This is a genomic window from Acetoanaerobium pronyense (assembly GCF_017874355.1).
GTDB classification, from domain to species: Bacteria; Bacillota; Clostridia; order Peptostreptococcales; family Filifactoraceae; genus Acetoanaerobium; species Acetoanaerobium pronyense.
In genome coordinates, this window is record NZ_JAGGLI010000017.1 from 1 (window position 1) to 55595 (window position 55595).

The window sequence follows — 55595 nt, forward strand, 5'->3', positions numbered from 1 at the left end:
ATTTGAGTAGAAAACTAAAATTAAGAACTTTTATTGTGGAATTTTCTAATTTCTGAATTAAGAGCCTAAATTATTTTTTTATGAATAATTCGGGTTAACTTTGTTTCTTGCATCTTCTGGTAAATCCTCTAGTATTAGATCTTCTATATATCTTTTATATGGAAACTTAGCTAATCTAATTCTACTTTTTCTTCCATTTTCTTTTCTTAGCTCATATTCTCTTTCGAGAATTTCACACAGAAAAGAATCATATGATTTATTCTCAAGGTTTGCTTCATTAATTTCTTCAGCTAGATTTCTAATTGTGTATGGCAGCTTAAGCTCTTTTGCTAGAATTTTTATTCTTTCATTTATTTCATTATTTATCATATTATTGAGGTCTCCTTATGAAAAGGAACTGCTGAGTTGTTTAACATTGTTGCATATTGATTTAATAGTGACTTTGAATGTTTCTCAATCTCTGTTATTCCTTCCTTATTATTTTCTAAAACTGTATCCGTTGATCTATTACATAACATCTTAATTTTTTCTGTATCTACTCCTAGCGGAGCTATTCTTTCTAATTTATTTATTATTTTTTCTATTTTATCTAAGCCATTTTCTGAAATTATTTCAATTAACTCTATGAAATCTTTAGGATTTTCTGTATAATATTTATTAAATATTGCTTGAAGTCTGGGATTCATTTGCTGCATGGCTGTGCTTGAGTGAATCGCTCCAGGCTTCTTTTTTAATGTCTTTAAATAATGTTCAATCTTAATGTTCCAGGTATGCCTACCATAACTTCTTAAGTGCTTAGTTATCATATTGTTATTATTATATATGAGTATATTCTCAGGATATATTTTAGCAGTTACAAATTTCCCTACTAATGCATCTGGTACGGAGTATTTATTTTCATCTATGGTAACAACTGAATATTTATTTACCCTTATTTCCATAGTTCTTGCAATATCATAACTAGGCATCAGTGCATTTAGGTATTGAAATTCTTCTTCTAATATGTCCGAAGGACTTTTATTATCATGGTATTTAGATGGCTTAGAATTTAACTTTTCTAGCATATCCTCTAAATATTTATTGGCCTCATCTATATTTTCAAATGTATCTTTTTTACTAAAAGCTTTTCTTCTAACATATTCCACAGATTTTTCAACATGGCCCTTTTCGTTGCCCCTTCTTGCATTGCAAAACCTGTATTTAAAACCATAGTAGATAGACAGCTTTAAAAGATCTTCTGTTGGCATTTTTTCAGTTTTACTTACAAATCTAGCTACAGCTACCTTCATATTGTCATAAACTAGTGTTTTATGAACACCTCCTACCTTATTGAAAAATTTAACATGAGAATCTAAAAAACTTTGCATCTTTTGATTATTGTATAGATGAGCAAATCTAAAGTTGCCTTTAGCCGTTGTAAAAACTGCCATTTGAAAAGCCTTAGTTTTTCCATCTATTATTAAATTAACATGTCCCCAATCAAACTCTGCGACATCTCCTAATTTATATTCCTGCCTAACATATGCTTCTTTTGCTTTATCTAATTTTGCCTTAATGTAGTTGCTTACAGTGCAGTAGCTAATATCATATCCGCCTTCGGCTAAACATTCATATATATCTATATTCTTTTTTTGTTGCTTACTTCTGCCTGTAGCTCTTTTCACCTCATTCTCTTTAAGATGAAACTCAATTTTTTCTATTATTTCATCAGTTAATTTAATCTTGGATCTACTACTTGAATTATACTTTGCAATAGAGACGATATCTTCTGTTAGTAGCATTTTATCTGAACTAGATTCTAACAAAGCACTCTTTTTTTCTTCATATTGACCAATATATTTTCTGATAGTTTTTCTATCAAATCCAGTCTCTCTGTGGATGCAATGCTGAGATTTCCCTTCTATGAAACTCTTTATTATTATTTTTTGTTTATCCATTAAATTAAGCATCCCCTTAACCTCCCTATGAATTATCATAGGGAAATTATATATTTCCTCTGGGGGAATTTTCAATTATATTTTGGGGTATTTTTAGATTATCATAAACAACTTTTTCTCACAGTTTAAATTTTATTAAAAAAAGCAATATTTTAGTGTTGATTTTACTTATAACTTTTATAACTGGTCTTGCAAGTGAAGGTCTTGATAGATTATGGATAGCCCATTTTATTGAGAACTTTTCTTTTCCTGATTTTATTAATATTTCTTTAGTAATGTGGATTGGAATTATAAATAGTATTGGACTATTTATTAGTATTTTAATATCTCAAATAATAATTGTAAGATTAAATGATAAAGATGAAAATAGAAGTACGAAATTATTATTTTTTATCAGCCTAATTCAAGCTTTATCGATTTGTATATTTGCTTTAGCTGGAAATTTTAGTATAGCTCTTATTTCTTATTTATCGATATATATGTTAAGGACAATTAATGAACCACTAAATAGTGCTTTAGTATCCAAAATCACAGATTCAAATATAATGTCTACAGTTATCTCAACCCAAGGTCAGATTAACTCTGTAGGACAAATCATTGGTGGTCCAATAATTGGAATTATTGCTACAAGATTTTCTATATCATATGGTATTTTAACAACTAGTATTATAATTTTACCTACTGTTTTTTTGTATTTTATAATTTCTAAAAAATACTTTAGCAAAAATTTCATCAATCTCATTTTCGAATATTCATCCAAAGATGTTACTTAGTTGTTTTAATATATGATACTAAGATTACTTTATGTTAAACCAAAGGTGTATATTTTAGATTTGGAAAGGATTTATTAATGGAAAAAACTCATACTTATTTGATTCAAAGAACATTAGATTATATAGATGATAATATTGAAGAAAAAATAGAGGCTGAAGAACTGGCAAAGTTATCAGGTTTTTCGTTGTATTATTATTATAAAATCTTCAACAAATACATGGGAACCTCTGTAATGGATTATGTAACAAAACGCAAATTACAATATGCTCTTTATGACCTTGCTAAAGGAGATAAAATATTGGATATAGCTTTGAGATATGGTTTTGAAACTCATGCTGGTTTTACCAAGGCATTTAAAAAAATTTTTGGTTATCCTCCAAATTTTTATAGGATTCATGCACCAATAGACTATCCTAAAAAGATTATTCTAGAAAATATATTGAAAAATAAGACTGGAGGAATGATTATTCAACCTAAAATATTAGAGAGAGAAAAATTTAAAATTATTGGATATGAATTTAAAACAACACTAAAAGACAAAGCACATTCAAGAGATATACCAGCTTTTTGGGATAAATGCAATATTGAAGGAAAAGAGAAAAGACTATACAAAACTCAAAATCCAATTAAACATGGTGAATATGGTATTTGTGTGAAAAATAGTATTGAAGAAGATGAATTTTCTTATATACTTGGTATAGAAGTGAATAATTTCAATAAAATGCTTGAAGATATGTCAAAAATAGAAGTACCTTCTGCAAAGTATGCTGTTTTTACTACACCACGTGTTAATGAAATCCATTTTACAAAGTCCATAAAAGGAACTTGGAAGTATATACTTGAAGAGTGGTTTCCAAATTCTAGTTATGAAGTAGATGATGGTAATTTTGACTTTGAATTTTATGATGAGAGATCTCATCCTTGGGAAAATGACAAACTATCTATGGACATATATATACCAATACTTCTGAAAAAAGAAGAAAAATTGGATTCTTATTAACAAATGTTATTGTTATTATATAAAAAGGGTTGAGATTTTTTATCTCAACCCTTTTTATATAATATATTATCCATTTAATTCTTCTAACAATTTTTCTAAATCAAGTCCGTGAATTTGTGCAGCTTGTTCTAATGACTCACTTTGAGCTGATGGGCAACCAAGGCATCCCATTCCATTTCCCATAAGAATTTGTACTGCTTTAGGGTTTTCCTTAATTATGTCTGTTATTATCATATCTTTTGTTATCATTTTTAATTCCTCCAATATTATAGTTTTATTAAGTAATTAGCATAAATTTTATATTTTTATATATGAAGTTTATTTTCATATATATTAAAAACATCTTTTTTAAATTTATCAAGACCTATTCTATCTATTGTGTTCCCAAGTTTTTCGCCCATTGGAGCAACTTCGCAGTAATAATCATACACAGCTTCTACCATAGCAAAAGCCTGCTCTTCAGAGAGGTTTTCAGCAATTTTATCTGATAACCTTGGATGATACCCAGCACTTCCGCCAGCTACCACAATGAAGCCTTCTTCATTTGCTAACACGCCTATATCTTTTGCATGTACGCTAGTGCAACCATTAAGACAGCCAATTACACCGATTTTAGTCCTATTGGGTGCCTCAACTCCATAAAATCTTTTTTCTAATTTTAGTCCAAGAGCGAGTGAATTTTGGCGACTTCTTTTGCAAATTTCACCAGGGCAAATTTCCACATTTTTCACGGAGTAATGAGATTTCACAGCAGGGTCTAAACCTAAATCTTCATATGCCATTGCAACCTCATCTTCCTTGAGGCCGATTAGCATTATTCTTTGACCTGATGTTAATTTTATTGAGCATTTATATTTTCTAGCTACTTCAGCGAATTTTTCTAGATTAGCTGCACTTACAAAACCTCCAGGAATACGGGGGGTTATACTATAAAGTCTTTTACCATTTCTTATCTTTTGCAAATTCCCATATGCTGCTTGTGGCATCATATATCCTCCTTTTAAAAGCATTGATAACGTTATGATTTAATTATATAAAAAGTCGATTTAAATATTTTTTTGATGCCCTAACTCTTATGCTCTAATAATACCCTATTGAGTTACTAGGGTATGTAACAAATGTTACAAACTACAAAAAAACTACAAAATAAATTTTAAAGATACATCTGTATTATACATTTTTTTCACTATAAAACAAATTCGAGGAAATTATATATTTATATATAAAATTTTTAAAATAAATAAAACAAATTATTTGAAATTTATGAAAATATGATATATTTATATTAATTAAAATATATAAGGGGGAAAATTAGTGATACTAATTAAAAATGCGAAAATCTATACTATGAGTGAAAGAGTGATTGAAAAAGGGGACATTTTAATAGAAAATGGGAAAATAAAAGAGATAGGAACAAATCTTGATTATCAAGCGAAGGTAATAGATGCTACTGGAAAGTTAGTATTTCCAGGTTTTATTGATGCCCATTGTCATATAGGTATGTGGGAAGAGGGTATTGGATTTGAAGGAGCAGATGGAAATGAAATGACTGATCCTATAACTCCTCATCTAAGAGCAATAGATGGTATTAATCCAATGGATGAAGCTTTTGAAAATGCGTTAAAAGGAGGGGTAACTTCAGCTGCAACTGGTCCAGGAAGTGCTAATGTAATAGGGGGAACTTTTGCAGTGATTAAGCTTTATGGTAAAAGAGTTGATGAGATGATAATGATTGAAAATCATTCTATGAAATGTGCATTTGGTGAAAATCCCAAAAGAGTGTATGCTGAAAAAAATACAATGCCTACAACACGCATGGGAACAGCTGCAAAGCTTAGAGAGACTCTAGCGAAAGCATTTGAATATAAAGCAAAAAAAGAGGCTGCTAAAGAAGATGAAACAAAAATGCCTGCATACGATATAAAGCTTGAAGCTATGCTTCCCGTTGTAAATAAAGAAATTCCTCTTAAAGCTCATGCTCATAGAGCGGATGATATTTTTACAGCAATTAGAATTGCAAAGGAGTTTGGTGTGAAGCTTACTTTAGAGCACTGTACTGAGGGTCATTTAATTGCTAAAGAACTTTCTAAAGAAGGATATTCTGCTATAATAGGTCCTACTTTTGGAAACAAACCAAAATTTGAACTAAAAAACAAAAGCTTTGAAACCCCTAAAGTACTTGTAGAAGCTGGAGTTAAAATAGCTATAATGACTGATAGTCCAGTAATTCCCCTGGAAAATCTTCCTATGTGTAGTGCACTTGCATACAAATCAGGACTTGATGAAATGGAAGCATTAAAAGCTATTTCTATAAGTGCTGCAGAAATTTTAGGAATAGAAGATAGAGTAGGAAGTATAGAAGTAGGAAAAGATGCAGATTTAGTTATTTGGGACAATCACCCTTTTGATTTACAGTCAAATGTAGAATACACTATAGTAAATGGAGAAATAGCCTATAAAAGAAAAAATATGTAATAGTAAATATAAATTTTCATGGTTTTAAATGATTGTCTAAATAGGAAAGGTTCATTGCTTTAAAGCAATGAACCTTTTTTAAAACTAATATACCATATGGATTCCTTTTGTATCGGATATCCAATATAAGGTTCCATTAAAGCCATTAGAGATATATCTTATAGGTACTAGAACATGATTATCGTGAATAGTAAAGTGGTTTTCTAAATCTCCACGAGACATTGAAATTGTTAAATCCCTAAATTCTAATCTTAATTCATTAGAGTCCTCTGATAGATTAGCCTCAAACCCTAGTTCATCTGTAAAAAGAGATAAAGGTACTAGTGTTCTATTATTCATAATAATAGGAGCTTTTTCCATAGTTTTTGCTTCACCATTTAAAGTAAACATAGGATTTCCCAGTCTTAACTCCAATTTGTCAATTTCCATTTGATTTAAGTTTAAAACTAAGTTAATTAAAAGGTTTGAAAAAGTGCTTAATCTTTCTTCTACTCTTCCAGGGAATTCTGCTTCTAAAAACTCAAGGGTATCATTGTCAGTATGCCATATCTCTCCGTGTTTTACTGTCTGAGTATAACCATCCAAATCTCCAAGTTCCCAGTTTGTAGCTTCTAGATAAGCAATTGGGATTCCTTTCTCTTGAAACGGAGCATGGTCACTCCAATCGCCTGTAGTACCAATAGGATATTCTTCATTTTCCCCAGGATTTGTTATTACATTTAGGTTTAATCTTCTTGCAATAGTTAATGCTTGATCTCTTACAAAGCCTTGCTGACTTTCACTTCCATATACATACATATTGTCTCCAGCAAGAAGTGAATCAAGATTTATCATAGCAACGGTGTTTGAAATTTCAGTTGCACTCATTTGAGAAACATAATGTTTAGAGCCTTGAAGACCTCTATTGCTAGCTCCCGTATCAGGGTCTTTATAGCTTTCCTCTGCACCAAATGCTACGAATTTTATTGTATAAGGTGTTTCAATGTTTTGGATTGCTTCTGCTGTTTCAAGCATTACAGCAACTCCAGAAGCATTATCATCAGCTCCAAGTCCTACTCCCACTTTAGAGTCATAATGTGCTCCAATTATTACCTGCATTTCAGATATCCCTTTTTTTGTTGCTACTACATTATAGGAAGTTGCAGAGTCTACAGTATTATCTTCTATTTTTCTTTCGATTTCAAATTCTTGTAATGTAGAACTGTAACCTAATCCATCAAATACAGATTTAATATAGTCTCTTGAATTATATTCCCCTTCGGTTCCTTGGACTCTTTTTCCAATAGTCTCAGCAAGATATTTAACATGGCTATAAGCTTTAACACCGGCGTTAGAGTCTTTTGAAAGATTAGCTGCAAATGAGCCTGTAACAGATGAAGCTACTAAAAGAAAGCTTAGAACAATTGACGAGACATTTTTTTTCATACAATCACTCCCCATAAGTAATTTTTATGTGAAAGAACATATAATTAGCTTCTCTCACACTTTTAACAATTATATCACAATTTTCAAAAAAATGATTTTTATAAACAAAATCTCAATAACTGGACTAAGTTATGAATTTTATATATACTTTTATGTAAATAAACTAATTTTGGAGGAAATCATGAATATAGTAATTGTTGGGGCTGGAAATGGCGGATTAAAATTAATTGAACTTTTTTGCATTATGAAAGAAGTAGATATTATAGCAGTAATAGATAAAAATATGGATTCTCCTGGAATCCAAAAAGCAAAAGAACTTGGCATTGAAACCTTTGATGATATAAGTGAAATACCAAAAAATGTACATATAGTTGTAGAGGCAACAGGAAGTGAAAAAGTTCTTGAAATTATAAAAGATAATGTAAACCCATCTGTAAAAATAGTTGAATCTGATATTGCAGAGATGCTAATGCTTACAGTTGACCATCAAAGAGCAACGTCAAAAAAGTTAAGAGAAGACTTAAGCGAAATAAATCATTCATTAACAACTGCACTTGATACTTCAAGAGGGTTTGTAAAAAAGACAGATGAAATGATAAGAGAGGTAAATAAAATAACTCAGCAGATAAAAATACTCGGACTAAATGCAAATATAGAGGCAGCTAGAGCAGGAGAGCATGGAAAAGGTTTTTCAGTAGTAGCGACAGAGGTACAAAAAATGTCTGATACTACGAACCATTTTGCAAGTGAGATATCAGAGCTACTTTTATCATTAAGTGCTGAAAATGAAAATATTGCAAAAGAAATAAAAAACTTAGATAATATTGCTGTTTCTCAAAAATGTAATTAAGTTTTTAGAAAAATCAAAGGAGAGTTATCTATGACAAATGAAAGTATAGAGGTAGCCAAAGCATCTGCTAGGATGGCTATGTCAACAAGAGAAGAAGAGGAAGGTTTAAAAAAGGAATTTGCAGGTAAAGGCTACAAAACCATAGCTGTAGATGTAGGTGGAAAATTTCCGGACATCTGTGTAAAAATTCTGGAAAGAGCCTTAGTTGCGTCAAAAAAAAATGGGATAATTGATGATATTCATGTCCATGATGGGGCACTTGTGGGTGCTACTAGAGAAGCTCTATCTCAAATATCTGTAAAGACCAATGGATTAAGTGCAGGAGGAAAAATTGGGATTGCAAGAAAAGGTGAGCATATTTCAGTTACTATATTTATGAGTATAGGTATTTTACACCTAAATGATATAGTAATTGGCCTTGGGCATAGATCATTACCTTAATTTTTTGATTTTTTTAAAATAAATGATTGACAATCATATATGACTTTTATATAATTCTCGATAAGCATATTTTTTATTTCATATTTTTAAAAAACAGTAGCTTTACCAGTAGAATTTCGCTTATGTAAGTGAAATAAATGTAGCGGCCCAGCTTGGGTCAAAGTAGATTATTTATCTTAAGTATAAAAAAACGTAGAATTGGAGTATTGTAAAATATTATCTTATGTTAACGATTATTATCGTTCGTAGGCTTATTGTGTATGCAAACTCCAATTTAGGAGTTTTTTTTATGCCATAAAAATTGAAGAATCGGAGGATGGTAGAAATGAAATTGAAAAAAATAGTGCTAAGTGGGGTAATTACATTTTTTTCTATTGTTGTTTTAACAGGTTGTGCATCATTTAATTTAGATGCAAGCACTCTTAGTGAGCAAGATTCAGCAATGGATAAGGAAATTTTTATTGGGATTTCCCAGATTGCAGAGCATCCAGCTCTTGATAATGCAAGAGAGGGATTCAAAGAAGCTATACTTGAATTAGCAGAGGGTGAAAGAATTGTTTTTATTGAAAAAAATGCTCAGGGTGATATATCAAACGCCCAAATGATTGCAGAAAGCTTCATAAAAGATAAAGTTGATATGATATATGCAATAGCAACTCCAAGTGCTCAATCTGCATACAATGCTACAAAGGATATACCAATTATAATATCTGCGGTGACAGATCCTGTGGCAGCAGGACTTGTAAAAAATATAAATACACCGGGTACAAATGTTTCAGGAACTAGTGATTTAGCTCCAATAAAAAAGCAATTAGAACTTTTATTAGAATTGGAAATAAAGCCCCAAACTATAGGGTTTATATATAATACAAGCGAAAAAAATTCTGAGGTACAGCTAGATATTTTAAAAGAGGAAGCAAAACATTTTGGGATAGAGATTGAAGCTCTAGGTGTGACATCAATAACGGAAATAGAACAAGGATTAGATGTTCTTTTAAATAAAGTAGATGCTCTTTATACTCCAGCTGACAATTTAATTGCATCTTCAATAAGATTTTTAACATCAAAAGCATTAGAAAAATCAATTCCTGTATTGGGTGCTGAAGTAGCACATGTAGAAGGTGGAGCTCTTTTTACCTTAGGTGTTGATTATTTAGAGCTGGGAAGACAAAGCGGAGAAATGGCATATAGAGTACTTACAGGAGAAAATATTTCAGAAATGGCCATAGAGACATCTAAAAATCCATCAATTTCAATTAATTTGGATACTGCAAGAATCTTAGGGATTTCTATAGATGAATCTATCTTACAAAAAAGCGATTTGATTGGAGATAAATAATATGACTGATCTTATTTTGTCGACATTAGCCCAAGGCCTTATATTTTCCATTGCTGGTCTTGGAATATATATATCTTTTAGAATTTTGGATTTTCCAGATCTTTCAGTTGACAGTACTTTTACAACAGGAGCGTCAATATCGGCAATCTCTATAATAAATGGAGTGAATCCTTTCATATCACTAGTCCTCTCATTATTTGGAGGATTGATAGCAGGTAGCATAACTGGGATACTCCATGTGAAGTTTAAGATTACAAATATATTGTCAGGAATAATAGTAATGATAGGACTTTATTCTGTAAATCTTAGAATAATGGGTAAAAGCAATCTTCATCTATTTGATACAATCCATATTTTTTCAGAAAAAAATCATATTTATAAGCTAGTATTTTTGATTATCTTTACTTTATTTTTAAAAGTAATCATAGATTTCTTTTTTAAAACAGAGATAGGATATGTCTTAAAAGCAATAGGGCAAAATCAAAAATTTATTACTGGTATGGGTTTTGATGTTGATAGATATAAAATTTTAGGACTTGCTCTTGCAAATGGCTTAGTAGCATTATCAGGAAGTTTATACACACAATATCAGGGTTTTTCAGATATATCCATGGGAATTGGTCTCATAGTAAGTGCTTTGGCATCTATAGTGATTGGGGAGATGGCATTTAAAAATTTAAAACGCTTTGGTGTTCAAAATTCATCAATTGTAATACTAGGTTCTATTTTTTATAGAGGTATTTTGTCTTTAGCACTTCAAATTGGAGTGGAGCCTTCAGATTTGAAACTTGTAACAGCCCTTCTAATGGTTTTAATACTTTCCAAAGGAATATTTAATTCATCTAAAGAAAAAATCATAAAGAGGAGGCTAAACAGTGATTTTATTAAAAGATATATACAAAACTTTCAATAAAAATACACATTTTCAAAAAAAGCTTTATGAAGGTTTGAATTTAAAGATAAATAAAGGAGAATTTATAACAGTTATAGGAAGCAATGGAGCAGGAAAGAGCACCCTTCTTAAAGTTCTTTCAAATGATTTAGATATAGATAGCGGGAAGATATTGTTTGGTGAAAAGGAGACAACCAATCAGAAGTCATTTGAAACTGCTAAAAATATCTCCTATATAATGCAAGACCCCAGTGCTAATACTTTGGGAGCAATGACTGTATACGAAAATCTGTCAATGTCTGAACTGAAAGGAAAAAAGACTGTATTAAAAAAATGCCTCATTGATAAAAATAAAGATAAATATAAAATGTTATTATCTAAATTTAATCTAGGGCTTGAAAATAAACTTGATATTGATGTGAGTTTACTTTCAGGCGGGCAAAGACAAGCATTAGCAATTGTAATGGCAACTTTAAAGCTACCACAAATACTACTTTTAGACGAACACACAGCGGCTCTTGATCCAATAACTTCAAAAGAAGTGATGAAAATTACAGATAATATTATAAAAGAGAATAATCTAACGTGCCTTATGATTACACATAAAATACAAGACGCTATAGACTATGGAAATAGATTGATAATGATTCATGACGGAAAAGTGCTCTTTGACATCTCTGGAGAAAAAAAAGAAAAACTAAAGCTTCAAGATATAATAGAAAAATTTCAAATAATGAAAACGGATATTGTAGGAAGTGAAATTTTTTAAAATATATTTGAAAATTTCCATAAAAATCCAGAATATTTTTAAATTAAGAAATATTTTATATATAAACCAATAAAAGAAGTGAAAACTGGTTGATTTAATGTTAAAATAGTGGTGATATTATGTTGTACACATGTACATAAATTGTTACTACTATAATCTTTAGAAAAGGGGATATTATAATGAGTAAACCAGTTTTATCAGCTCACTTCGAATCAAGAGTTCCATCGGATGTTAGGCTTGCTCAAATGAAATACGAAGAGCGTGAGGTGAAACCTCAAGAGGTTATCAACGTTGGTATTGGAAATGTTTCTCTTCCAACTCATCCAGCAATGCAAAAAAGAATGTTTAACTTAGGTGCTCCTGAAAGTCCTTTTTCAGAAGGAATAGTTAGATATTCTACTACAGCTGGATTACCTGAATGTCAGGATGCATTTAAAAATATTCTTAAATGCGAAGGTTTTGACACAAGTAAATTATTTGTTCAAGTTACTGATGGTGGTTCATCTGCTATGGAGCTTCTTCTTATGGGAATTTGTGGTCCTGCGGGTTCTGATGAAAGACCACTTCTTGTAATTGACCCAGCTTATACAAACTACATTTCTTTTGCTGAAAGAATAGGCCGCAAGATTGTTACAGTACAACGTACTTTAAATGATGATGGGAAATTTAGCTTACCTGAAATGAGTACTATTGAAGAGACTATTAAAAAGCATAACCCTGGTGGACTTCTTGTTATTCCATATGACAATCCTACTGGACAGTACTTTGACTTTGATACTCTTAAAGACCTTGCAAATCTTTCAGTAAAATACAATATGTGGATGGCTAGTGATGAAGCATATCGTGAGCTTTTTTATGAAGATGGAAAAGAACTGGTTAGTATATGGGGCATTACTGATGAGCATGTACCAGGTATAGAAGGAAGAAGAATAAGCATAGAGACTGCATCAAAGGTATGGAATGCTTGCGGTTTAAGAATCGGGGCCTTAATTACTGATAATGCAGAGTTCAACAACCGTTCTGTAGCTGAGTACACTGCTAATCTATGTGCAAATGTAATAGGTCAGTATATATTTGGAGCCTTAGCTCATGAGTCTAAAGAAGATATTGAAAACTGGGCAAAAGAGATAAAAGGATATTATAAAGAGCAAATACTAAAGGTATACAATGGACTTAAGGAGCAAGAGCCTGGACTTATAGTTTCAAGCCCTGATGCTTCAATTTATTCAGTAATTGATGTAAGAAATGTTGTAAAACCTGGATTTGATGCAATAGACTTTGTTTTATACTGTGCTGGAAAAGGCGCTATTGACGTAGATGGAGCATCTACAACTCTTCTTGTTGCTCCTATGAAAGGATTCTACAATGTAGACAAAGGGGAATTCAACCCTGGAAGTACTCAATTTAGAATTTCATTTGTAGAAACTCCAGAAAAAATGGCAAAAGTTCCAGAGCTTTTTGTTAAACTTCTAAGAGAGTTTGAAGAACAAAGATAAGAATCTTATTATAAAAATATTATATCAATTAAAATAAAGTTTCAAATCATAAAAAGGCAGTAATTATCTTAAAAAGATAATTACTGCCTTTTGTGTAATTTATATATAAGCTTTTATTAATGAGCCTTTTGTATTATTTTAATGAGGACGATATTTCATCTATCATTATATTTGTAGACTGAATCCCGCCTGATGATACATACCATACATGAGAGTTAAGATAGTGTATATTGTCACTTTGATAAGCTCTTGTCATTTTTACTATATCATTATCTAGTACATTTTCAGCAGCTTGGCTTCCACCTGCAACAGCTGCTCTATCGATAACAAATATCTTGTCTGGATTTACCTCTAAGATATATTCAAAGGATACGCTTTGCCCGTGATTTGCAACTTCTATATTATCATCAGCAGCTGGGAATCCAAATTCATTATGTATTACATTGAACCTAGAGTTATTTCCATATGCGCTTAATGCTCCGTCATTTGCCATAATTATCAGTGCATTTTCACCAGAATCACTAACTCTTGTTTTCAAATCATCCATTTTATTTTTAATAGAATTCAATTCATTTTCGACCATTTCTTCTTTATCAAATATTTGCCCTAAAATGTTTAGATTTTCAGAAAATGACCCAATATAATCTTGAGTATCTATTACAAGGTAAACAGTTGGAGCAATTTTTGAAAGTTCTTCATATACCTCTCTTTGTCTTCCAGATATTACAATAAGATCAGGGGATAGTTCATATATTTTTTCGAAATTTGGTTCGAAAAGAGTTCCCACATCTTCATATTTATTGTCAGAGAATTTATTTAGATACGATGGTATATTTGACTTAGGAAGTCCTAATATTTCTACTCCCATTTGGTCTAAAGAATCAAGAGATGCATAGTCAAAAACAATTACTCTTTCAGGGTTTTTATCTACTACAGCTTCTCCTAGTTCATGAGATATAGTTACAGTTTCTATTTGAGCCTCAGTTGCTGGTTCTGGGGCTACATTTTCTGATGTACCTGATGAGCATCCTACTATTGATATAAATGAAAATACAATTATAAGAGATAAAATTGCAAACTTTTTATTAAACATTTATTTTTCCTCCTTTTTAATTTTAAAAATAGACACATATTTTTTGTTTGTCTATATTTTTAATTTTAAAACTCATTCCATATATATTTCCTAAAACTTGTTCGTCGATGATTGTATCTGTACAACCTTCCTTTGCGAGCCTCCCTTCATTCATTGCAATTATATAATCAGAGTAACATGATGCAAAATTAATATCATGAATTACTATGATAACGGTTTTATTTAGATTTTCCACAAGCCATCTCAATATTTTCATAATCTCAACAGCATGCTTCATATCTAAGTTGTTTAGTGGTTCATCTAGTAATATATATTCTGTATTTTGTGCTATAACCATAGCTATATACGCTCTTTGTCTTTGTCCGCCACTTAACTGATCTATATACTTATTTTCTATATCTTCAAGTTTCATATATGCTATGGCCTTATCAATTTGAATCTCATCTTCAGTAGTAAGGTTGCCCTGAGAGTACGGGAATCTTCCAAAACTTACAAGCTCTCTTATTGTAAGCCGTATATCTATATGATTTGATTGTCTTAATATAGAGATTTTTTTAGAAAGTTCTGAAGAGTTCCATAAATCAAGATCCTTTCCATCTATTAAAACCTGTCCTGAATCTTTTTTTAAAAGCCTACTTATCATAGATAGCAAAGTGCTTTTCCCAGCCCCATTAGGTCCAATAAATGTAGTTATTTTACCTTTTGGAATCTCAAGGGAGACATTATCAACAACCCTTTTATTTCCATATGTTTTAGTTAAATTCCTAACCTCAATCATAATTTTTTCTCCTTTAGTAAAAGCCAAATAAAATAAATTCCACCAATAAGATTTATAATTACGCTTATAGGGGTGCTGTAATTAAACAGTCGTTCAACTATGAGTTGACCTCCTATGAGTGAAATACCACTAATTATCATCGAAGCAATAATTAAATATTTGTGCTCATAAGTATCTATAATCTCTCTTGAAAGATTTACAACAAGGAGACCAAGAAAGGTTATAGGTCCAATAAGAGCAGTAGATACTGAAATCATGACTATAGTTACAAAAAGCATCTTCTTTACCATGGAGTTATAATCTATTCCTAGATTGATAGCATGCTCTTTCCCTAAGGACATTACATCCATCTTATAAATATGGGGGATTGAATAAAGCGCTGAACCTAAAAATATAGCTGATGAAAAGCCAAGAAGATTTGTATTTATATTATTAAAGCTTGCAAACATATTGTTTTGAACTATGCTAAATTCATTTGGATCGATCAACATTTGCATGAAGGAAGACATACTCTGAAAAAGAGTACTAAAAACCATTCCTACAAGTAATAAAAAATATATATTTCTTCCTTCTTTTTTAAAGAGAAATTTATAAATTATAATAGAAAACATCATCATTATTAAAATTGATATGATAAAATTTGTTCTCGCATCTATTATATCTAGTGTCCTTGAACCTAATATGAAAACTATTGTTGTTTGAACCAACAGATAAAGTGAATCAAGTCCCAAGACGCTAGGTGTTAATATCCTGTTATTTGTTATGGTCTGAAAAACTACGGTAGAAAAAGCAATAGAAAAAGCAGTAACTATTATTGCAATAGTTTTAGGGATTCTTCTAGATAAAGCGTAATTCCAGTTTGCTTCATTGAGCCCTATAGTTAAATATAATGAAGTAAGAAAAACAAAAACAATTAATAAAACAAAGAGTTTATTTTTATTTGACATTATTTGTCACCCCTTAGAAGTAGATATAGGAACAGTGCACTGCCGATGACTCCTACGGTTAGTCCTATTGAAATTTCATAAGGGTAAATAATTATTCGTCCCAGAATATCACAAAACACTAAAAATGCAGCTCCTAGAAGTCCTGTAGGAAGTAAGTTTTTTCTTAAGTTGTCCCCAAAATATAATGTAATAATATTTGGAATTATAAGACCTAGAAAAGGCATTCTTCCAACGGTTATTACCACAATAGCTGTAGACATTGAAACTATGCTTATTCCAATATTTACAATAAGATTATAATCAAGACCTAAATTTGAAGAAAAATCTTCTCCAAGTCCAGCAACAGTAAATTTACTGGAATATATGTAAGCTAGAGCGATTAACGGGATACTAAGATATAAAAGCTCATATCTCCCCTTTAACACCATAGAAAAATCTCCTTGAAGCCAAGATGATATATTTTGAACCAAATCAAATCTATAAGCGAAAAAGGTTGTTATAGAATCAATGATATTTCCAAGCATTATTCCAACTAAAGGTATGAATATTTTGTTTTTTATTTTTATATTTTTCATTATTTTAAGGAATATCATAGTTCCAGATAATGCAAAAGCAAATGATATAATCATCTTTAAAATACTAGAGGATGCAGGGAAAAAAATCAAAGAAAAAAGTATTCCAAGTCGTGCGCTATCTACTGTAGCTGCTGTAGTTGGAGATACAAATCTATTTCGTGTAAGCTGTTGCATTATAAGTCCGCCTATACTCATACTAAAACCTGCGGCAAGTATACTAACCAGTCTTGGAATCCTGCTTACCAAAATAATTTTAATTTTTTCATCATCAAGAGCTAAAATATCTGTAATTCTGATTTCTTTTACACCAATAAATATAGAGAGAATAGATAAAAAAATAAGTAAAATGATTAAATACCTTTTTTTCATAAGTATTAGTTCCTTTCAGTGAATTACTCAGATAATCTCATTTGACTCAATATCCTAAAGGGATTATAATAATTGGAAAGAATCGGACTTGATTATCGTTATCACTTGAACAATATTAACAGATAAAAAAGGCTATTACTTAAATATATTTTGTTTTTTATAAAAATATTTATACTTTTTTAGGAGCTGAGCAATAAATGGGACAGAATTGTTGTATGTCTGGAAAAAAAAAGATAATAAGAACTATGAATAAATTTTACTACTGCACTTATTTACCAATAAAAGCATTTGGAAAAAATGGAAATCTTATACATACAGAAGGGTACTCAAAAGAACATGAAAATATTTTAAAGCTCAATGATATTCTCATAAAATTCCAAAAAAAATATGAAAATGAAAGAAAAGAGTTTATAGAGATAGAGGTTGATAGCATCAAGTTTACTGCGGCCTCTATTTGTCCCAAAAGCATTGATAAAGGTGTATTTGTTATTGGCCCTTATGTGGATATAGGAAATAAAATATCTGGAATCGTACAAAAGCCTTCTGATTGTATGATTCATATAATCGCTCTTTTGAGAAATATTGGAGAAAGCAGTGGAATTTTAGAAAATAACATCCATGAAATGCATGGTATTTATGTAAAGAGAGCTCTTTTTTTCATTAAAAACCACTTTCATGAAAATTTAACTATAGATTACATATCAAAACAACTAGGGATTAGTAAATGTTATTTTTGCTCAATTTTTAAAAAAGAAACTGGAAAAACTTTTACTCAGATACTAAATGAAACTATTTTAGATATTGCAATATCAATTGGATACAATAACCAAAATTACTATACCATGATATTCAAAAAAATAAATAAGATGACACCGAACCTCTATAGGAAAAATCACTCTAAAATAAAACTTTCAAATAATATGGAAAAAGACAAAATCCTAATAAATTATATTTGATACATAGACATGCCTCAGGGTATATAAATTACAAAGCATCTTTAAAAAATAGTCCATCATTACTTTATTATGGATATTAAAAAATGCTTTAAAATTTCATACCATAAAGGGGGAAGGTCAATGAAAAAGTCAATTTTAAGTTTATTGAAAAGCAGTTTGATATTTATAGTAGTATTCTTAGCAGGAACTATAGCAGCAAATGCATCGAGTATTTCGAGAAATGAAATTGTGTTTGATAATATAAACTACGAAAGGTCGTCATCTATAAGAGTTTTTATTGATGCAAGACAGATTTACTTTGACTCCAATCCTCAAATTATAAATGGAAGAGTACTGGTTCCTATGAATTCTATTTTTAGTGAATTTGGACTTTCTGTAAGTTGGGACAACGATACCAAAACTGCTATTGGAGAAAATAGAGAATATCAAATCCAATTTACAATAGGGGAATCTATTGCGATTATAAATGGACAGGAGCAATCTTTAGATGTGCCTGCTAGAATCATAAATGGAAGGACGATGATACCTTTAAGATTTTTATCAGAAAATATGGGATATAATGTGGTATGGATTCAGGAATCTAATATCATTCTTTTGAGTAGGTCTGATATAGTTGAATGGAGATATGAAGGCTATGAAAGAATTGCCCCATATAAAGAATATGAAGTCAAATATATTAATGGAACAAAAACAAGTGAGACAAGATATACTGGTACTAACTATGATGTAAAGTTTTACAATCTTTATAGTGCAGATGGAAGAATAGTCCCAAATGTGCCTGAATTTGATGTTTCTAGATATGGTACTGGCTGGTATTTTGAGTCACCATATGCCAATAAAACATATTGGATAGAGATGGGTAGCCTAGGATTTGCACAAGGAAAAAATCAGTTTTATGATTTTCAATCAATAAACCCAATAAGCGAAAACACTATTAGAGAGTCTGCAGATGTGGGAAACTATATCAAAGTGAAAATTGAAAGTCATTACTTTGATTTAAATGCATGGAGAGTAATAAATAATTTTTCAGATTCTATAGTAATGCAAGCACAAACACAAGAATTCTTAGATGGCAAAGTAATTCCAAGTAGAGATACTATGTTTAAGGTTACTGTAAATGACAGATTTGTTTCTATTATTGCCTTTAATGAATTGACAGGACCGATTTTATCCCCTAGGAATAATTCTATCTATACAGTTTTTGAAAGAAATCCTAGAACCGTATTTAGCTGGGATGAAAATACTTGGAATAGACTCAAGGGAAAAACTCCATGGACAGGTATGAGTAAAGATATGCTTCTTGTTCAAAAACTTAGGAGACCTGAAAAATCATCTTCTATTCAGGGAAGATTTTCACTTTTAGATCTTTGGGTTTATGAAGAAGAATATGTTGATTCTGTATTTTATTTTGAAGATTCTATATTAATTTCAATTTGGTAATTAATTTTTTAACTTTATTGTTTTGTGGACAAATACCATAAAAAGAAGTAAAATTATAGAGGTTATAATTGTAGACAAAACTTTGAAATTTCAAAATTATATCAGGGAGGAATACTATGAAACCATCTATAAATGAAAGACTTTCCATTATTGGAGTTGCAATAGATTTAGGAGCTGGGACTCCGGGAGTAAGTCTAGGTCCGGCTGCTATAAGATATGCGGGTGTTACTGACAGGTTAGAGAGTATTGGATATGAGGTTAAAGACGAAGGTGATATAGTTGCTATTAAGCCAGAAAATCCAAAGACGGAAGGAACAAATCTTAAAAATTTAGACGAAGTAGTAAGAGTGAACACCGAGCTATGCGATAAGGTTTCTAAAACAATGGAGGAAGGAAGATTTCCTTTGGTACTTGGAGGAGACCATAGTATAGCTATTGGAACTATTTCTGGAGTACTAAGACACAAAAAAAATCTAGGTGTTATATGGTTTGATGCCCATGGAGATATAAACACAGATGAAACCTCCCCATCTGGCAATATTCATGGAATGCCAGTTGCAGTAAGCCTAGGTTTAGGACATGAAAAGCTAACTTCGATTGGTGGAATTGAAAATAAACTTGATGCAAAAAATATAGTATTTATAGGTTCTAGAGATTTAGATGCAGGAGAAAGAAAAGTACTAAAAGAATTCGGAATTACTGTATTTACTATGCATGAGATAGATAGACTTGGAATGCCAGAGGTTATAGATAGAGCTATTAAAATTGCTTCAGAAGGAACAGATGGAATACATGTAAGTTTTGATTTGGATGGCATGGATCCTATATATGCACCAGGCACTGGTACTAGAGTGCCAGGAGGATTAACATATAGAGAGAGTCACCTTGCTCTTGAGATGATAGCGCTAACAGAAAAAGTAGTAAGTGCTGAATTTGTTGAAGTAAATCCAATAATTGATAATATGAATCAAACTGCAAAAAGTGCAGTTGCTCTTATAGGTTCGCTTATGGGAGAATGGCTTATTTAATAAAGAGGTAATAAGAATGAAAATTATACTTTTTCGTCATGGAATTGCTCAAGAAAGAGGATTAAAAGAAAATGATGACTTAAGAGAGTTAACCTCAAAAGGGAGCGACAAGGTTGAAATTGCTGGAAAAGGTTTAAAAAAACTTATAAAAGAAGATAAGAACATTTCTATATTGACAAGTCCTTTATTAAGGGCAGTTCAAACAGCTGAAATCCTTCAAAACTCAATTGAAAAAGCTAATATTTCTGTAGTTGAATCAATTTCAAAAAATGATTTTCTAAGCTTTGAAAATCATGCTCTTTCTCAGTCAAATGATGTGGCATTAATAGTGGTAGGGCATTCTCCTTATCTTAATGAATGGTGTTTAAATATGACTGGAGTCAATTTAGAACTCAAAAAAGGCGGAGCTGTTTGCATAGAAATCGCGGAAAAAGATAAATTACAAGGTAAAATATTATGGTTTATTCAACCTAAGACATGGAGTCTTATTAAATGATAGCTTAAGTTAAAAAAGCCATTTGATTGCCATATATGAATCAAATGGCTTTATATATTTCAAAGTCATGGAGGAAGAAATGTCAATTTACTGTGGATACTATGATTCGCCAATAGGAATTATAGAAATAAAAACAACCGATGAAAAATTAATATATCTAAATTTTGTGGCTGAAATGAAAGAAGCTGTAGGAAACGTAGAGGTTTTAGAAAAAACTATCAAAGAGTTAGATGAATATTTCAAAGGGAAAAGAAAAGATTTTGATATCCCCTATGAGCTCAATGGAACAGAATTTCAAAAAAAATCATGGGATGCTTTAACAAAAATACCTTATGCTCAGACATGGTCCTATGAGAAGCAGGCTATATATATAGGAAATATAAAGGCAACTAGAGCAGTAGGAAATGCAAATAGCAAGAATCCAATTGGAATCATTGTTCCATGCCATAGAGTCATTGGAAAGAATAACAAACTTACAGGATATGCCGGGGGGCTCGATAAAAAAGAATGGCTTTTAAATCATGAAAAAAGAATTTCACAAATAAAATAGATATTAGAGTATAATTATATTTAAATAAAAAATAGGTATAGGATTTTTTGTTTAATTCAGCATATGATAGAGTGCAAATCAAAAGTAGATGGGAGAAGGATTTTTAAGTGCAAGAGGTAATAAGGCATATAGAGAGTTATAATTTTAAGGTTGATAAAATAAAAAACAATGATAAGATATTGTATTATTGTAAAAATGATATATCAGATAAAAATTTCATTTTAAATTTAGTAGAAGATGATTTTTCCCTAGATTCACAAATGATTTTAGATTTAGAAAATATTAATGATAAAAATATAGAAATAGTAAACTTAATTAAAGTAAATGATAATATAGATGATGTAATGAATTTTATAGAAAAAGAAGATAATAAAGAACGTATATTTTTGATTTACGATGAAAATGACGAATTAGAATTTTTCTTAAAGGATTTATGGAATATAATCATAAGTCTGAAGAATTAATACAAAAGAGCAATGAAGAATAAAACCTTCATTGCTCCTTTGTATTATATAGGAGATAACATAATGAATGAGCTTTTTTTGAAAAATTTAGAAACAAATAATGCAGTGAACTTAAATGAAAGTCAAGTGCAAGGTGTGACCCATAAAGATGGCCCATTACTACTTCTTGCAACCCCAGGTTCAGGAAAAACTACAGTTTTAAATATGAGGATTGCGTATCTAATACTTGAGCATAATATAAATCCAAAAAATATATTAAACCTCACATTTAGTAAAATGGCTGCCAAAGATATGGAGAATAGATTCGAAATGTTTTTTGGAGATATAATTGAAGAAAAAATTCACTTTTCTACGATTCACAGCTTTTCTTATAATATAGTAAGAACTTTTTATCAAAGTGAAGGATTAAGATACGAGATTTTAGAAAATAGATTAGAGAATAAATCCAAAATATTAAAAGAAATATTTTCCATATATAACAAATCAATAATTACAGAGGATAAGTTAGAAGAACTTACAAATAATATTTCTTTAATAAAAAATAGTATGTTAAGCGAAGGACAGATAGCTTCGAAAGACTATGGAATTACAAATTTTCATCAAATATATAAATACTATGAAAATTATAAAGAAAATGGAGTCCCAGGTATCAGGCTACTAGATTTTGATGATATGCTTGTTGAGGCATACAATATTTTAAATAACGACAAACTCTTATTAAAAAAATATAGAGAGAAATACAAATATATATCAATTGATGAAAGTCAGGATACTTCCTTAATTCAGCATAAAATAATTGAACTTATTTCTATGCCATTAGGAAATATATTTATGGTTGGAGATGATGATCAGAGCATATTTGGGTTTAGAGCAGCAGATCCAAAATATCTTTTAGATTTCAAAAAAACTTATAAAGACGGAAAAATATTAAAAATACAAGAAAACTTTAGATCAAGTCAAGAAATCGTAAATACGGCAAATGAATTTATTAAAAATAACTTTAATAGATATAATAAAAATATGTTTACGAGAAACGGAAAATATAAAAATATACCAGTAAATGGATTTGAAAATGAAAAAAATCAAGTGAAATTTATAATAGAGAACATAAAAAAAGAAAATGAATCACATACTATTGCTATACTTTATAGAAATAACAATTCAGCTATAGATATAGTAAATATACTAGATAAAGAAAGTATTTCTTTTTATATAAAAGACACTAATAATAAGTTTTTTAACCACTGGGTGGTTGATGATGTATTGAACTTTTTTAGACTTTCCTTTAATGATACAAAAATAGATATTTTCGAAAGAATATATACAAAATGTAGCTCCTATGTATCAAAAAACCATATTGAATCCATTAAATTTATGGATAAAAAAGTATCGGTATTTGAAAATCTTTCCAGTATATTTGAACCATCTGATTATAGGATAAAAACTCTTGATGATATAAAAAATAAATTCAAAAAACTAAATAATTTAAGTCCATCTCAAGGAATCAGATATATAAGAGAAGACTTAAAGTATGAAAAAAATCTTGAGCGTATATGTGATACATTAGGTTATAGTATGGATAGCGTTCAAAGTATATTAAATTCTTTGGAAATGATAGCAGATGAGTGCGATACGATAGTTGACTTTGCAAATAGGTTAAGCTATTTAAAAAAACTTATGAATGAATCACACAAAAATACAAAGAGTAATATTACTCTCTCTACAATTCATTCATCCAAGGGATTAGAGTTTGATAGTGTATATATAATAGATTTAAATGATAGTATAATCCCAAGCTATGAGGCTATTAACAGTAATAACAACGATCTTATAGAAGAAGAGAGACGGTTATTTTATGTTGGTATAACTAGAGCGAAAAAAAATCTTTATCTAAATTGGGTTAAAGAAAAAGGAAGTAAAGTATATAAAAAATCTTTATTTATAAATGAAATAGAAAAAATAACAAATCCCGATAAATATAAAGTCAATGATAGTAAGGATATTAAGCAAGCAAAATTTGGAGTATCTGAAAGGTTTTCAAATACTTTGATAAAAGAAGGATTCATACCAGAAATTGGAAAAGAAGTTGTTCATAGAGTATTTGGTGAAGGTTTAGTAATGGAACTAACAGATGAAATGATTACTATATCTTTTGAAAAATCGGGTATAAAAAAGCTATCGCGTCTTCTTTGTGATGCGAGAAATATGCTTTGGGATAAAACTAGTTGATTTCAACTTATTATAATCTAACCAACTGAAAGTGAGGAAATTTATGAATACAATTATCTTTGATTTAGACGGAACATTACTTCCAATGAACCAAGATCTTTTTTTGAAAAAATATTTTGATGGGTTATCTAAAAAAGGTAAGGCTCATGGAATTGAGGAGGAGGTTTTTATAAAATCTGTTTGGGCGGGTACTAAATCAATGCTTGAAAACGATGGAGAAAAAACTAATGAAGAAAGATTTTGGGAAACCTTCACATCAATACATGGAAAGGATGCAAAAACATGGGAGAAAATATTTGAAAACTATTATAAAAATGAGTTCAACGATGTCAAAGTTGTAACATCTCCAACCCCATATGCAAAAAAATCTGTAAATATGTTAAAGGAAAAGGGTTATGACCTTATTTTAGCAACCAACCCTCTTTTTCCTCAAATAGCAACGTTTAATAGAATGAGGTGGGCAGGAATCAATCCTGAGGATTTTAAGTTTGTTACCACATACGAGAACTCGAGATACAGTAAGCCCAATTTAAAATATTACAAAGAAATATTAGAAAAAGCTCAAAAAGAGCCTCAAGAATGTCTTATGATTGGAAATGATATTATTGAAGATATGTGCGTCAGTAAGATAGGAATAAAAACATTTTTGCTAAGGGACTGTATTATTGGAGAAGAGGACTATGAATTAAAGGATTATGAAGCTGGTGATTTCAAAGATTTATTAAAATTTATTGAAGAGTTGCCTGTTATAATAAAATAAAAGCATTTAAAGGGGAGAAAAAAGTGACTAAAGAGATATATAAAAATATATGGATGAGCGAAATTCCTCTTCATAGAACTCCATTAAAGACTATAAATAATTATGTTATAAAGGATGGAAAAAAAGCTCTTATAATCGACACCGGATTCAATCACTCTTTATCAAAAGACGCTTTTTTTAATAATCTATCTAACTTAGATATAGATATAGCTCAATCTGAGGTAATAATCACCCATTTACATTCGGATCATTCTGGACTAGCAGCAGAGTTATATCAATTAGGTGCAAAGCTATACTTTAGTGGTATTGATGGGAAAATAGCAAAAGAGATGGGGCAAGATAGCAGATGGAAAGAGCTTGAAGAAATGATGTTTCAATTTGGATTTCCAAAAGATGCAAACAGTTTTGATACGAATCCTGCAAAAGAATACAGTACAAAGAGTGACTTTGAGTACACTGTGTTAAAAGAGGGGGATAAAATAATCTTTGGGAATTTTGAACTGGAAGTTGTATCAGTTCCTGGACACACTCCTGATATGATAAATTTATATGACAGAAAACATAAATTGTATTTTTCGGCAGATCATGTGCTAGATGAAATCACACCAAATATAGGATATTGGGGAAAAAAATACACTGTAATATTAAATCAATATTTTAGTAGCCTTAAAAAAATATATGATTTTGATATAGAAGTTATGCTTCCATCTCATAGAGGGATAATCTCAAATCACAAAAAAAGAATAGATGAACTTTTAGAGCATCACGAAGAAAGACTTGAAGAAGTAATAAAAATACTTGAAGAAAAGAATAAAAAAATGACTGTCGTAGAAGTAGCTATGAATATGAACTGGAGAATTAGAGCAAAATCTTGGGATGAGTTTCCTCAACCACAAAAATGGTTTGCTTCTGGGGAAGCTATGAGTCATTTAGAGTATTTGGCGTACAAAAATAAGATAAATTATGAAATTGAAAATGATATTTTCTATTTTTCAAAAAAATAGAGATAATATAACTTGAATAAAAAAAATAATAAATTAAAACGAAGAAATTTAAAATAATTTTGATAATATGTAGTCATTCTAAAGAAAAATAAGATAATATTATTAAGGGAATATTAACAAAGTCTTTATAAATATATAAGCAATTTATTTTAAGGAATTATAATCTTAAATTTTGGAGGGTAAAAATGAATATTGGAGAAATAAGAGATAGTGCAAGAAATAGGATGAAAGGATTTTGCAATGTCTGTAAAGAATGCAACGGGGTGTATTGTAGCGGAAAAGTTCCAGGTATGGGTGGTGCAGGAACAGGAAATTCTATGAAAAGAAATTTTGAAATGCTATCTAAGGTTAAATTAAATTTAAAAACAATACATAATACAGTTAATCCAGATACTAGTGTAGAGCTATGGGGTATGAAGCTAGGACTTCCTTTAATTGGAGCTCCTGTTACAGGCAGTGAAATAAACATGGGAGGGTATTTAACAGAAGAGGAATACTGCAAAAATGTAGTAAAAGGATGTCTTATGGCAGATACTCTAGCAATGATTGGGGATAGCGGAAATCCAGATTTTTATTTGTCGGGACTGGATGCGATAAAAGACAATAATGGAAAAGGAATTGCAATTATAAAACCTAGAGAAAATAAAAAAATAATTGAAAATATAAAAAAAGCAGAACAAAGTGGTGCTTTGGCAGTTGGAATAGACATAGATGGAGCGGGACTTGTTACTATGGCACTTCTTGGACAGCCAGTTGGCCCCAAAAGCAAGGAAGATTTAATAGAAATAGTAAAAAGCACAACACTACCTGTAATTTTAAAAGGGATAATGTCAGTTGAAGAGGCAAAGCTTGCTGTAGAAGTAGGTGCAAAGGCAATAGTGGTTTCTAATCATGGTGGGAGAGTTTTGGATGATGCTCTTTCGTCTGTTGATGTATTGCCAGAAATAGCACAAGCTGTAAAAGGAAAGATAATAATAATGTCTGATGGAAGTGTCAGAGATGGGAAAGATATATTTAAATATATAGCTTTAGGAGCTGATTACGTACTTTCAGCAAGACCACTTATTTGGGGAGCAATAGGCTCAGGAGAAGAAGGAGTAAAACAATATATAAATCATATGAAAAACGGACTTTATCAAACAATGATATTAACTGGTGCAAATGATATAAAATCTATAGATAATAAAATGATAAAGTTGACTTAATTTACAGCTTTGAGAATCCTATCTAAAAATAGGCTAAAAAAATAAAGTTGGTGATCTAAAGTGGAACAAATTGATATAAAAATCATAAAAGAAAATGATTTACAGACTTTAAATAGTCTTATACCAAATCCTTTAATAATAATAAACTCACAGGAGATTTTATTTGCAAACAAAGAGTTTGAACTCCTTACAGGTTATTCCTTTAATGAAATAAAGGAAATTGATTTAAATCAAATAATGACCTCTCATTATAAAAAGCTTTTTTATCTTAATATAGCAAAAGCAATAAATGGAACTAATATAAATAAAAATTTTGAATTTAGGATATCTACAAAAGAAGGAAATATTTTGTGGATTGAATGTCAGTGGCAGAAGGTATCTCATAATTCAACTATTTATATTTTGGCAACTATGATAAATATAACAGATAGGAAAATTGCTGAGCATAATCTTTCTAGTCTATTAAATCTAAGAGACTCAATGCTTGAGGTAACTCAATCTATTGTAAGAACTAACTCTATTGAGGGAATTTATAGACTTATTTTAAAAAATGCTATCAAATCAATTAAAAATGCTCGGCTTGGAAGCATTATGATTAAACAAGAAGACAGTTTAAAAGTAGTTTCTCATATTGGCTTTATCGAAGACAATATAAATGATTTTGAGATACCAATAAATCAGTCATTTTTATATAAGGCAACTGATGGGAAATTGGATAATACATCAGTAATCTCAGATATCACTAAAATAGAAGGCTTTGAGCCTATAAGAACATCAGATAATGACTCTGAGTATATCAAATCCACTCTCACAGCTCCTATATATGTTAATGGAGATTTTTTTGGGATAGTAAATATAGACTCTACTGAATTTAACGCCTTTGATGAGAACGACATAAAAGTAATGGAGTTTATAAAAAACAATGTTGAAATTGCAATATCAAATCATATGCTATATGAGGAAAAGGTATATTTGTCTCAATTTGATAGCCTTACAAATCTTTATAATAGAAGTTATTTTGAAAAAATATTTTATAATATAAAAGAAAAATCTTTAAGATATGAAGAAAAATTTAACCTAGTAGTTTTTGATCTAAATGGCCTAAAATTTATAAACGACAATTTTGGGCATCTTGCAGGGGATATGGTCTTGGAACAATTTGCAAAAGGATGCTCAGGAATAATAAGAAAAAGTGATATTTTAGCTAGATATGGTGGGGATGAATTTATAGGAATCTTTTTTAATTCGAATCACAACCTTCTTTCAAAAAGATTGGATGGTTTTTTAGAAAGCTTAGAAAAAAATCCAATAAATATTGAAGGAACTAATATAAAATGTTCGTTTAGCTATGGCATAGCTACTTTTGGCGAAGATGGTATATTGTTAAATGACCTTACAAAAACTGCAGACCAAAGAATGTATAAATTTAAAATGGATTATAAAATGAAATTTCCAATAGTATAGGATCATCATTAGGGGGACTGTTTCAGTTTGAACATAACAGACAATAAATTTGAGAAAACACCTATAGAAGAGCATAGTCAGGTAACAATGCAGACTATATTTAAACTTTCATGGCCTGTTATGATTGGAATGATACTTCAGAGTTTACTCAATACAGTAGATACGTATTTCATATCAAATCTAGGAGTAAACCAAGCAGCAGCAGCTGGTATAGCCAACTCTATAACTGGAGTTATATTTGTAATATCAACTCTTGTATCTGCAGGTACTATAGCTTTGGTTTCAAGGAGCTATGGAGAAAACGATTATTTGAAAGTGAAAAGATATAGCGGAAATTCTATAGCGCTTGCTGGGTTAATTGGGATTTCTTTGGGAATATTATGTTACCTTAACGCTATATCCATAATAGAAAAGATATTTAGCCCTTCAGAAATAGTAGGGAATTTTGCTTATGAATATATTTCTATTATCTTTTTAGGAACAGTATTTGTTTTCTTAAATTCTGCTCTAAGGACTATCATACAGTCACTTGGAGATACTATGACGCCATTAATTATATTTGGATTTTCTAATATAATTAACATTTTGCTTGACTACATTTTTATTTTTCAAATGAATATGGGAATACAGGGGGCTGCAATTGCCACTGTCATATCAAACTTATTTTCCTTTATTGCAGCAATAGTAATTGTACTAATAAAAATATACGAAAAAAATATAATTTTGTTTATTGCAAATCTTAAAATACACTTTGAAACAACCTCAAGGATATTCAGAATAGGAGGATGGGCTTGCCTTCAGCAAGTGGCAAGACCAATTACGGGAATGCTTATGTTCAGTCTTGTTTATGAAGTTGGTCAAGCAGAAGGATCTGCTGCTTTTAATATAGGAAGCCAGCTTTTTAATTACACCTTTATTGTCCTTATTGGTCTTTCAACAGGAATATCAATAATGGTAGGACAGAGTCTAGGGAGAGGAAATATTCATCAGTGTGACAAAATTATAAAAGAGGGATTGAAAATTGCCTTTATTAATGTGCTTATTTTTTCATTGCCATATGTAATCTTTCCTTCATATATGATGAGAATATTTATAAAAGACCCAGCAGTTATATCATATGGAGTTTCTTATTTAAGAATAATATATATGGGGATAGTATTTGTGGTATTTACAACTACATATGGCGGCGTTTTTCAGGGAGCTGGTGACACATTTCCACCTATGCTTGCTTCAATTGTAGCAAATGTTGTATTTAAGCTCCCCCTGGCATATATTTTAGCTAAAAGCTTTAATCTAGAACTCAATGGAGTATGGTATTCTATAGCATTATCTGTATTTATTGAAGCAATAATTATATTATTTTATTTTAAAACAAATAGATGGAAGGTGTTTAAAATATGATAATCAAAACTATGCCATCCCTAGAAATAATTGACTTTTTAAAAAAAGACTATATAGTGAATTTAAATATTTTAGGAATACTGGAAAACGAAGAAGACTGTGAGATATATGTTGATTCCTTGAAAAATCCAAAAGGAGTACTTGTAAGATTGGGATATTTTAATTATATTTATACTCAAAGTGATGAGTTTTTAGAGGAGATATTAACAAAAAAATTCCAAAAAGGAAGCTTCGGTTTTTCAGGAATCAAAGAGGAAATATCAGATAAAATTAAAGGGAAATATAATCAGGATTGGGAAAATAGGTGCAGCTTATATTTTCTCAAAGAAGAAAATTTAAATACATCCTTAATAAAAAATCAAATAAGGCCAATTGATATAAAGGACGCTCCGATAATAAATGATTATTATGAATTCAAAGGAGATAAAAGTCTTCAAAGAATAGAGCAGGATATTCTTAAAAGACCTTCCTCTGGAGTTTATATAAATAAAGAACTTGTTTCATGGGTTTTAGTTCACAATGATAACTCTATGGGAATAATGTATACCAAAAAAGAGCATAGAAATAAAAACTATGCTCTTGAGGTTACAATTGATTTAGCAAAAAAGATATTAGAATCAGGGAAAATTCCATTTTTACATATAATTGATTCTAATAAAATGTCACCTAGTCTTGCAAGTAAAGCAGGATTTACAAAACATTCATATGTTAACTGGTTTGGAATATCTATTTAAAAGAGAATTTGCTTTTACTAGAGTATATTACATCTTCATCCCAGTTGTCGTAGTTTAAAAGTCCTCTTAAGTTCTTTCTCCTTGATTCGATTTTTTTGATTTCTTTGTTAAAATCATCTATTGATTTTACCGGAATATTTTTTTCTCTAAGAATCCTTAAATCAGGTATAGAAAGGGGAATATCTGAAGACTTTATATACATCTTGTTTAATATATTTAGGTAGTTGTCAATTGAAGATCTCATTCCTATAAATAATAAAGAATTAGGTTGTTTTTCGTATTCCACAGCATGTTCTAAGATAGTAAGTACCTCATCCAGTTTTACAATAGCTACAGATAGAGCTTTATTAAAATCATCTGTATGATAATAGTAAAGAAGTGGATAAGCCTTATGTTGATATGTCAAAGTACTTAGCTCACTTGATAAGGAAATTAAAAAAGAATCCATATGCTGAAAGTTTTTACCGTTCCATGAATTTACAATAATATCCTGAGGGCTTTTGCCAACGCTTGAAACGTTGATTGCAAAAGCTCTTTTTTTTACTACTGCACCTACTATGGATATTATATAGGAAGCTCCAATAGTCAACAACAACATTCCTACCCCTGTAGAAAAAGTAGACAGAATTTTCATAAGACCTGTAATTGGAACAAAGTCTCCATTTCCTAATGTAAATAATACATATCCAGAATAATAAATGATATCGATAGTTTCCATTGGGTTTCCTGTGATAGAGTTTACAATATCTTTTGAACCGCTTGCAAATACAAAAGCCCACCCTATCCATAAAATCAGAACCCAAGAAAATAAAGTAATCATTAAAATTATGGGACCAGATGCATTTAAAATCCCTGATTTTTTTGTATTTAGCCTAACTAAGATATTCCAAGTTATATTTGATAAATTTCTTGTCAAAATTCCAGCCCCTTTATCCACCCATAAGGAAGTCCAGATCATGTCTATTACAATAAAATTTACAATTGTCACTCCGATTATGAGAAATATTATATTCATAGTTATATTCTCCTTGTTATAAAACTCGCTAGTTTAAATTCGTTCCTTGATTTTAGTTATACCTAAACTTTAGAAGATTTAATCTTTATAAAAATTTTACTCATTTAACTTCAATATTAAAAGGTGAATCAGAGAGTATATGTTTATGGGAGAATATAATGGGAATAAGCTATTATCATAAAGAAAACAGTAAAAAAGACAGATGCATTAATAAAAAAAGAATGAAAGTAAAATTAATGTATGGATTATTTTGGATTATGAGAGATGTAAAAGAATATTTTGAGAAACTTTCGAAAAAGGAGATAGCATGAATAGAAGAAAACTAATAGAACCATTATTTTTAAGGCTGGTTTCTACAAGGAGCGATACTAATACTCTTTATGAAAGTGTCATCGGAGAGACTATTTTGAGCTGGATTAAATCTAGAGAATACTTTAAATCTTACCCAGAGCACGCAGGGGCCGCCTTACTCGAAGATGACACCAACAGTAGAGAAGTTATTTGGGCTCTCGTAAAAGGAAACAATCAAAATGATGAAACAATAATTCTCATAAATCACTATGACACTGTAGACTCATATGAATATGGAAAAATTCAACACTTAGCCCTTAGACCCGATGAGCTAAAAAATGAACTTTCAAAAAGAAATTTTGGGAAAAATATTAGATTGGATATAGAATCAAAAGATTGGATTTTTGGAAGAGGTACTGCTGATATGAAGGCTGGAGTAGCAATTCATTTATCACTTATTGAAGAATTTTCAAAAGAAAATTTTAATGGGAATATTTTATTTCTAAGTGTCCCAGATGAAGAAACTCTCTCAAGAGGAATGTTATTTGCTGTAAAATTAATCCATGATTTAAAAGAACAGTACAGATTGAAATATATATTAACAATAAACTCTGAGCCATACTATAATATGATGAAGAACAAAGCTATAATTTATGAAGGGTCTGTAGGTAAGATTATGCCTGTTGTTTATGTTAAAGGAGTTAAAAGTCATGTTGGAGATCCATATAATGGAATAAACCCATCTCTAATTTTAGCTAATATCCAAATGCTTACAGAGCTGAATGTAAATCTCTCTGATAAAGTGGAATTTGATGCTACACCTCCTCCTATATGGGTTAATCTAAAGGATAGAAAAAAAGCCTATGATGCATCTATTCCTGAAGCAGCTACAGGATATTTTAATTGGTTGACTTTTACTAAAACACCGACTGAAATACTTGAAAAGATGATTACTATATCAGAAAAAGCATTAGAAGTAACTTTGAATCATTTTTCAAAATCATATAGCGAGTTTTGCAAACTAACTAATGATTTAGAAGAAGAAATCGGGTTTGTACCTAATACACTTACTTTTGAAGATATATTCAAAGAAGCTATAGTAAAGGGTGGGACAAGTTTTATAAATTCTTATGAAGATTTTCAAAAAGATATAAAAGAACTTGTGGATAAAAATGAAATCACACTTCCCGAAGGAACTATAAGATTAATTGAATACACTGCTGATTATATTGATTTAGAAGGGCCATCTGTTGTAGTTGCTATTTCAGGGCCTTATTATCCTCATATATCAAATTTTTTAATTAAAAATGGAGATAGATTCACTCTTTCAAATAGAGTAAATAAAATATCCAAAGAGCTTTATAATGTAGAGTATGAAAAAAATCTATATTTTATGGGAATGTCAGATCTTTCATATGCAGGGTGGCTTGGAAATCAGGAAGATATAGATGTAATAACTGCAAATAGTCCAGGATGGGGGAACTTGTATTCAGTTCCATTTGATGAAATGAGGACCCTAGATATGCCTGTTGTAAATATTGGACCATGGGGAAAAGATCTTCATAAAATCACAGAAAGAGTTTATGGGCCTGATGTTTATGAAAGAGTTCCAGAGATAATATCTAGATTAATAAAAGAACTTTTAGACAGTTAGTGAAAAGATTAAATAATGAATTCAAAAAGGAATTAATTTTTGCTTAAGATATTTTGCAAAACTTAATTCCTTTATTTTTAAATATAATATTAATTTAAGAACTTAGCTCTTGCTAAGTATTTGTTTATTGTTATCTTTTTTCATATTTGTCCAATTAATTTTTGAACTATAAAAGAAACAATTACAACTAAAGATGAAATAATAAATCCATGAATCATAGGTGAGAATCCTGATTTAGATAGTTTTTTTAGATTTGTTTTTAAACCTATAGCACCTAGGGACATTACCATCAAAAACTTGCTCAAGCTGCTAAAGTTACTTACTAGAAAATCTGGAATAAAGCCAGTGCTCTTAATGAGTACCATACATAAGAATAAAACTATAAACCAAGGAAAAATATTTTTTATATCTACCTTGCTTTGTTTTTTCTCATCTATAATATAAGATCCATTTGCTACAAGTGCCAAAGCTTCTTTTTTTTGATTAAGTTTATTGTTGATATATGAAAATATAAGAACTACAGGAACTATAGATAGAGTTCGAGTGAGTTTGACTATTACCGCAAAATTTCCAGCAGCATCTGAAAAAGCGTATCCGGCAGCTACTACAGAAGATGTATCATTTACTGCCGTTCCTGTCCATAAACCAAATCCCATATCTGACATATTGAAATATGCTCCCATCAATGGAAATATCACTACCATTACAATATCAAAAATGAAGGTTGCAGATATGGCATAAGCAATATCACTATCTTTTGCATCTATAACTGGAGCTACTGCGGCAATTGCAGATCCTCCACAAATTCCAGTCCCAGCAGATATGAGGCTTGAAAGCTTCCAGTCCATATTTAATAATTTTCCCAATAAATAACCTCCGCCAAAGGCAGTTATTAATGTGAAAATCATTACTAATAATGATATTGCACCTACTGACAAGACCTGATTAAAGCTCAAAGACAAACCCATAAGTATGATTGCTAACCTAAGGATTTTTTTCGAGGTATAATTAAATCCTGGTATAAGAATATTGTATTTTGAAATGAAAGGATTTAACCCAATACCTAAAAGTAAAGCGATTACACCCGGTCCTATCAAATGAATAGGGAGTATATTACTTATAAAAACTGAGGCTATTGCTAAGAAAAATGCGAATATAATTCCAAAATGATTATTATTAAGATTCATGATTTCCTCCTTATCGTATTTTATGAATTGATTTTATCATTGATTTAGAATAAAATCTAATTATATATAGTTATGAGTCGATAAATATAATTTATAGGAGGAAGCCTATTGGATATAAGACTACAGTCTTTTTTAAAAGTTTGGGAATTAAAAAGCTTTACTAAAGCTGCCCAAAACTTAAATTTGACTCAACCAGCAGTTTCTCAACATATCAAATCATTAGAAAAAGAATATAATAGTCGTTTTTTAAATTATAAAGGAAAGGATCTGATCCTTACAGATTCAGGAAAGATTTTATTAGAATATGCTAATAAAATAAAACTTAGTGAAATTTTTTTTATTGAGAATATAAAACAATCAAGCTCAAAAATTAAGTCAATAAAATTTGGAGCAACCCTTACAATAGGAGAATTCACCCTCGAATCAATCTTATTTGAAATGTTTAGAAATTTCGATAATTATAATTTGGAAATTTATGTTGAAAATACTAAAAAAAATCTGGAAATGTTAGAGAAGGGAGAAATACATTTTTCATTGGTAGAAGGCTTGTTTGATAAAACAAAATACTATTTTAAGGTTCTAAAAAATGAAAAATTCATCCTTACGGTTTCAAAAGATCATAATCTTGCAACAAAATCAAATATAAGAATTGAAGACATTTTAAATGAGACTCTAATTATAAGGGAAAAAGGGTCTGGGTCAAGAGAAATACTAGAGAGGGCCTTAGTAGATAAGAATTTTAACTTAAAAAACTTTAGCCAAAAAATAGAAATTAGTAATGTGAATTTAATTAAGAGTCTTGTAAAATCCAATCTTGGTATTAGTTTTATGTATAAAGATGCTGCAAAAAAAGAGATTGATGCTGGAGAGCTTATAGAAGTCAAAGTAGAAGATTTTACAATTGAAAAAGAATTCAATTTTATATATATGGATGATGAACTTTATATTAAAGAATTAATTTATTTTTACGAATTTTTAAAACAAAATATGATAACATGATTTCTAAATTTTAAATAAAATCAGTAAGTTTCTATAGAAAAACTTTAATTGAACTATTAAGATATATAGTACAAACAATTGAATTATAGTCTAATATAGGATAATCTATTCTTAACAAATACACAATATTGAGGAGTGAATATAAATGATTAAAACAATAAAAGTAAATCTTGAAGTGATGGAATCTATGCTTTATTTTTGGCAGGCAACAAAAGATAGAGAAAAAGTTGGAGAAGCATATATCATGAGTATTGCCGATAAAAATGAAATGAAAGAAATTTATGAAGATGATTTCACATCAGAATCTGTAAGACTTGTCCTAAGCGCAATATCAAATAGAGAAATCTTAAATAGCACAAACAAAAAAGAAAGAAAATTTTGGAATAATAATATGTGGATGATGGAAGATATGGATTATATGAATCTTATGCTTGCGCCTCTTAAAACATTAAACCTAGATAGCATAAAAGATAATTTGAAAAATATAGATACAAATGCAGAAGAACTTGAGGTTGTTTTTGTCCCAGGACACCACGATGTATACAAAGTCTCTAAAAATAAGCTTATTATAAACTTCTTTAGAGTAAAACCTGATTTATTTGATGAGTCTGTGATTACAATTGAAGATAAGGAAATCAAAGCTTTTATAGAAGAAAAACTAAAAGAAATAATTTAATATAAATACTATTAAAGAGGTGATTACCTGTGAAAATGTCAAAAATGTTTTTTACTACTATGAAGGAGACTCCTTCTGATGCTGAAATAACAAGTCATATCCTTATGATGAGAGCAGGACTTATTAAAAAAACTGCTTCAGGAATATATAATTATATGCCCCTTGGACTTAAAACTATAAAAAAAATAGAAAACATAGTTAGAGAAGAAATGAACAGGGCAGGAGGTCAGGAAATACTATGTTCTGCTATTATTCCTTCTGAGCTTATTGAAGAGTCAGGAAGATGGAGTCTATATGGAGACGAAATGTTTAGACTTAAGGATAGACATAGTAGAGATTTTTGTTTAGGCCCAACCCATGAGGAAGTTTTCACGGATATAATAAGAAATGAAATCAAGACATATAAGCAGCTTCCTATAAATATTTACCAGATTCAGACAAAATATAGAGATGAAAGAAGGCCTAGATTCGGTATTATGAGGGCAAGAGAGTTTGTCATGAAAGATGCCTACAGCTTTGATAGAGATTTTGAAGGACAAGATAGTTCTTTTCAGAATATGTATGATGCTTACAATAAAATTTTTGAAAGATGTGGTCTTGAATTTAAAGCAGTGGAAGCTGATTCTGGAGCAATAGGTGGAGTGGGCTCTGTTGAGTTTATGGTTAAATCAGAAGTTGGCGAAGATGCTGTAGTTTTTTGCAGCAACTGTGACTATGGCGCAAATCTTGAAAAAGCTCAAGCTATAGTTCAAGAGCATATAGGGGAAGACAAAAAGATAATCGAAAAAATTCACACACCAGCAATTAGGTCTATAGAAGAGCTATGCGATTTTTTCTCTTGTGATGGTGCTAAATTTGCAAAAACTCTGATTTACAAAGCAGACGATAAGACTGTTGCAGTAATACTTCGTGGAGATAGAGAAGCAAATGAAATAAAGATTAAAAATGCAATAGGAACCGTAATAGATTTTGATATGGCAGATGAGGAAACTGTAAAAGCTGTTACAGGGGCTCCAGTTGGATTCGCAGGACCTGTTGGCATCAAAACTGATATATTATTAATTGATCAGGAAATAGCAAATGGATTCAATTTTATAACAGGAGCAAACGAAGAAGACTATCATATTGCAAATGTAAACTATCCTGAAGATTTTGATGGAGTTGTTGGAGATTTTAGAAATGTAGAAGAGGGAGAAGCTTGTCCTGTATGTGGTTCACCTATTACTATTGCAAGAGGCATAGAGGTTGGACATATTTTCAAGCTTGGAACAAGATATTCTGAGGCTATGAACTGCAACTTTACTGATGAAAATGGTAAAATAAATCCTATGGTAATGGGATGCTATGGCATTGGAATCACAAGAACAATTGCAGCAATTATTGAGCAGTACAATGATGAATTTGGAATCAAATGGCCAAGACAAATAGCTCCATTTGAAATTGCTGTAGTTCCAGTTATGACCAAAGATGAAGATCAGCTAAAAGCCGCAGAAAAGATATATACACAGTTAATGGATTTAGGTTATGATGTAATACTGGATGATAGAAATGAAAGGGCTGGAGTAAAATTTAAAGATATAGATTTAATTGGGATTCCAGTTAGAATTACTATCGGAAAGAAGCTTAAAGAAGGGAAAGTAGAGCTAAAGTTAAGAACTGAATCAGAAAGTACGGATATAACTTTAGATGAGCTTTACCCAAAGATAGAAAACTTAATGAAGACACTATAAGGAGAAAAAAATGGCCATAAAACTAAATGGAATAGAAAAAATGAATGCAGAGCAAAGACTTAAATATATGCTTGTACTTCTTGAAGGACAGTTGAGCTCAGAAAGTGACGAACTTGCAAATATATCAAATGCGATGGCTCTTATTAAAGCTTTAGTTGAAGATTTAAACTGGGCAGGAGTCTATTTGATGAAAAATGAAGAGCTTGTACTAGGACCATTTCAAGGCCTTCCAGCTTGCAACAGAATAAAACTTCAAAATGGAGTTTGTGGAGCAGCTGCCACAAGAAGAAATACCATGTTAGTTCCAAATGTGGAAGAATTTGAAGGTCACATAGCTTGTGATTCTGCCTCCAAATCAGAGCTTGTAGTACCAATAATAAAAGATGATATAGTTTATGGGGTATTGGATTTGGATAGCCCGTCTTTAAATAGATTCACTGATTTAGAAAAAAATTATATGGAAAAGTTTGTAGATAAATTAAATGAATATATAAATTGGGAAAGATTTTTATAATTTGGAGGTTATGATTTGAAGGAAATAGTGATTATAGGAGCAGGCCCTGCAGGAATGATGGCAGCAATTAAGGCCTCTAATAAAGATTGCAACGTAACAATAATAGAAAAAAACAATATGTTAGGAAAAAAGCTACTCATTACTGGTGGCGGCAGATGTAATATAGCAAGCAATGTTTCAAATGAGGAATTTTACTCTCATATAACAGAAAATCCTAAATTCTTGTATAGTGCACTTAATTATTTTTCAAAGGATGATTTACTAGATTTCTTCGAAAATGAAGGAGTTAGTTTTAAGATAGAAGGAAATAAAATATACCCTCAGGATAATTCAGCAGAAGGGATACTAAGTGTTCTTGAAACCTTACTTATATCAAATAAAGTAAACTTAAGGCTAAAAGAGCAAGTTACTGATTTGATTATAGAAAATGAAGAAATCAAAGGAGTAATAACAAATAAAGGTGAGATAAAAGCGGACAAGGTAATAGTATGTACCGGGGGAATGAGCTATAGTAAAACAGGCTCAGATGGAGCTTTTTTTAGCGTCCTAAAAAGTAAAAACATAAAAGTAAGTAAGTTTTATCCGGCTCTTGTTTATATCAACCTTCACAAAGGAGAGGAAGACAATCTAGTTGGAATAAGTATATCAGATGTAGTTCTTACAGCTAAGGCTGATAAAAAAATATACAAAGTAACTGGAGATATTTTATTTACACATAATGGAATCAGTGGCCCTGCAGCACTTGATATGAGCAGCTATATATCAAAATACGAAGGAAAAGATATAGATTTAAGGATAGATTTTTTACCACATTATTCACAGAAGAAGCTCCTAGAATTGCTTCTTCAAAAAAATAAAAAAAATATTGTTAATAGGTTTAAAGGTATTCTTCCAGTTGAAATCTTAAAAAGAATCATGAAGGATTACAATGAAAAAGATATTTTTAATCTCAATAAAAATGAAATAGATGAAATAATAAAACAAATAAAAGAATATAAATTAGACGTAAAATCATTTGGTTCTATTGAAAACAGTATGGTTACTAAGGGTGGAGTAGATTTGAAACACATAAAGCCATCAACATTAGAGTCTAAATTAGTAAAAAATCTATATTTTGCAGGAGAAGCCCTTGACTTAGATGGAAATACAGGGGGCTATAATCTCCAGATTGCTTTTTCTACTGGAGCACTTGCAGGAGATAGTGCATCTGAATAATAAAAACCCTCTAGTATAGGAAAATCTATCCTATCTAGAGGGTTTTTAATGGATAAAATCTATTAAACTTTATTTAAAATCTAGTTGATTTATAGAAAAATATTTATGAATTTAAGAGGAGTAAAGTATTTCTTTTGCAATTTTATGGGAAAGTTCTTTTGAAGATATAGTTTCTACCATATAAAGTCCAAATTTTAATGCAGTCCCAACTCCTCTAGAGGTTATTATATTATCATCTTGGACGATATCTTCTTCAATATATAAAGAATCCTTGAAGGTTTCCTTTAAAGCTGGAAATGAAGTCGCTTTTTTGCCATTGAGTATATCCAAATCATAGAGTACTGTTGGAGCCGCACAAATTGCAAAAATTAGATTTTTATTTTTATTTGCAGCTAGAATATGATGCTTTACCATAAATGAATTTTTTAAATTTTGGGTCCCAGGCATACCACCAGGCAAGAAAATCCCATCATCATTTTTTATTTTTACATTTTTAATTAGTTCATCACACTGCAAAATAATACCATGTGCACCTTTTACTAAAAGAGAGTCTTCCTTTACTGATACAGTTTGTACATCAATATTGGCTCGTTTTAAAATATCTATAGGAGCTACTGCTTCTGTTTCTTCAAAACCATCTGCTAAAAATACATATATCATTTCTTTTCCTCCTTTTAATAAACCTTACCCAAATTTATTTTTTTATACTCATTTTTGTATCTTTATTATAGCTGGTGATTAGACCAAGCAAAGTTTATTAGGAAATAATATCTTATATTTATAAAAATTATCAGCTTTATAGAATATTTCTATAAATGTAATAGAGAAACTTGATTAGACTTGTTAAAAAAACTACTTTATCATTGAGATAGGTGAAGGATTTATACACTGAAATAATATAATTTGGAGGTTTAATATGGAGCTTAGAAAAGAATTGCCTGAGATTTTTGAAGAATTTGCAGAAGCTAGAAGAAACGGGTTTATGCTTGCAAAAGATTTAAAAGAAAAAAATGTACCTATGGTTGGAACTTTCTGTACATATATGCCTCAAGAGCTTCCACTTGCAATGGGAGCAGCTGTTGTATCTCTTTGCGCTACATCAGACGAAACTATTGGAGAAGCAGAAAAAGATCTTCCTAGAAACCTTTGTCCATTAATCAAATCTAGCTATGGTTTTGGTAAAACAGACAAGTGCCCATATTTTTATTTTTCAGACATAGTTGTGGGTGAAACAACATGTGATGGAAAGAAAAAAATGTATGAATATATGGGAGAGTATAAAGATGTTCATGTAATGCAGCTTCCAAATACTCAGATAGGACAAGATTCTTTTAATCTATGGAAAAATGAAATCATAAAGTTAAAAGATATACTTGAAGAAAAATTTGATACAAAAATTACAGAAGATCATATAAAAAGTGCTATTAATTTAAAAAACAGAGAAAGAACTGCTTTAAAGAATTTTTATGCCCTTGGAAAGCTAGATCCACCTGCGATAACAGGAGGGGATATTCTAAAAGTACTTTATGGTTCGACTTTCAAATTTGATAGAGAGCAAAGTATAAAAGAAGTAGAAGCTTTAACTCAAAAGATAACTGAAGAATATAACGAAGGTAAAGTTTTAGAAAGAAAGCCAAGAATATTAATCACAGGATGTCCAATAGGAGGAGTTACGGAAAAGGTAGTAAAAGCCATAGAAGATAACGGAGCAAATGTAGTATTTTTTGAAAACTGTATGGGAGCTAAAGCAATAGAGGACTTAGTATCAGAGGAAAAAGAAGATGTATATGAAGCTTTAGCTGAAAAATATCTTTCTATAGGATGTTCATGTATGACTCCTAATGACAATCGTATTAAGATGCTTGATAGAGCAATAGATGAATACAAGGTAGATGGAGTAGTTGATGTAATACTTCAAGCCTGTCATACCTATGCTATTGAAACATTAAATATAAAAAGATTTGTAAATGGTTCAAAAGACATTCCTTATATGAGTATAGAGACTGATTATTCAACATCTGATATAGGGCAGTTAAATACTAGAATGGCTGCATTTGTAGAAATGATTTAATTAAGGAGAGATTTATGCTAATACTTGGGATTGACTCTGGGTCAACCACAACAAAAGGGGTTTTATTTGACGGAAAGAATGTTTTGGACTCAGTAATAGTATCTACTGGCTCTAGCCCAAAAGAAGCAATGAAGGAAGTTTATAGGATATTAAAAAAAGACAATGACGTATATACTGTAACCACAGGATATGGAAGAAATCTGCTTGAAGGCCTTTCGGACAAAAGTGTAACCGAAATCACTTGTCATGGGAAGGGAGCATCCTATCTTTGTCCTGGAATTAGTGCGGTTATAGATATAGGAGGGCAGGACAGTAAAGTAATAAAACTAGATAGAGATTCAAATATCGTTGATTTTGCAATGAATGACAAATGTGCTGCTGGAACAGGTAGATTTATAGAAGTTATGATGAGAACCCTTAAACAGGAAATAAGCAATATTGATAGTTTTATTGAAGGAGAAAATCCACTAAAAATAAGTAGTATGTGTACTGTATTTGCGGAAAGTGAAATCGTGAGTCTTTTGGCAAAAGAGGAAAAAGCTGAGTCCATTGCAATGGGCATAGTTGATTCGATTTGTGAAAGAACGGCAATTTTTGCCAGAAAACTAAATTTTGATGGGAGCATATTTTTTAGTGGTGGACTTTCAAAGAGCAAAGTTATTACAAGTGTTCTCAGTGAAAAGCTTAGGCAAGAGGTTCTAACTCATGAAAATTCTCAGCTGACAGGAGCGATAGGAGCTGCAGTCATTGGAAGTAAAAAAATAAGAGGATAAAAAAATAACATTAGATTGGAAAATCCCAGTGTGAAATTCATTCATACTGGGATTTTGTAATATTTCTTATAGAAAAGGGGATAAAGCTCTATCAAGAACTCCAAAGACTTTGGATATCAGTACCCCGTAATTAACTATAGGAACACCTTCCTCAAATGCCCTATATACTCTATTTTCCATTTCCTTGGAATTGAGCATACAGCCTCCGCAGTGAACTATAAGATCATATTCTTTTATTTTAGAACTTTCAGGGTATGAAGTTCCTGAATAAAAATCATAATCAAGCTCAGAGGACGATATGCTTTCAAGCCATTTTGGAATCTTATCTCTTCCTATATCACCTTGCTGTCTATGGTGAGTACATCCTTCACAAATTAAAACCTTGGATTTTGGCTTTAGTTTTTCTATAGAGTTTGCTCCATCTGCAAGAATCGAGAGCTCACCTTTAAATCTAGCAAATAATATAGAAAAGGATGTAAGTGGTATATCTTCATCTACAATCTTGCTTACAGACTCAAATGCTTGAGAGTCTGTAATTACAAGCCTAGGTTTTTCTGATATTTTCTTTAGAGTTTCATCAAGCTCTGTATCTCTACATATTACAGGGATACCACCATGGTCTAGTACATCTCTTATTACTTGCTGCTGAGGAAGTATCAGTCTTCCCTTTGGAGCCGCCTTGTCTATAGGTACTACAAGTACTACATAATCAAGTGGATTTATAAGATCACCAACAAGTTTTTTTTCTTCAGTATTTGGATTTATCTTAGATAGATATTCCTTTAAATCATTTATACCAACACCTGTGCTAGCGCTACATCCTATAAAGGGAATTCCTAGTTCATTTTCGAAATCTTTAATTATGCTTTTTTGAATATTATCCTCTAGCTTTGAGGCTACACCTATTATTGGGATATTTTTTTCTTTTATCATTTCAATAGTTTCTTTGTCAAAACTACTCACACATTGCATACTATCAACTACATATATTGCTATTTCTGTTTTATTTAGAACTTCCAGAGTTTTTTTAACTCTAAGCTCTCCAAGATCTCCTTCATCATCAATTCCAGCAGTATCTATTAAAACAACAGGACCAAGTGGTAGGATCTCCATGGATTTATACACGGGGTCTGCAGTAGTTCCTGGGACTGGAGAAACAAGTGCAAGCTCTTGATTTGTAAGTGCGTTTATAAGAGATGATTTACCTGCATTTCTTTTTCCAAAGATTCCTATATGTAGCCTAAAGGCTCTAGGCGTTTGAAGCATATTAAACCTCCTTAGATTTAGTTAAATAAAGTGGGAGTTTTCTACCAGCTTCTTTTATAGACTCTATTGCATAATCCAGTCCGACTTCACTTTTATTTGAATAGATAACATAATTTTCTCTATAAGTTTCTGGCGTGTTTACAAGCATAAGGGAATTGGCTCCACTTATTAGTGCCTTGGCCTGTGCAGACCTATCCACAGTAAGAAGTGCAGTAGTTGCTGGGATAAATACTCTTTGACAGACAAGCCTAGTCACTGCCACAGCTTTTAAAGTCATGCGAACATCTCCATGGGGTAGATTTTCATATGGAGTGTTCTTAGCGGGAACAAAAGGTCCTATTCCAATCATATTAATTCCCATGTCCTTAAAAAACATTATATCCTTTGCAATATCCTCCTCTTTTTGCATTGGAAGACCTATTATTGCTCCATTACCATTTAGATATCCTAAAGACTTTATTTTTTGTATACATTTAAGCCTATTTTCCATATCTCCATCTGGATGAATTTCATCAAATATAGCTTTATTTGTAGTTTCTATCTTAAGAAGATAATTGTCAGCTCCACATGATTTGAAATACTCATATTCCTCAAGCTCTCTTTCACCTATAGATAGAGTAATCTTTAGGCCTGTTTCATTTTTTATTCTTTTTAATATATTTCCCATTATTTCTTTAGTATAATGTGGATCCTCTCCTGATTGTAGAATTACAGTTTTAAGGCCCATATTTTTTATATCATTTACAATTTCAAGGATTTCGTCTTCAGACATTCTATAGCGCTCAAGTTCAAGATTATCTTTTCTAAGACCACAGTAGTTACAATCTTTGATACAGTAGTTTGAAAACTCAATAGCTCCTCTAATGTCAACTACATCACCAACTACTTTTTTTCTCATCTCATCTGCCAGTTCAAATAGTGCTTCCTGCTCTGCAGGTCTATCAGTTTTCAAAAGATAAAGTACATCTTCATAAGCTAGCTCTTTTCCTTCTTCTATACTTTTGGTAATTTCCTTAAATTCCAGACTTATATGTTTGTCTTTTAATTTTTTCACAATATTATCTAGTTTTTCATGTAAATCTTCATAGATACCTTCCACATTTACATCGTGGGATTTTAGCAACTCTTTAGATTTTTCAAGGTCTTGTTCACTTACTCTAATAGCAATAGCACAGACAGAACCATATTCTTTTGGAGCAGGAACAAGAACTGTATTTATTGAGTTTTCTTTTAGCAAGTTGTCGCCCTTTAGCATATTGCTGGTTGATGATGTCATAATCAAATAATTTTTCATAGTTCCTCCTACATAAACAGGTCTTTTTCACCATTTTCTATTCTTTTGAGCCTAGATAATACTTCGTCTTTTATCGGTTTTTCAGTTATTTTCATAAGTTCTTTTTCTATTATAATATTTCCTTTTGAAATGAGCTCTGTATCAGTTGTTCCCATAAGCTTTTCCTTTAAAGTTATTATTGCATTAGGTTGACAAAATTTGCTGATATCGGCTTCCTTTGCTAAGTTCATAAAAGCCTCTCCTGTTCTATTTGATCTGTAACAGGCAGTGCAAAAACTAGGAAGATGATCTTGGTCTATTATAGTATTCAATATCTCATCAAGAGATCTCTCATCAGAGGTTTCAAATTGATCCTTTCTTTGCTTATCATGGGCATAGCCTCCAGGTCCAGTTTTTGAAGCAGCTGACATTTGGGAAACTCCTAGCTCTAATAGTTCATCTCTAAGATATGCATTTTCTCTAGTCGAAAGTATGATACCTGTATATGGAACTGCTAGTCTATATATACACACGACTTTTTTTAATTCTTCATCAGTAAGCTCATATGGAACTTTATCTAGTCCTGAGCCATGAGCAGGTCTAAGTCGTGGTATTGATATAGTATGAGGACCTACTCCATATTTTGTATCCATATATTCCGCATGAACAAGTGTGGCAAGAACATCAAATTTATAATCGTAAAGGCCTAGCAGGACACCTATTCCATAATCATCTATCCCTGCTTCAAGTGCTCTTTCAACTGCAGTTAATCTATAGTCATAATCTCTTTTTGAACCAGATATATGCATTTTTTTATAAGTGTCTCTATGATAAGTTTCTTGAAAAATTTGAAAAGTTCCTACTCCAGCAGCTTTGAGTTTTTTAAATTCTTCAACTTCCATAGGCGCTGCATTTACATTGATTCTTCTGATATCTGAATTATTATATATAAGATCCATTGCAGAAGTTATATGGTCAATATCGGTTATCCTTTTGTCTTCACCGCAAACTAAAAGAATCCTTTTATGTCCCATTTCTTCGAGAAGTCTAACTTCACTCATGATTTCATCATTCAAAAGGGTTTTTCTTTCAAGGTCTTTATTTAGTGACCTAAAACCACAGTAAAGACAGTTATTAGTGCACTCGTTGCTTGTATAAAGAGGAGCAAATATAACTATTCTATTTCCATATATATGCTCCTTGATTTCTTTTGATGTCTTATACATATATTCTAATACTTCAGGGTCATTTATTTGAAGGAGCACAGAGGCCTCCTTTGCAGAAAGACCTGTCATACTTCTTGACTTGTCTATAATTGCAATAGCTTCAGACTTGCTAGTATTTAGAGAAGCTTCCAAAAGGCTTTCTATATACTCTTCGTTTATTATTTCAAAAGTGGACATTAACTAACCTCCTAAATTGACTTTCCAAATGATTATATCAAAAATTTAACGAAGTAGATATTAAATATCTATAATTATATTATACAAAAAATTAACGAACTTGTAATGGTAATTTTTACTAAATTAGTAGAGAATTAAGAAAATCATGATTATAAATTGCAAATAGAGTAATAGTTAGCAATTTATTTTTGTAAAAAGGTTACTTTGTTTTTCAAGGTTTTAAAGAAATTGGAATTTTTCTATCTAATTTAATCTCAGTTTTATCTATAGTACATACATATGACAATATTTCAACGCCCAATTTCTCAGCTTCAATTAATGTATTTGCAAAATCCGGATCAGTCTCTTCATTTGGGCTAAAACCTTTGATATTAGGATGCTGTCCAACAAAAAGTATTACTCCTCTATATCCATTTTGAACTAAATTAGATATTTCATTTATATGTCTTGCACCTCGTATAGTAGGAGCATCAGGAAAATAACCCCAGCCATCTTTTTCAAGAGTTACACCTTTAACTTCCACGTAGGCTGGTTTTAGTTCAGGATTATAATATTTATTATCTATTATATGGATTTTTGATTTTTCTATTAGTTTTTCAAATTTTTTTTCATTATCAACCTTCATATAATCCGGCAGTTCATTCCAGTTGTTAAAAAGAAAAAAATCGATTCTGCTATCAAGATGTTTTATTTCTTTTTTTAGATATCGATAACCTTCAAGTTCTTTTATTAATTTAGAAGATACACCTTCAAAAGTAATCTGATTTGCAAGAACTGATTCTATAGAAATCCAGTGACTATCTTTTTTTATCATGTGAAGTTTAAAGTCTGTTTTTCCCAAGGGATTTGAATTTTGAGATATTAAGACTTCCGCATCTTTTACAGCAAGTTCTCGAAGTCTACCTGTATTAGGCACATGAGCTTTTACAATTTTACCATTATAGTCTATATATGCTATAAATCTTTTTTCTCTTTTTATAAGTCTTGCTTCAATTAGTTCGTTTTTAAATTTCATTATATTCTCCCAACTAAAACATTATCTTTATATTTTAATATATGATTCCCAAGGATTAAATTCAAGTGTCAATAATGAAAAGAAGAAATTTTTATGTTATAATAAATTGAAATTTTTAAAAAAACACTATTAGATTTAAAAATTATTTACTTTAAATATTTTTAATACATAGGAGAGTTAAAATGATTGATGAAAATAAATTTTCAAAAATAATGCTTGGCGCAGTAATTTTTATGTTAATTGGAGTTACATCTGCATATGGACTTTATTATAACAATTTTTCACCTTTAAATGATAGTACCCATGTGGAAAATCAAAATAAAAATCCCTATCCAGTAATACCATACAACGCTTTCTCAATGATAAAAAAAGATTTAGTATCTATTTTAGGTGAGGGAATAGAAGGTGAAGGAGTTAGCGATGATACAAGATATATAGATTATGAAAATCAAGAATGGTTTTTTCTTAATGCAAATGTAAGATTTTATTATGGAAGATATACAAGAATTTACAAAAATGTTTTGACCTTTGATGCAAATGACAAAACTAATTTGTACTCAAACATGAAAGAAACTCTTGGAGAGCCACTTTCTACAAACTTTGAAAGCGATGAATCTCTCCAAAAAGCTTTCTGGATAAAGGATTCAGTAAGCTATGAGCTTGTATCAAAAGATAAAAGTTTAGTTCTTGAATCTAGACTTGCATATTATGAAAACCCCAATAACTATGAAATGGGGGAAAGGCCAACTATAATCCAAAGAATTAATACAGATATAAATAATGATGGTGATGTAGATGCTATACTCCTCATAGGTTCAAAGTCTTCATATACTTCTCTTGAGTATAAAAATTTATATCTTTTAATTGGAAATAGCAAAGGGGCTTATGTTACAAATTTTCCAACTGAAAGTGATGGAGGGTCAAATCCTCAAATGTTTATAATAGAAAATAATGAAGAACAAAACCATGAAATTTTAACAGAGTCAGATCATTATTATATTAAATCATATAATAAATTTACTTTTGATGGAAAGAATATCGAAAATATATATATTTCAGAGTTTGACCCCAGACAAGAAAAAGAAGAAGGAAATCATAATTAATTATTGATTTCCTTTTTTTATAATATGAAATAGCTTTATATAAAATTGGAAATATGAGATTAATTTTAGATAAAGGAAGGTCATTATGAGAATAAGAAAAAGGCATGGATTTTTAATAGTTTTTATTTTTTGGATGCTTTTTAGTCTAAATCTGAATCTTAATAATATCTTGCTTGGATTGATATCAAGTTTTGTGGTTATAAATATAACATGGGATTTTGTTTCAGATAATAAGATTTTCAAGATACCTACTCTAAAAGTTCTAATCAAGTATAGCTCCAACCTTTTCTTAGAGATATATAAAGATTCATTTACCCATCTAAAAAGGATAATAAAAAAAGAATCAGACCCTTATATTATTCAAGTCAAGCTTCCCACTGAAGATCCGATAGTAATTACTATGGTTTCCAATGCAATCACACTTACACCAGGAACAATAACAGTCGATGTAGAAAAAAATATACTATATATCCTTGATATTGAAGGTAATAGTAACAAAGATGAAACGATTAACTCAATTCTAGATAGTTATAAAAAAGTTTTTGAGTAGTTAGGAGTGCTATATGTTAGAATTTTCGATGTTATTTATTTCTTTAGCAATATTTATAACCTTAATTAAGTTTTTTATAGGAAACACCGTATGGGAAAAGTTGCTTGCACTTAATCTTATATCCGTAAAAGTTATTTTGCTTATTTGTATATATGCTGTATATAAAAAAAATCCCATGCTTTTAGATATAGGAATAATATATGGAATTATTGGATTTTTGACAGTTATTATTCTTACTAGATTTGTAATAAAAGGGGGAAGACAAAAATGATATTAAACTACGTATCTTCCATACTATTATTTATAGCAATGGCTTATATCGGATTTGGACTTATAGGAATATTCAGATATGAGGATGTATATTCCAAGCTTCTCACAAGTAGCCAAATCGATACTGTAGCTGCTATTACAACTATAATAGCGTTAATATTAAGAGCGGGTTTTAGCACAATGACAATAAAACTTATTTTGATTTTAGCCTTTGTATTAACAACTGGGCCAGTAAGTAATCATATCATAGCCAAGTCAGCATATTATAGAGGATATAATCCTAATAAGGCGGTGAATAAGAGATGATATATTTCTTTCATATATTACTTATAATAATATTACTATCCATAATATTTAATGACAATAACTTATATCTGATTTTATGCTCTTCTATTTTTTCTCTAATATGCGCTATACTTTATTATATTTATAACGCTCCTGATGTTGCATTAGCTGAAGCAGCAATTGGAAGCGCAATTATCCCTGTTATCTATATAATTGCTATTTCTAAACACTATAAAAGAGGAGAAAAGAGGGATGGGATTTGATAAAAAAAATAATATTTATTATTATGATAATTACACTTTCTATTTCTTTTTTTAATGCAGTAGAGCAAATTGAGCCATATAAAAGAGAGACTACAAAAGATTATTTTATCGAAAACTCAGTACAAGAAGTTGCTTCAAAGAATATAGTAACAGGAATATATCTTGATTATAGATTTTTCGATACTATTTTTGAAGCTAGTATACTTTTAGTTACAGTAAGTGGAATTTTATATATGTCGAGATTTGAAGATTTTTAGAGGGGAGTTTTTATGAAGGATTCTATTATATTTAGAACAGTGAGTAGAATACTCTTTTCTTTTATGCTTATATTTGGAATTTATATAGTAGCCTATGGAGACTTGTCTCCAGGTGGAGGGTTTCAAGGAGGAGCTATTCTCACTACTGCCTATTTGTTTTTTTACTTTATTGAACTAGATAATAAAATCAGTCTGAAAAAACTTATTAAAATGGAAAAAATATTGTTTTTGATTATGGTTTGCTCAGGTTTTATAAGCTTTCTTTTTTATGGAGAGTTTTTTACAAATCCCATAGTAAGCGGTGGAACTATACATAGAAGAATTTTTTTGGTTTTTTTAAATCTCATTATAGCAAGTAAAGTAACAATAGGTCTTATAGGAATAGTTGAGAGTTTTATTGAGGAGGAAGACAATGGAATTTAGAATTATATTGACCTTTATTACAGTGATTTTAGGGATTTATGGCCTTGGAACCAGTAAAAATATAATAAAATCCATCCTTTGTCTTCAGATAACAGAAAGTGCTGTAATTCTATTATTTTTGGCTTTTGCTCAAGTTGATAACGGTGTTCCGCCGATTTTTCCAAATGATACTAGTTTGATGGTAGACCCTTTGCCTCAAGCTCTGATGATTACAACGATTATCATAGGAAGCTCAATAACGGCTCTTGCTTTAATGCTGAGCATCAAACTATATCATCATTTTGGGACACTAAACTGGAATGAAATAATGGACAAGGAAGGATAGCTATGAATCAATCGGTTTTGCTTATTTTCTTACCTATAATAACATCTTTAATAATATATTCTTTTAAAAACAAACTCATTTTAAGTTTTATATTTATCAATCAAATAATTTTGAGCATTATAGCATATAATACATATTTTAATGTCCTTGAAAATGGAGAGTATAAGATTGTTTTCGGAGGGTATTCAAATGTAATAGGAATCCAGATTAGAGTTGATATGCTTGCAAGTGCTTTTATCATCCTAGCGGTTATTATTTGGTGGGCAGTATTATTATATTCTTTAGAAAAAATAAAAAAAGACCATACTTTTGGTTTTTTTCTCTTATTTTTAGAAGGGGTATTTTTAGGATTTATTCAGGCTAATGACTTTTTTACTGTTTTTGTTTTTATAGAGCTTATTACGATTTTGGCAACTATTTTGATTGTATATAAAAAAGATGGTCATTCAATCAGAGCAGGATTTTACTATTTGCTTTTCAATAGTACGGGGATGATGTTTTATCTTTTGGGATTGGCTTTGCTTTATAGAACAACTGGGACTTTAAATATTGAGCTATCCCAACAAATACTTCCAAAGTTAAATATGAATTTTGGTGTACAGCTTGCATATGTATTGATGGTAGCCTCACTTGGAGTAAAATCAGCTTTTTTCCCTGTATACAACTGGCTTCCAAAAGCTCATGGAGCTGCACCTTCATCTATTTCAGCGTTACTTTCAGGACTATTGGTCAAATCAGGTGTATATGCCTTTATTAGAATCGGATTAGCTTTTGATACAGCAATACTAAATGATTTTTTTCTATATATAGGACTGCTAACCTCTCTTGGTGGAACTATATTTGCCATTAGCCAGAAGGATTTAAAACAGCTGCTTGCCTTTAGCACAATATCTCAAATGGGTATCATGATTATAGGGGTTAGCACCTTATCGGGTTATGGATTTATAGGTGGAGTCTATCACATGTTTTCTCATGCTTTTTTTAAAGCTATACTCTTTTTAAGCTCAGGATATATAATCGTAAATGCAAAGGAAAGAAGAGTCACTGAGATAAGAGGTGTGTTTAAGACATATCCAGGAATGAGTATACTTATGATACTTGGGCTTTTATCAATGGTAGGTTTTCCTATGTTTGGAGGCTATATTAGCAAAGATATAGTGAAGTATTCGGTCAAAGACTTTGGACTTGCATACTTTCTATTTTCAATAGCAAATATCGGTACTATAATCTATACTTTAAAAATAATGCAGATTTTTCGTGGTGAAAAAAAAGAATATAAAAAAGATTTCAAGGTATATATAGGACTGCTTATACTTACTATACCTTCTATTCTTTTGGGTCTAAATCCATTGTTTATAGAGTCTATATTTAGAGTAAGGCTAGTTGGTTTTTTTGGAGAGTTTAATTTTAGATATATACTAGAATTCTTAGGATATTTTGGTTTTGGTTTTATCATATATAAAATTTATGTTGAAAATGAACATCCCATCTTCAAAAAATTAAGGCATTTTAATATTACATTTGAAACTTCAGTTTTTATGTTAATAGGATTTGTTTTTTCTATGATAGTATATATATATATTTAATTTGCAAGTTTCCTTGTGCCGTAAAAATCAATCTGTTATAATAAGTGGAATTTTAAATTTGAGGTGTAGCAGAGATGAATAAGCAAACATTAAGTAAAATAAATGTATTCTTTCTTGGTGTTTCCAGTAGATTTGAAGAACAAAGAGACTTTTTTCAGGGCCTTGATTTTGTATTCAAATCCGGAACAAAAAAATTTCCAGGAAGTTTTAATTTAAAAGATAATAAAGGTGAACTTTCATTTAATGGAGAAGCCAAAGTGATTGACTTCAAAAATACTTTAAATCAAATACTAGAATATGGTAAAATATATGACTCCATGATTTTAAAGTACAAAGAAAGAGGAAGTATTATAGTTATTGAAGCTGATGACAAGAAAGTATCCTCTAAAAATGAACAAGAACCTGAGGATTTAAAACCAAGTTCTGTATCAAAGGGAAGAAATAATTTTATAAAGCCTTCACAGGCATCTAGACTTCTCAAAGAAATTGGGATAATGTCTGAGGATGGAAAAATAAAAAATGATATGATTAGAAAATACAATCAAATAGATCATTTTGTTGAAGTGGTAATTCCAATTTTAGATAAATTGAAGGATAGGGAGAGCATTACAATACTGGATTCAGCTTGTGGAAAATCCTACCTTACATTTGTCCTAAATTATTATATAAAAGATGTAATGAAGAAAAAGTGCTATTTTATAGGTGTAGACTATAAAAAAGATGTAATTACTTCATCTGAGGAAAGAGCGAAAAGACTTGGATATAAAAATATGAAATTTATTGAAGAAGATTTGAGGAGCTATATTCCAGATGAACCTATTGATATGGTGATTAGCCTTCATGGCTGTGATATTGCTACAGATTATGCTATAGCCCTTGCAATAAGAGCAAAATCAGAGTCTATGATTGTAGTACCATGTTGTCATAAAGAGCTAAAGGATCAAATTAAAGAAAATCCAATAAATCCTTTGATAAAGCATGGAATATTTAAAGCCAGACTGAGTGATTTTCTAACAGATTCTTTAAGGGCTTTATTTATAGAATCCCAGGGTTATGAGGTTACTCCAATAGAGTATGTTTCTCCTCTTGATACTCCGAAAAATTTAATGATAAGAGCAGTTAAGACATCTGATTTCAATAAAACAGCTCATGATGAATATATAGCTATAAAAAGCATGTTTGGGGTAAAGCCTACCATGGAAAAGTATGTGTATTAGATTTTTTTTGATTTATTCTGGAGGGAAATAATGAAAAGACTTAATATATGCATCGATATAGATGGAACTATGACAGATCCATATTATTTCATGCCGTATTTTAATAAATATTTTGGAAAAAAACTTACCCAGGAAGAATGCGAACACCATAGAATAGACAAACTATATGGACTTAGTAGAGATGAAATTGAGATTTTTTACGAAAAGGAAGGGGAGAATATGCATAGAAATGCTGCTATTCTACCTAAGGTAAAAGAAGCATTGGTTGAGCTACAGGAAAATCATAATTTGTATATAGTTACAGCAAGAAGAAAAGAAATAGAAAATACTACTATAGAATGGCTTCACAAACACGATATAAAAGATATAGAACTTTTTTCACTTGGAAGCTACTATAAAGTTGATAAGGCAATGGAACTCAATTGTGATGTGTTTTTAGAGGACAACCCTCAAAATTCTATGGAATTAGCAAATGCTGGAATAAAAGTTCTATTAATGGATACAAATTATAATAAGATGATTTCTCACAAGAATATCATCAGAGTAGAAAATTGGAATGACATATTACTTCACCTAAGAGATATGGCTAATTGAAAGGAGGTAAAGGAAATGGTTGAAATTACCTTTACTAGCAAAGTAGGAGAAAAGAATATATCTAGCGATAATGTCCAAAGACTCCTAAAAAATATGGCTGATATTGTTCATGTAATAGATATATCAGATTCAGTCAAAGAAGATGGAGTAATGGTTTTTGATTGCAAGCTAGATAATTTTGTTTTTAAGTTTGATGAGATAGATAAGGATTTAATTGAAGAATTTGAGTTGGATGAAGAATACCTTCAAGTTCTCTTTGAAGATATAAATGGTTATGTATTTGACTTGATAGACGATATAGAACACGATTTGAGAGAGACTTATAAGTTTGAAAAAATAAAATTAAACTACGAAATATATGATATGAATGAAAACTTCTCAGATGTAAAATTTGTGATGGTAGCCTCGTTCAAAGAAATATCAAGACTTGAGCTTGCAGACCTTACAAAGATAGCAGGAAAAAGACAGCTTTTAGGGTCTTCTAAATATTTTAATTAATTGAAAGGGGCTGTCGGGAAAAGGCGTTTTTTGAACGATGAACCCTAAAAATTAAAAATCCTAGATTATTAAGGACATTCAGAAATGTAAATGTTTTAAAATAATCTAGGATTTTTAATATCTATAAATATTTATTGCATGACAAAAAAGCCATGATATATTTTTTCATGACTTATTTCATTTTAAACTAGCTACGCTATTTTTCTCTCATATTTCTTGATTTTTTTATTCGCGAAGCGATGATATTTATT

General features: G+C 30.4%; 59 protein-coding genes. 43 read left to right on the forward strand and 16 right to left on the reverse strand.

The annotated features are described in order from the left end of the window. Positions 1–78: 78 nt before the first annotated feature. Together J2Z35_RS08175 and istA are read right to left on the reverse strand one after the other, a co-directional pair. A complete protein-coding gene (locus tag J2Z35_RS08175) occupies positions 79–369 on the reverse strand; it encodes an ATP-binding protein (protein WP_209660910.1) in 291 nt (96 codons plus the stop codon). Continuing rightward, complete coding sequence (istA, locus tag J2Z35_RS08180; protein WP_209660911.1) at positions 366–1949, reverse strand: IS21 family transposase; 1584 nt, start codon at positions 1947–1949, stop codon at positions 366–368. Before istA ends, J2Z35_RS08175 begins: the two co-directional genes overlap by 4 nt. A 146-nt stretch (positions 1950–2095) precedes the next feature. Here istA and J2Z35_RS08185 point away from each other — a divergent pair, with 146 nt between their 5' ends. Both J2Z35_RS08185 and J2Z35_RS08190 read left to right on the forward strand, forming a co-directional pair. Beyond that, positions 2096–2710 (forward strand): hypothetical protein, encoded by a 615-nt coding sequence (locus J2Z35_RS08185; RefSeq protein ID WP_209660912.1) that lies wholly within the window; start codon positions 2096–2098, stop codon positions 2708–2710. 77 nt (positions 2711–2787) lie between these two features. Beyond that, the gene (locus tag J2Z35_RS08190; RefSeq protein ID WP_209660913.1) at positions 2788–3711 is read left to right on the forward strand and encodes an AraC family transcriptional regulator; all 924 of its coding nucleotides are present in this window, start codon (positions 2788–2790) and stop codon (positions 3709–3711) included. Between the two features lie 66 nt (positions 3712–3777). On the opposite strand, the gene J2Z35_RS08195 is transcribed toward J2Z35_RS08190, so the two are convergent. Further along, complete coding sequence (locus tag J2Z35_RS08195) at positions 3778–3960, reverse strand: DUF1858 domain-containing protein (RefSeq protein WP_209660914.1); 183 nt, start codon at positions 3958–3960, stop codon at positions 3778–3780. A 56-nt stretch (positions 3961–4016) separates the two neighbouring features. Next, positions 4017–4697 carry a nitrite/sulfite reductase domain-containing protein gene (locus J2Z35_RS08200; RefSeq protein ID WP_209660915.1) on the reverse strand — a complete coding sequence of 227 codons (681 nt, stop codon included), beginning with the start codon at positions 4695–4697 and terminating at the stop codon, positions 4017–4019. Between the two features lie 328 nt (positions 4698–5025). Between J2Z35_RS08200 and J2Z35_RS08205 the strand changes: the two genes are divergently transcribed. Further along, complete coding sequence (locus J2Z35_RS08205) at positions 5026–6186, forward strand: amidohydrolase (protein WP_209660916.1); 1161 nt, start codon at positions 5026–5028, stop codon at positions 6184–6186. 84 nt (positions 6187–6270) lie between these two features. On the opposite strand, the gene J2Z35_RS08210 is transcribed toward J2Z35_RS08205, so the two are convergent. Then, positions 6271–7611, reverse strand: coding sequence for a M20/M25/M40 family metallo-hydrolase (locus J2Z35_RS08210; RefSeq protein WP_209660917.1), 1341 nt, complete (start codon positions 7609–7611; stop codon positions 6271–6273). Between the two features lie 181 nt (positions 7612–7792). Here J2Z35_RS08210 and J2Z35_RS08215 point away from each other — a divergent pair, with 181 nt between their 5' ends. The 6 genes from J2Z35_RS08215 (at position 7793) to J2Z35_RS08240 (ending at position 13398) form a co-directional block, all read left to right on the forward strand. Then, complete coding sequence (locus J2Z35_RS08215; protein WP_209660918.1) at positions 7793–8461, forward strand: methyl-accepting chemotaxis protein; 669 nt, start codon at positions 7793–7795, stop codon at positions 8459–8461. A gap of 30 nt (positions 8462–8491) precedes the next feature. Continuing rightward, the gene (locus tag J2Z35_RS08220) at positions 8492–8902 is read left to right on the forward strand and encodes a HutP family protein (RefSeq protein WP_209660919.1); all 411 of its coding nucleotides are present in this window, start codon (positions 8492–8494) and stop codon (positions 8900–8902) included. A 325-nt stretch (positions 8903–9227) separates the two neighbouring features. After that, positions 9228–10241 carry an ABC transporter substrate-binding protein gene (locus J2Z35_RS08225; RefSeq protein ID WP_245330810.1) on the forward strand — a complete coding sequence of 338 codons (1014 nt, stop codon included), beginning with the start codon at positions 9228–9230 and terminating at the stop codon, positions 10239–10241. A 1-nt stretch (position 10242) separates the two neighbouring features. Beyond that, positions 10243–11154: an ABC transporter permease gene (locus J2Z35_RS08230; protein WP_209660921.1), complete on the forward strand. Its 912-nt coding sequence runs from the start codon at positions 10243–10245 to the stop codon at positions 11152–11154. Next, positions 11117–11902 carry an ABC transporter ATP-binding protein gene (locus J2Z35_RS08235; RefSeq protein ID WP_209660922.1) on the forward strand — a complete coding sequence of 262 codons (786 nt, stop codon included), beginning with the start codon at positions 11117–11119 and terminating at the stop codon, positions 11900–11902. Before J2Z35_RS08230 ends, J2Z35_RS08235 begins: the two co-directional genes overlap by 38 nt. 179 nt (positions 11903–12081) lie before the next feature. Then, a complete protein-coding gene (locus J2Z35_RS08240) occupies positions 12082–13398 on the forward strand; it encodes a pyridoxal phosphate-dependent aminotransferase (protein ID WP_209660923.1) in 1317 nt (438 codons plus the stop codon). Positions 13399–13531: 133 nt separating this feature from the next. Here J2Z35_RS08240 and J2Z35_RS08245 read toward each other — a convergent pair whose 3' ends face one another. Genes J2Z35_RS08245 through J2Z35_RS08260 form a run of 4 tightly spaced genes read right to left on the reverse strand, consistent with a single transcriptional unit; the run spans position 13532 to position 17160 of the window. Then, a complete protein-coding gene (locus J2Z35_RS08245) occupies positions 13532–14491 on the reverse strand; it encodes a siderophore ABC transporter substrate-binding protein (protein WP_209660924.1) in 960 nt (319 codons plus the stop codon). A 22-nt stretch (positions 14492–14513) separates the two neighbouring features. Continuing rightward, the gene (locus tag J2Z35_RS08250) at positions 14514–15269 is read right to left on the reverse strand and encodes an iron ABC transporter ATP-binding protein (RefSeq protein ID WP_209660925.1); all 756 of its coding nucleotides are present in this window, start codon (positions 15267–15269) and stop codon (positions 14514–14516) included. After that, positions 15266–16216 (reverse strand): iron chelate uptake ABC transporter family permease subunit, encoded by a 951-nt coding sequence (locus J2Z35_RS08255; protein WP_209660926.1) that lies wholly within the window; start codon positions 16214–16216, stop codon positions 15266–15268. Before J2Z35_RS08255 ends, J2Z35_RS08250 begins: the two co-directional genes overlap by 4 nt. Then, positions 16216–17160, reverse strand: a complete 945-nt coding sequence (locus tag J2Z35_RS08260) for an ABC transporter permease (RefSeq protein ID WP_209660927.1) — start codon at positions 17158–17160, stop codon at positions 16216–16218. Before J2Z35_RS08260 ends, J2Z35_RS08255 begins: the two co-directional genes overlap by 1 nt. Before the next feature lie 215 nt (positions 17161–17375). On the opposite strand from J2Z35_RS08260, the gene J2Z35_RS08265 reads away from it, so the two are divergent. The 13 genes from J2Z35_RS08265 (at position 17376) to J2Z35_RS08325 (ending at position 30891) form a co-directional block, all read left to right on the forward strand. Next, a complete protein-coding gene (locus tag J2Z35_RS08265; RefSeq protein WP_209660928.1) occupies positions 17376–18116 on the forward strand; it encodes a helix-turn-helix domain-containing protein in 741 nt (246 codons plus the stop codon). Positions 18117–18236: 120 nt separating this feature from the next. Then, positions 18237–19556: a copper amine oxidase N-terminal domain-containing protein gene (locus J2Z35_RS08270; protein ID WP_209660929.1), complete on the forward strand. Its 1320-nt coding sequence runs from the start codon at positions 18237–18239 to the stop codon at positions 19554–19556. A gap of 116 nt (positions 19557–19672) precedes the next feature. Further along, positions 19673–20584 carry an arginase gene (gene rocF, locus J2Z35_RS08275; protein WP_209660930.1) on the forward strand — a complete coding sequence of 304 codons (912 nt, stop codon included), beginning with the start codon at positions 19673–19675 and terminating at the stop codon, positions 20582–20584. Positions 20585–20600: 16 nt separating this feature from the next. Beyond that, a complete protein-coding gene (locus tag J2Z35_RS08280; protein WP_209660931.1) occupies positions 20601–21080 on the forward strand; it encodes a SixA phosphatase family protein in 480 nt (159 codons plus the stop codon). A gap of 79 nt (positions 21081–21159) precedes the next feature. Then, positions 21160–21630 carry a methylated-DNA--[protein]-cysteine S-methyltransferase gene (locus tag J2Z35_RS08285; protein ID WP_330623414.1) on the forward strand — a complete coding sequence of 157 codons (471 nt, stop codon included), beginning with the start codon at positions 21160–21162 and terminating at the stop codon, positions 21628–21630. Positions 21631–21737: 107 nt separating this feature from the next. Then, positions 21738–22094: a hypothetical protein gene (locus tag J2Z35_RS08290; RefSeq protein ID WP_209660933.1), complete on the forward strand. Its 357-nt coding sequence runs from the start codon at positions 21738–21740 to the stop codon at positions 22092–22094. Between the two features lie 63 nt (positions 22095–22157). Beyond that, entirely contained in the window at positions 22158–24323 is a 2166-nt protein-coding gene (locus J2Z35_RS08295; RefSeq protein WP_209660934.1) for an ATP-dependent helicase, read from the forward strand. A 43-nt stretch (positions 24324–24366) separates the two neighbouring features. Continuing rightward, a complete protein-coding gene (locus tag J2Z35_RS08300; RefSeq protein ID WP_209660935.1) occupies positions 24367–25083 on the forward strand; it encodes an HAD family hydrolase in 717 nt (238 codons plus the stop codon). A gap of 23 nt (positions 25084–25106) precedes the next feature. Then, positions 25107–26087, forward strand: a complete 981-nt coding sequence (locus J2Z35_RS08305) for an MBL fold metallo-hydrolase (protein ID WP_209660936.1) — start codon at positions 25107–25109, stop codon at positions 26085–26087. Positions 26088–26272: 185 nt separating this feature from the next. Further along, positions 26273–27292, forward strand: a complete 1020-nt coding sequence (locus J2Z35_RS08310; protein ID WP_209660937.1) for an alpha-hydroxy-acid oxidizing protein — start codon at positions 26273–26275, stop codon at positions 27290–27292. Between the two features lie 60 nt (positions 27293–27352). Next, complete coding sequence (locus tag J2Z35_RS14895) at positions 27353–28756, forward strand: sensor domain-containing diguanylate cyclase (protein ID WP_209660938.1); 1404 nt, start codon at positions 27353–27355, stop codon at positions 28754–28756. Between the two features lie 27 nt (positions 28757–28783). After that, entirely contained in the window at positions 28784–30157 is a 1374-nt protein-coding gene (locus J2Z35_RS08320; protein ID WP_245330811.1) for an MATE family efflux transporter, read from the forward strand. Beyond that, positions 30154–30891 carry a GNAT family N-acetyltransferase gene (locus tag J2Z35_RS08325; RefSeq protein ID WP_209660939.1) on the forward strand — a complete coding sequence of 246 codons (738 nt, stop codon included), beginning with the start codon at positions 30154–30156 and terminating at the stop codon, positions 30889–30891. Before J2Z35_RS08320 ends, J2Z35_RS08325 begins: the two co-directional genes overlap by 4 nt. Here the strand turns inward: J2Z35_RS08325 and J2Z35_RS08330 are convergent. After that, positions 30884–31906, reverse strand: coding sequence for a potassium channel family protein (locus J2Z35_RS08330; RefSeq protein WP_209660940.1), 1023 nt, complete (start codon positions 31904–31906; stop codon positions 30884–30886). The genes J2Z35_RS08325 and J2Z35_RS08330 overlap by 8 nt on opposite strands. 158 nt (positions 31907–32064) lie before the next feature. On the opposite strand from J2Z35_RS08330, the gene J2Z35_RS08335 reads away from it, so the two are divergent. Beyond that, positions 32065–32217 carry a hypothetical protein gene (locus J2Z35_RS08335; protein ID WP_209660941.1) on the forward strand — a complete coding sequence of 51 codons (153 nt, stop codon included), beginning with the start codon at positions 32065–32067 and terminating at the stop codon, positions 32215–32217. Next, entirely contained in the window at positions 32214–33851 is a 1638-nt protein-coding gene (locus J2Z35_RS08340) for a M20/M25/M40 family metallo-hydrolase (protein WP_209660942.1), read from the forward strand. Before J2Z35_RS08335 ends, J2Z35_RS08340 begins: the two co-directional genes overlap by 4 nt. 140 nt (positions 33852–33991) lie before the next feature. On the opposite strand, the gene J2Z35_RS08345 is transcribed toward J2Z35_RS08340, so the two are convergent. Then, positions 33992–35038: a YeiH family protein gene (locus J2Z35_RS08345; RefSeq protein ID WP_209660943.1), complete on the reverse strand. Its 1047-nt coding sequence runs from the start codon at positions 35036–35038 to the stop codon at positions 33992–33994. Positions 35039–35146: 108 nt separating this feature from the next. Between J2Z35_RS08345 and J2Z35_RS08350 the strand changes: the two genes are divergently transcribed. The 5 genes from J2Z35_RS08350 (at position 35147) to J2Z35_RS08370 (ending at position 40172) form a co-directional block, all read left to right on the forward strand. After that, positions 35147–36037 (forward strand): LysR family transcriptional regulator, encoded by an 891-nt coding sequence (locus J2Z35_RS08350; RefSeq protein WP_209660944.1) that lies wholly within the window; start codon positions 35147–35149, stop codon positions 36035–36037. 145 nt (positions 36038–36182) lie between these two features. After that, a complete protein-coding gene (locus tag J2Z35_RS08355; RefSeq protein WP_209660945.1) occupies positions 36183–36713 on the forward strand; it encodes a TDE2712 family protein in 531 nt (176 codons plus the stop codon). Positions 36714–36748: 35 nt separating this feature from the next. Beyond that, positions 36749–38443: a proline--tRNA ligase gene (locus tag J2Z35_RS08360; protein ID WP_245330817.1), complete on the forward strand. Its 1695-nt coding sequence runs from the start codon at positions 36749–36751 to the stop codon at positions 38441–38443. Between the two features lie 10 nt (positions 38444–38453). After that, complete coding sequence (locus J2Z35_RS08365; RefSeq protein WP_209660947.1) at positions 38454–38957, forward strand: GAF domain-containing protein; 504 nt, start codon at positions 38454–38456, stop codon at positions 38955–38957. 15 nt (positions 38958–38972) lie between these two features. Then, complete coding sequence (locus tag J2Z35_RS08370; protein WP_209660948.1) at positions 38973–40172, forward strand: BaiN/RdsA family NAD(P)/FAD-dependent oxidoreductase; 1200 nt, start codon at positions 38973–38975, stop codon at positions 40170–40172. A 111-nt stretch (positions 40173–40283) separates the two neighbouring features. Here J2Z35_RS08370 and J2Z35_RS08375 read toward each other — a convergent pair whose 3' ends face one another. Further along, entirely contained in the window at positions 40284–40832 is a 549-nt protein-coding gene (locus J2Z35_RS08375) for a DJ-1 family glyoxalase III (protein ID WP_209660949.1), read from the reverse strand. 256 nt (positions 40833–41088) lie between these two features. On the opposite strand from J2Z35_RS08375, the gene J2Z35_RS08380 reads away from it, so the two are divergent. Further along, positions 41089–42243, forward strand: coding sequence for a double-cubane-cluster-containing anaerobic reductase (locus J2Z35_RS08380; RefSeq protein WP_209660950.1), 1155 nt, complete (start codon positions 41089–41091; stop codon positions 42241–42243). A gap of 14 nt (positions 42244–42257) precedes the next feature. Next, positions 42258–43016 carry an acyl-CoA dehydratase activase gene (locus J2Z35_RS08385; protein WP_209660951.1) on the forward strand — a complete coding sequence of 253 codons (759 nt, stop codon included), beginning with the start codon at positions 42258–42260 and terminating at the stop codon, positions 43014–43016. A gap of 66 nt (positions 43017–43082) precedes the next feature. Here the strand turns inward: J2Z35_RS08385 and hydF are convergent, their stop codons facing one another. The 4 genes from hydF to J2Z35_RS08405 form a co-directional block, all read right to left on the reverse strand. Further along, positions 43083–44282, reverse strand: coding sequence for a [FeFe] hydrogenase H-cluster maturation GTPase HydF (gene hydF, locus J2Z35_RS08390; protein WP_209660952.1), 1200 nt, complete (start codon positions 44280–44282; stop codon positions 43083–43085). 1 nt (position 44283) lies between these two features. After that, positions 44284–45576 carry a [FeFe] hydrogenase H-cluster radical SAM maturase HydE gene (gene hydE, locus J2Z35_RS08395; RefSeq protein WP_209660953.1) on the reverse strand — a complete coding sequence of 431 codons (1293 nt, stop codon included), beginning with the start codon at positions 45574–45576 and terminating at the stop codon, positions 44284–44286. 8 nt (positions 45577–45584) lie between these two features. After that, positions 45585–46958 carry a [FeFe] hydrogenase H-cluster radical SAM maturase HydG gene (hydG, locus tag J2Z35_RS08400; protein WP_209660954.1) on the reverse strand — a complete coding sequence of 458 codons (1374 nt, stop codon included), beginning with the start codon at positions 46956–46958 and terminating at the stop codon, positions 45585–45587. A gap of 211 nt (positions 46959–47169) precedes the next feature. Next, entirely contained in the window at positions 47170–47973 is an 804-nt protein-coding gene (locus tag J2Z35_RS08405; RefSeq protein WP_209660955.1) for a DNA/RNA nuclease SfsA, read from the reverse strand. 182 nt (positions 47974–48155) lie between these two features. On the opposite strand from J2Z35_RS08405, the gene J2Z35_RS08410 reads away from it, so the two are divergent. From J2Z35_RS08410 to J2Z35_RS08465, 12 genes are all read left to right on the forward strand, one after another. Then, positions 48156–49076 carry a hypothetical protein gene (locus J2Z35_RS08410; RefSeq protein WP_209660956.1) on the forward strand — a complete coding sequence of 307 codons (921 nt, stop codon included), beginning with the start codon at positions 48156–48158 and terminating at the stop codon, positions 49074–49076. A gap of 85 nt (positions 49077–49161) precedes the next feature. After that, positions 49162–49626, forward strand: a complete 465-nt coding sequence (locus J2Z35_RS08415) for a Na+/H+ antiporter subunit E (RefSeq protein WP_209660957.1) — start codon at positions 49162–49164, stop codon at positions 49624–49626. Positions 49627–49639: 13 nt separating this feature from the next. After that, positions 49640–49897, forward strand: a complete 258-nt coding sequence (locus J2Z35_RS08420; protein ID WP_209660958.1) for a monovalent cation/H+ antiporter complex subunit F — start codon at positions 49640–49642, stop codon at positions 49895–49897. Then, positions 49894–50202 (forward strand): monovalent cation/H(+) antiporter subunit G, encoded by a 309-nt coding sequence (gene mnhG / locus J2Z35_RS08425; protein WP_209660959.1) that lies wholly within the window; start codon positions 49894–49896, stop codon positions 50200–50202. Before J2Z35_RS08420 ends, mnhG begins: the two co-directional genes overlap by 4 nt. Continuing rightward, the gene (locus J2Z35_RS14970) at positions 50199–50444 is read left to right on the forward strand and encodes a Na(+)/H(+) antiporter subunit B (protein ID WP_209660960.1); all 246 of its coding nucleotides are present in this window, start codon (positions 50199–50201) and stop codon (positions 50442–50444) included. The genes mnhG and J2Z35_RS14970 overlap by 4 nt, the downstream gene beginning before the upstream one ends. Continuing rightward, a complete protein-coding gene (mbhE, locus tag J2Z35_RS08435; RefSeq protein WP_209660961.1) occupies positions 50441–50701 on the forward strand; it encodes a hydrogen gas-evolving membrane-bound hydrogenase subunit E in 261 nt (86 codons plus the stop codon). Before J2Z35_RS14970 ends, mbhE begins: the two co-directional genes overlap by 4 nt. A 12-nt stretch (positions 50702–50713) precedes the next feature. Then, a complete protein-coding gene (locus J2Z35_RS08440) occupies positions 50714–51124 on the forward strand; it encodes an MnhB domain-containing protein (RefSeq protein ID WP_209660962.1) in 411 nt (136 codons plus the stop codon). Then, entirely contained in the window at positions 51114–51449 is a 336-nt protein-coding gene (locus J2Z35_RS08445; protein WP_245330812.1) for a cation:proton antiporter subunit C, read from the forward strand. Before J2Z35_RS08440 ends, J2Z35_RS08445 begins: the two co-directional genes overlap by 11 nt. A 2-nt stretch (positions 51450–51451) precedes the next feature. After that, positions 51452–53035 (forward strand): complex I subunit 5 family protein, encoded by a 1584-nt coding sequence (locus J2Z35_RS08450; protein ID WP_209660963.1) that lies wholly within the window; start codon positions 51452–51454, stop codon positions 53033–53035. Between the two features lie 74 nt (positions 53036–53109). After that, the gene (locus tag J2Z35_RS08455; protein ID WP_209660964.1) at positions 53110–54252 is read left to right on the forward strand and encodes a class I SAM-dependent methyltransferase; all 1143 of its coding nucleotides are present in this window, start codon (positions 53110–53112) and stop codon (positions 54250–54252) included. 30 nt (positions 54253–54282) lie between these two features. Continuing rightward, complete coding sequence (locus J2Z35_RS08460; protein WP_209660965.1) at positions 54283–54846, forward strand: 5' nucleotidase, NT5C type; 564 nt, start codon at positions 54283–54285, stop codon at positions 54844–54846. Between the two features lie 15 nt (positions 54847–54861). Further along, the gene (locus tag J2Z35_RS08465) at positions 54862–55344 is read left to right on the forward strand and encodes a hypothetical protein (protein ID WP_209660966.1); all 483 of its coding nucleotides are present in this window, start codon (positions 54862–54864) and stop codon (positions 55342–55344) included. Positions 55345–55595: the final 251 nt, after the last annotated feature.

What these genes read in the sequence shown, in the direction of transcription:
- J2Z35_RS08200 (WP_209660915.1), bottom strand. Translation starts at nt 4,697, where the DNA reads ATGCCACAAGCAGCATATGGGAATTTGCAAAAGATAAGAAATGGTAAA.
- J2Z35_RS08410 (WP_209660956.1), top strand. Translation starts at nt 48,156, where the DNA reads ATGATTGATGAAAATAAATTTTCAAAAATAATGCTTGGCGCAGTAATT.
- J2Z35_RS08460 (WP_209660965.1), top strand. Translation starts at nt 54,283, where the DNA reads ATGAAAAGACTTAATATATGCATCGATATAGATGGAACTATGACAGAT.
- J2Z35_RS08345 (WP_209660943.1), bottom strand. Translation starts at nt 35,038, where the DNA reads ATGAATCTTAATAATAATCATTTTGGAATTATATTCGCATTTTTCTTA.
- J2Z35_RS08360 (WP_245330817.1), top strand. Translation starts at nt 36,749, where the DNA reads ATGTCAAAAATGTTTTTTACTACTATGAAGGAGACTCCTTCTGATGCT.
- J2Z35_RS08245 (WP_209660924.1), bottom strand. Translation starts at nt 14,491, where the DNA reads ATGTTTAATAAAAAGTTTGCAATTTTATCTCTTATAATTGTATTTTCA.
- J2Z35_RS08335 (WP_209660941.1), top strand. Translation starts at nt 32,065, where the DNA reads ATGGGAATAAGCTATTATCATAAAGAAAACAGTAAAAAAGACAGATGC.
- J2Z35_RS08265 (WP_209660928.1), top strand. Translation starts at nt 17,376, where the DNA reads ATGTCTGGAAAAAAAAAGATAATAAGAACTATGAATAAATTTTACTAC.
- J2Z35_RS08300 (WP_209660935.1), top strand. Translation starts at nt 24,367, where the DNA reads ATGAATACAATTATCTTTGATTTAGACGGAACATTACTTCCAATGAAC.
- J2Z35_RS08340 (WP_209660942.1), top strand. Translation starts at nt 32,214, where the DNA reads ATGAATAGAAGAAAACTAATAGAACCATTATTTTTAAGGCTGGTTTCT.
- J2Z35_RS08190 (WP_209660913.1), top strand. Translation starts at nt 2,788, where the DNA reads ATGGAAAAAACTCATACTTATTTGATTCAAAGAACATTAGATTATATA.
- J2Z35_RS08415 (WP_209660957.1), top strand. Translation starts at nt 49,162, where the DNA reads ATGAGAATAAGAAAAAGGCATGGATTTTTAATAGTTTTTATTTTTTGG.
- J2Z35_RS08285 (WP_330623414.1), top strand. Translation starts at nt 21,160, where the DNA reads ATGTCAATTTACTGTGGATACTATGATTCGCCAATAGGAATTATAGAA.
- istA (WP_209660911.1), bottom strand. Translation starts at nt 1,949, where the DNA reads ATGCTTAATTTAATGGATAAACAAAAAATAATAATAAAGAGTTTCATA.
- J2Z35_RS08465 (WP_209660966.1), top strand. Translation starts at nt 54,862, where the DNA reads ATGGTTGAAATTACCTTTACTAGCAAAGTAGGAGAAAAGAATATATCT.
- mnhG (WP_209660959.1), top strand. Translation starts at nt 49,894, where the DNA reads ATGATATTAAACTACGTATCTTCCATACTATTATTTATAGCAATGGCT.
- J2Z35_RS08250 (WP_209660925.1), bottom strand. Translation starts at nt 15,269, where the DNA reads ATGATTGAGGTTAGGAATTTAACTAAAACATATGGAAATAAAAGGGTT.
- J2Z35_RS08230 (WP_209660921.1), top strand. Translation starts at nt 10,243, where the DNA reads ATGACTGATCTTATTTTGTCGACATTAGCCCAAGGCCTTATATTTTCC.
- J2Z35_RS08220 (WP_209660919.1), top strand. Translation starts at nt 8,492, where the DNA reads ATGACAAATGAAAGTATAGAGGTAGCCAAAGCATCTGCTAGGATGGCT.
- hydG (WP_209660954.1), bottom strand. Translation starts at nt 46,958, where the DNA reads ATGTCCACTTTTGAAATAATAAACGAAGAGTATATAGAAAGCCTTTTG.
- J2Z35_RS08215 (WP_209660918.1), top strand. Translation starts at nt 7,793, where the DNA reads ATGAATATAGTAATTGTTGGGGCTGGAAATGGCGGATTAAAATTAATT.
- J2Z35_RS08310 (WP_209660937.1), top strand. Translation starts at nt 26,273, where the DNA reads ATGAATATTGGAGAAATAAGAGATAGTGCAAGAAATAGGATGAAAGGA.
- J2Z35_RS08455 (WP_209660964.1), top strand. Translation starts at nt 53,110, where the DNA reads ATGAATAAGCAAACATTAAGTAAAATAAATGTATTCTTTCTTGGTGTT.
- J2Z35_RS08175 (WP_209660910.1), bottom strand. Translation starts at nt 369, where the DNA reads ATGATAAATAATGAAATAAATGAAAGAATAAAAATTCTAGCAAAAGAG.
- J2Z35_RS08365 (WP_209660947.1), top strand. Translation starts at nt 38,454, where the DNA reads ATGGCCATAAAACTAAATGGAATAGAAAAAATGAATGCAGAGCAAAGA.
- J2Z35_RS08385 (WP_209660951.1), top strand. Translation starts at nt 42,258, where the DNA reads ATGCTAATACTTGGGATTGACTCTGGGTCAACCACAACAAAAGGGGTT.
- J2Z35_RS08260 (WP_209660927.1), bottom strand. Translation starts at nt 17,160, where the DNA reads ATGAAAAAAAGGTATTTAATCATTTTACTTATTTTTTTATCTATTCTC.
- J2Z35_RS08280 (WP_209660931.1), top strand. Translation starts at nt 20,601, where the DNA reads ATGAAAATTATACTTTTTCGTCATGGAATTGCTCAAGAAAGAGGATTA.
- J2Z35_RS08195 (WP_209660914.1), bottom strand. Translation starts at nt 3,960, where the DNA reads ATGATAACAAAAGATATGATAATAACAGACATAATTAAGGAAAACCCT.
- J2Z35_RS08255 (WP_209660926.1), bottom strand. Translation starts at nt 16,216, where the DNA reads ATGTCAAATAAAAATAAACTCTTTGTTTTATTAATTGTTTTTGTTTTT.
- J2Z35_RS08355 (WP_209660945.1), top strand. Translation starts at nt 36,183, where the DNA reads ATGATTAAAACAATAAAAGTAAATCTTGAAGTGATGGAATCTATGCTT.
- J2Z35_RS08450 (WP_209660963.1), top strand. Translation starts at nt 51,452, where the DNA reads ATGAATCAATCGGTTTTGCTTATTTTCTTACCTATAATAACATCTTTA.
- J2Z35_RS08440 (WP_209660962.1), top strand. Translation starts at nt 50,714, where the DNA reads ATGAAGGATTCTATTATATTTAGAACAGTGAGTAGAATACTCTTTTCT.
- J2Z35_RS14970 (WP_209660960.1), top strand. Translation starts at nt 50,199, where the DNA reads ATGATATATTTCTTTCATATATTACTTATAATAATATTACTATCCATA.
- J2Z35_RS08445 (WP_245330812.1), top strand. Translation starts at nt 51,114, where the DNA reads ATGGAATTTAGAATTATATTGACCTTTATTACAGTGATTTTAGGGATT.
- J2Z35_RS08210 (WP_209660917.1), bottom strand. Translation starts at nt 7,611, where the DNA reads ATGAAAAAAAATGTCTCGTCAATTGTTCTAAGCTTTCTTTTAGTAGCT.
- J2Z35_RS08225 (WP_245330810.1), top strand. Translation starts at nt 9,228, where the DNA reads ATGAAATTGAAAAAAATAGTGCTAAGTGGGGTAATTACATTTTTTTCT.
- hydF (WP_209660952.1), bottom strand. Translation starts at nt 44,282, where the DNA reads ATGCTTCAAACGCCTAGAGCCTTTAGGCTACATATAGGAATCTTTGGA.
- J2Z35_RS08295 (WP_209660934.1), top strand. Translation starts at nt 22,158, where the DNA reads ATGAATGAGCTTTTTTTGAAAAATTTAGAAACAAATAATGCAGTGAAC.
- J2Z35_RS08325 (WP_209660939.1), top strand. Translation starts at nt 30,154, where the DNA reads ATGATAATCAAAACTATGCCATCCCTAGAAATAATTGACTTTTTAAAA.
- J2Z35_RS08270 (WP_209660929.1), top strand. Translation starts at nt 18,237, where the DNA reads ATGAAAAAGTCAATTTTAAGTTTATTGAAAAGCAGTTTGATATTTATA.
- rocF (WP_209660930.1), top strand. Translation starts at nt 19,673, where the DNA reads ATGAAACCATCTATAAATGAAAGACTTTCCATTATTGGAGTTGCAATA.
- J2Z35_RS08420 (WP_209660958.1), top strand. Translation starts at nt 49,640, where the DNA reads ATGTTAGAATTTTCGATGTTATTTATTTCTTTAGCAATATTTATAACC.
- J2Z35_RS08240 (WP_209660923.1), top strand. Translation starts at nt 12,082, where the DNA reads ATGAGTAAACCAGTTTTATCAGCTCACTTCGAATCAAGAGTTCCATCG.
- J2Z35_RS08405 (WP_209660955.1), bottom strand. Translation starts at nt 47,973, where the DNA reads ATGAAATTTAAAAACGAACTAATTGAAGCAAGACTTATAAAAAGAGAA.
- J2Z35_RS08380 (WP_209660950.1), top strand. Translation starts at nt 41,089, where the DNA reads ATGGAGCTTAGAAAAGAATTGCCTGAGATTTTTGAAGAATTTGCAGAA.
- hydE (WP_209660953.1), bottom strand. Translation starts at nt 45,576, where the DNA reads ATGAAAAATTATTTGATTATGACATCATCAACCAGCAATATGCTAAAG.
- J2Z35_RS08330 (WP_209660940.1), bottom strand. Translation starts at nt 31,906, where the DNA reads ATGAATATAATATTTCTCATAATCGGAGTGACAATTGTAAATTTTATT.
- J2Z35_RS08375 (WP_209660949.1), bottom strand. Translation starts at nt 40,832, where the DNA reads ATGATATATGTATTTTTAGCAGATGGTTTTGAAGAAACAGAAGCAGTA.